48 protein-coding genes and 1 tRNA gene (1 of these 49 running past the window's edge) are annotated in these 57,671 nt (G+C 60.4%); 7 read left to right on the top strand and 42 right to left on the bottom strand.

The features are described 5' to 3' along the window. Positions 1 to 14 carry the 5' end (the start) of an ATP-binding protein gene (locus DW823_RS04885; RefSeq protein WP_118080730.1) on the bottom strand. It extends 1,462 nt beyond the left edge of the window, so the window shows 14 of its 1,476 coding nt (coding positions 1-14); its start codon is at positions 12 to 14; its stop codon lies beyond the left edge, outside the window. Between the two features lie 527 nt (positions 15 to 541). Between DW823_RS04885 and DW823_RS04880 the strand changes: the two genes are divergently transcribed. From DW823_RS04880 to DW823_RS04865, 4 genes are all read left to right on the top strand, one after another. Continuing rightward, positions 542 to 3,589: an insulinase family protein gene (locus DW823_RS04880; RefSeq protein WP_118080728.1), complete on the top strand. Its 3,048-nt coding sequence runs from the start codon at positions 542 to 544 to the stop codon at positions 3,587 to 3,589. A gap of 396 nt (positions 3,590 to 3,985) precedes the next feature. Then, positions 3,986 to 4,249, top strand: coding sequence for a type II toxin-antitoxin system HicA family toxin (locus DW823_RS10045; protein WP_118080726.1), 264 nt, complete (start codon positions 3,986 to 3,988; stop codon positions 4,247 to 4,249). Beyond that, positions 4,242 to 4,571, top strand: coding sequence for a type II toxin-antitoxin system HicB family antitoxin (locus DW823_RS04870; RefSeq protein ID WP_099432592.1), 330 nt, complete (start codon positions 4,242 to 4,244; stop codon positions 4,569 to 4,571). Before DW823_RS10045 ends, DW823_RS04870 begins: the two co-directional genes overlap by 8 nt. 146 nt (positions 4,572 to 4,717) lie before the next feature. After that, on the top strand, positions 4,718 to 5,314 hold the full coding sequence (locus DW823_RS04865; RefSeq protein WP_118080724.1) for a 5-formyltetrahydrofolate cyclo-ligase: 597 nt from the start codon (positions 4,718 to 4,720) through the stop codon (positions 5,312 to 5,314). Positions 5,315 to 5,452: 138 nt separating this feature from the next. On the opposite strand, the gene DW823_RS04860 is transcribed toward DW823_RS04865, so the two are convergent. Then, positions 5,453 to 6,415 (bottom strand): hypothetical protein, encoded by a 963-nt coding sequence (locus DW823_RS04860; RefSeq protein ID WP_147350653.1) that lies wholly within the window; start codon positions 6,413 to 6,415, stop codon positions 5,453 to 5,455. Between the two features lie 453 nt (positions 6,416 to 6,868). After that, complete coding sequence (metA, locus tag DW823_RS04855) at positions 6,869 to 7,795, bottom strand: homoserine O-succinyltransferase (RefSeq protein WP_117583845.1); 927 nt, start codon at positions 7,793 to 7,795, stop codon at positions 6,869 to 6,871. A 212-nt stretch (positions 7,796 to 8,007) separates the two neighbouring features. On the opposite strand from metA, the gene DW823_RS04850 reads away from it, so the two are divergent. After that, positions 8,008 to 8,985, top strand: coding sequence for an L-lactate dehydrogenase (locus tag DW823_RS04850; protein ID WP_118080720.1), 978 nt, complete (start codon positions 8,008 to 8,010; stop codon positions 8,983 to 8,985). A 378-nt stretch (positions 8,986 to 9,363) separates the two neighbouring features. On the opposite strand, the gene DW823_RS04845 is transcribed toward DW823_RS04850, so the two are convergent. The 12 genes from DW823_RS04845 to DW823_RS04790 form a co-directional block, all read right to left on the bottom strand. Further along, positions 9,364 to 10,332, bottom strand: a complete 969-nt coding sequence (locus tag DW823_RS04845; RefSeq protein WP_118080718.1) for an SIS domain-containing protein — start codon at positions 10,330 to 10,332, stop codon at positions 9,364 to 9,366. Between the two features lie 144 nt (positions 10,333 to 10,476). Further along, positions 10,477 to 11,232, bottom strand: a complete 756-nt coding sequence (locus DW823_RS04840; protein ID WP_118080972.1) for a GntR family transcriptional regulator — start codon at positions 11,230 to 11,232, stop codon at positions 10,477 to 10,479. Between the two features lie 2 nt (positions 11,233 to 11,234). Next, a complete protein-coding gene (locus tag DW823_RS04835; RefSeq protein ID WP_118080716.1) occupies positions 11,235 to 13,217 on the bottom strand; it encodes an ATP-dependent DNA helicase RecQ in 1,983 nt (660 codons plus the stop codon). Positions 13,218 to 13,530: 313 nt separating this feature from the next. After that, the gene (locus DW823_RS04830) at positions 13,531 to 14,250 is read right to left on the bottom strand and encodes a GntR family transcriptional regulator (protein ID WP_117877469.1); all 720 of its coding nucleotides are present in this window, start codon (positions 14,248 to 14,250) and stop codon (positions 13,531 to 13,533) included. A 219-nt stretch (positions 14,251 to 14,469) separates the two neighbouring features. Further along, positions 14,470 to 15,477: a YitT family protein gene (locus DW823_RS04825; protein WP_118080714.1), complete on the bottom strand. Its 1,008-nt coding sequence runs from the start codon at positions 15,475 to 15,477 to the stop codon at positions 14,470 to 14,472. A gap of 354 nt (positions 15,478 to 15,831) precedes the next feature. Continuing rightward, positions 15,832 to 16,461 carry an HAD family phosphatase gene (locus DW823_RS04820; protein ID WP_158567269.1) on the bottom strand — a complete coding sequence of 210 codons (630 nt, stop codon included), beginning with the start codon at positions 16,459 to 16,461 and terminating at the stop codon, positions 15,832 to 15,834. Positions 16,462 to 16,621: 160 nt separating this feature from the next. Next, positions 16,622 to 17,605, bottom strand: coding sequence for an SIS domain-containing protein (locus tag DW823_RS04815; protein WP_226790479.1), 984 nt, complete (start codon positions 17,603 to 17,605; stop codon positions 16,622 to 16,624). 200 nt (positions 17,606 to 17,805) lie between these two features. Continuing rightward, positions 17,806 to 18,639, bottom strand: coding sequence for a PTS system mannose/fructose/sorbose family transporter subunit IID (locus DW823_RS04810; RefSeq protein ID WP_117848824.1), 834 nt, complete (start codon positions 18,637 to 18,639; stop codon positions 17,806 to 17,808). A 13-nt stretch (positions 18,640 to 18,652) separates the two neighbouring features. Next, positions 18,653 to 19,447 carry a PTS sugar transporter subunit IIC gene (locus DW823_RS04805; RefSeq protein WP_006235136.1) on the bottom strand — a complete coding sequence of 265 codons (795 nt, stop codon included), beginning with the start codon at positions 19,445 to 19,447 and terminating at the stop codon, positions 18,653 to 18,655. 36 nt (positions 19,448 to 19,483) lie between these two features. Next, complete coding sequence (locus DW823_RS04800; protein ID WP_118080710.1) at positions 19,484 to 20,407, bottom strand: PTS mannose/fructose/sorbose transporter subunit IIAB; 924 nt, start codon at positions 20,405 to 20,407, stop codon at positions 19,484 to 19,486. Positions 20,408 to 20,589: 182 nt separating this feature from the next. Then, a complete protein-coding gene (locus DW823_RS04795; RefSeq protein ID WP_118080708.1) occupies positions 20,590 to 21,672 on the bottom strand; it encodes a DMT family transporter in 1,083 nt (360 codons plus the stop codon). Between the two features lie 331 nt (positions 21,673 to 22,003). Further along, complete coding sequence (locus tag DW823_RS04790) at positions 22,004 to 22,996, bottom strand: SIS domain-containing protein (protein ID WP_006235139.1); 993 nt, start codon at positions 22,994 to 22,996, stop codon at positions 22,004 to 22,006. 205 nt (positions 22,997 to 23,201) lie between these two features. Here DW823_RS04790 and DW823_RS04785 point away from each other — a divergent pair, with 205 nt between their 5' ends. Beyond that, positions 23,202 to 23,924, top strand: coding sequence for a GntR family transcriptional regulator (locus DW823_RS04785; protein ID WP_118080706.1), 723 nt, complete (start codon positions 23,202 to 23,204; stop codon positions 23,922 to 23,924). A 45-nt stretch (positions 23,925 to 23,969) separates the two neighbouring features. Here DW823_RS04785 and DW823_RS04780 read toward each other — a convergent pair whose 3' ends face one another. From DW823_RS04780 to DW823_RS04675, 22 genes are all read right to left on the bottom strand, one after another. Beyond that, complete coding sequence (locus DW823_RS04780) at positions 23,970 to 24,551, bottom strand: GNAT family N-acetyltransferase (protein ID WP_118080704.1); 582 nt, start codon at positions 24,549 to 24,551, stop codon at positions 23,970 to 23,972. 77 nt (positions 24,552 to 24,628) lie between these two features. Next, positions 24,629 to 25,654 (bottom strand): low specificity L-threonine aldolase, encoded by a 1,026-nt coding sequence (locus tag DW823_RS04775; RefSeq protein WP_118080702.1) that lies wholly within the window; start codon positions 25,652 to 25,654, stop codon positions 24,629 to 24,631. Positions 25,655 to 25,699: 45 nt separating this feature from the next. Beyond that, the gene (locus DW823_RS04770; RefSeq protein WP_118080700.1) at positions 25,700 to 26,563 is read right to left on the bottom strand and encodes a phosphatase PAP2 family protein; all 864 of its coding nucleotides are present in this window, start codon (positions 26,561 to 26,563) and stop codon (positions 25,700 to 25,702) included. Between the two features lie 215 nt (positions 26,564 to 26,778). Then, a complete protein-coding gene (gene mfd / locus DW823_RS04765; RefSeq protein ID WP_118080698.1) occupies positions 26,779 to 30,411 on the bottom strand; it encodes a transcription-repair coupling factor in 3,633 nt (1,210 codons plus the stop codon). 120 nt (positions 30,412 to 30,531) lie between these two features. Further along, positions 30,532 to 31,197, bottom strand: a complete 666-nt coding sequence (gene nth / locus DW823_RS04760) for an endonuclease III (RefSeq protein ID WP_118080696.1) — start codon at positions 31,195 to 31,197, stop codon at positions 30,532 to 30,534. Positions 31,198 to 31,260: 63 nt separating this feature from the next. Further along, positions 31,261 to 33,063, bottom strand: coding sequence for an ABC transporter ATP-binding protein (locus DW823_RS04755; RefSeq protein WP_118080694.1), 1,803 nt, complete (start codon positions 33,061 to 33,063; stop codon positions 31,261 to 31,263). Between the two features lie 125 nt (positions 33,064 to 33,188). Further along, the gene (rmuC, locus tag DW823_RS04750; RefSeq protein WP_118080692.1) at positions 33,189 to 34,544 is read right to left on the bottom strand and encodes a DNA recombination protein RmuC; all 1,356 of its coding nucleotides are present in this window, start codon (positions 34,542 to 34,544) and stop codon (positions 33,189 to 33,191) included. 123 nt (positions 34,545 to 34,667) lie between these two features. Next, positions 34,668 to 35,090, bottom strand: coding sequence for a hypothetical protein (locus DW823_RS04745; protein WP_118080690.1), 423 nt, complete (start codon positions 35,088 to 35,090; stop codon positions 34,668 to 34,670). 438 nt (positions 35,091 to 35,528) lie between these two features. Further along, a complete protein-coding gene (rbr, locus tag DW823_RS04740; RefSeq protein ID WP_006235152.1) occupies positions 35,529 to 36,068 on the bottom strand; it encodes a rubrerythrin in 540 nt (179 codons plus the stop codon). Positions 36,069 to 36,182: 114 nt separating this feature from the next. Beyond that, positions 36,183 to 37,088: an adenine glycosylase gene (locus DW823_RS04735; protein WP_118080688.1), complete on the bottom strand. Its 906-nt coding sequence runs from the start codon at positions 37,086 to 37,088 to the stop codon at positions 36,183 to 36,185. 21 nt (positions 37,089 to 37,109) lie between these two features. Then, positions 37,110 to 37,595, bottom strand: a complete 486-nt coding sequence (locus DW823_RS04730; protein ID WP_118080686.1) for an Rrf2 family transcriptional regulator — start codon at positions 37,593 to 37,595, stop codon at positions 37,110 to 37,112. Positions 37,596 to 37,939: 344 nt separating this feature from the next. After that, positions 37,940 to 38,017 (bottom strand) — tRNA-Asp (locus DW823_RS04725). A 409-nt stretch (positions 38,018 to 38,426) separates the two neighbouring features. After that, positions 38,427 to 38,894: a YfcE family phosphodiesterase gene (locus DW823_RS04720; RefSeq protein ID WP_118080684.1), complete on the bottom strand. Its 468-nt coding sequence runs from the start codon at positions 38,892 to 38,894 to the stop codon at positions 38,427 to 38,429. 94 nt (positions 38,895 to 38,988) lie between these two features. After that, a complete protein-coding gene (locus DW823_RS04715) occupies positions 38,989 to 39,705 on the bottom strand; it encodes a LytTR family DNA-binding domain-containing protein (RefSeq protein ID WP_118080682.1) in 717 nt (238 codons plus the stop codon). Positions 39,706 to 39,777: 72 nt separating this feature from the next. Continuing rightward, the gene (locus DW823_RS04710) at positions 39,778 to 41,121 is read right to left on the bottom strand and encodes a histidine kinase (RefSeq protein ID WP_118080680.1); all 1,344 of its coding nucleotides are present in this window, start codon (positions 41,119 to 41,121) and stop codon (positions 39,778 to 39,780) included. After that, a complete protein-coding gene (locus tag DW823_RS04705; RefSeq protein WP_118080678.1) occupies positions 41,118 to 42,305 on the bottom strand; it encodes a glycosyltransferase in 1,188 nt (395 codons plus the stop codon). Before DW823_RS04705 ends, DW823_RS04710 begins: the two co-directional genes overlap by 4 nt. A gap of 170 nt (positions 42,306 to 42,475) precedes the next feature. Continuing rightward, positions 42,476 to 43,735 carry an MFS transporter gene (locus DW823_RS04700; RefSeq protein WP_118080676.1) on the bottom strand — a complete coding sequence of 420 codons (1,260 nt, stop codon included), beginning with the start codon at positions 43,733 to 43,735 and terminating at the stop codon, positions 42,476 to 42,478. A gap of 101 nt (positions 43,736 to 43,836) precedes the next feature. After that, on the bottom strand, positions 43,837 to 44,781 hold the full coding sequence (locus DW823_RS04695; protein WP_118080674.1) for a zinc dependent phospholipase C family protein: 945 nt from the start codon (positions 44,779 to 44,781) through the stop codon (positions 43,837 to 43,839). 92 nt (positions 44,782 to 44,873) lie between these two features. Next, the gene (locus DW823_RS04690; protein ID WP_118080672.1) at positions 44,874 to 45,608 is read right to left on the bottom strand and encodes a LytTR family DNA-binding domain-containing protein; all 735 of its coding nucleotides are present in this window, start codon (positions 45,606 to 45,608) and stop codon (positions 44,874 to 44,876) included. Between the two features lie 37 nt (positions 45,609 to 45,645). Continuing rightward, positions 45,646 to 47,031, bottom strand: a complete 1,386-nt coding sequence (locus tag DW823_RS04685; RefSeq protein WP_233542991.1) for a sensor histidine kinase — start codon at positions 47,029 to 47,031, stop codon at positions 45,646 to 45,648. A 117-nt stretch (positions 47,032 to 47,148) separates the two neighbouring features. Next, a complete protein-coding gene (locus DW823_RS04680; RefSeq protein ID WP_118080668.1) occupies positions 47,149 to 48,426 on the bottom strand; it encodes an amidohydrolase family protein in 1,278 nt (425 codons plus the stop codon). A gap of 132 nt (positions 48,427 to 48,558) precedes the next feature. Continuing rightward, the gene (locus DW823_RS04675; protein ID WP_118080666.1) at positions 48,559 to 50,010 is read right to left on the bottom strand and encodes an APC family permease; all 1,452 of its coding nucleotides are present in this window, start codon (positions 50,008 to 50,010) and stop codon (positions 48,559 to 48,561) included. 563 nt (positions 50,011 to 50,573) lie between these two features. Here DW823_RS04675 and DW823_RS09915 point away from each other — a divergent pair. Next, positions 50,574 to 51,404: a C39 family peptidase gene (locus tag DW823_RS09915; protein ID WP_233542989.1), complete on the top strand. Its 831-nt coding sequence runs from the start codon at positions 50,574 to 50,576 to the stop codon at positions 51,402 to 51,404. 391 nt (positions 51,405 to 51,795) lie between these two features. Here DW823_RS09915 and DW823_RS04665 read toward each other — a convergent pair whose 3' ends face one another. The 5 genes from DW823_RS04665 to DW823_RS04645 form a co-directional block, all read right to left on the bottom strand. Next, complete coding sequence (locus tag DW823_RS04665; protein ID WP_255415131.1) at positions 51,796 to 53,250, bottom strand: family 1 glycosylhydrolase; 1,455 nt, start codon at positions 53,248 to 53,250, stop codon at positions 51,796 to 51,798. 1 nt (position 53,251) lies between these two features. After that, positions 53,252 to 54,601, bottom strand: coding sequence for a PTS sugar transporter subunit IIC (locus DW823_RS04660; RefSeq protein ID WP_117776361.1), 1,350 nt, complete (start codon positions 54,599 to 54,601; stop codon positions 53,252 to 53,254). Positions 54,602 to 54,610: 9 nt separating this feature from the next. After that, positions 54,611 to 54,904, bottom strand: coding sequence for a PTS sugar transporter subunit IIB (locus tag DW823_RS04655; protein WP_117648560.1), 294 nt, complete (start codon positions 54,902 to 54,904; stop codon positions 54,611 to 54,613). 46 nt (positions 54,905 to 54,950) lie between these two features. Then, positions 54,951 to 55,277, bottom strand: coding sequence for a PTS lactose/cellobiose transporter subunit IIA (locus DW823_RS04650; RefSeq protein ID WP_117648559.1), 327 nt, complete (start codon positions 55,275 to 55,277; stop codon positions 54,951 to 54,953). A gap of 119 nt (positions 55,278 to 55,396) precedes the next feature. Further along, positions 55,397 to 57,292, bottom strand: a complete 1,896-nt coding sequence (locus DW823_RS04645; protein WP_118080664.1) for a BglG family transcription antiterminator — start codon at positions 57,290 to 57,292, stop codon at positions 55,397 to 55,399. Positions 57,293 to 57,671 lie beyond the last annotated feature (379 nt).

The following is a 57,671-nucleotide window of genomic DNA, read 5'->3' as shown; positions in this document are numbered from 1 at the left end:
TCGTTTTCGTTCATCTGCATGTCCTTTCGCTCGGCCCGGCGGAGAATGCCACGAATAGATTTCCTTCGTCTCTCAGTTATCTCTCGTAATTATCTCTCATCTTACTGCTATCTCTCATATAAGAGATGAGTGAGAGATGGAAGATAAGATGTCTACCATCTGTTTCATTTAAACATGTTCTTGCTGGTAGAACAATCGGTATTGAGACAATACCATAATTGTTTGTCTTTTTGCTGCTCAGTTATCTCTCATATTTATCTCTCATCTTTCTGTTATCTCTTATATTAGAGATGAGTGAGAAATGAGAAATGCATGAGTGATGGACGGTCAGGAATCGAGAGTGGATTTCCGGACGGTTTTTTGGCGTTTTGGGGCTGTTTCCGTCCGAAAATCCACTCTCGTTCAATTTGCGTCCGAATTTCCACGCTCGTGTGTCCGAAAATCCACGCTCGTGCGGCAGATTGGTCGAGGTCCCCATATGGGTATACTCTTGAGGATTCGACTCGATTCGCCCCCGCTGGGGCGTCAAAGGAGACTGCATATGCCCACCACCACCTCAACCGATCCGCGCGCCGCTGCTGCCGCGCTGCTGGTACCCGGTACCACCTGCCACGGTTTTGCCGTCGAGCGCTGCGAGACCGTGCCCGAGCTCGATTCGGACGCCTACGTGCTGCGCCACACCGCATCGGGCGCTCGCCTGCTGTACCTGGCGTGCGACGATGAGAACAAGGCCTTTGCCATTGGCTTTAAGACGCCGCCGGCCGATTCCACCGGCGTGTTCCATATTCTTGAGCACTCGGTGCTGTGCGGATCGGCCAAGTTTCCCGTCAAGGAGCCGTTTGTCGATCTGATCAAGAGCTCCATGCAGACGTTCCTCAACGCCATGACCTACCCCGACAAGACCATCTACCCCGTTGCCACCACCAACGAGCAGGACCTGTACAACCTGATGGACGTGTACCTGGACGCGGTGTTCAACCCGGCCATCTATACCAAGCCCACCATTTTTGAACAGGAGGGTTGGCACTACGAGCTGGACCTGCCGGAGGGCGCCGAGGGCGCAGACGACGACAGCTCCGCGAGCCTGCGCGAGGGCACGCTGCACTATAACGGCGTGGTGTTCAACGAGATGAAGGGCGCGCTGTCCGACCCCATGAGTGTGCTGGACGACGCCGTCAACGCCGCGCTCTATCCCGACACCGCCTATGCGCACGAGAGTGGCGGCGACCCGCGCGCGATTCCCGCGCTCACCTACGAGCAGTTCTTGGACACGCATGCGCGCCACTACAATCCTTCCAACTCCTATATCACGCTCTACGGCGACCTGGACGTGGACCGCGCACTGGCCTTTTTGGACGAGCGCTACCTGTCGCAGCCGAGTGCCGCGAGCCGCCGCATGGACGCAGCCGTTGCCGCCGGCGAGGACCCGTCCACGCTTGCGCCCAATCCGCTGGGCGTGCAGGCGCCCGTGACCTGCGAGTATAAGCGCGTCGAGATGGCCACCACGCCCGAGAACGCCCTGGTGGGCCTGGGCTTTGTGCTGGGCAGTGCGCTCGACCGCAAGCGCACGATCGCGGCGGACATCCTGTTCGAGGCGCTGCTGGGCTCCAACGAAGCACCGGTTAAGAAGGCCATTCTGGCCGCCGGCCTGGGCGGCAACGTGGTGAGCTACACCGCGGCCGAGAGCCTGCAGCCCTACGAGCTCATCATGCTGCAGAACGCGCAGCCCGGCGTGGCGCGCGAGCTGCGCCGCGTGTTCCAGGACGCCTGCCGCGACCTGTGCGAGCACGGCGTTCCGCGCGAGCGCCTGGAAGCCATCATCAGCAGCAACGAATACGACCTGCGCCAACGCGACTACGGTATCGCCGACGGCGTGGCCATTGCGTGCGATGCGCTGAGTACCTGGCTCTACGATGACGACGCCGCGACGCTGGCACTCAAGTACGGCCCGGTGTACGAGGAGCTGCGTGGCGAGCTGGACGGCAGCTACTTTGAGGACCTGCTGCGCGAGCTCGTGCTGGAAAACGACCACATGGCGCTGGTCGAGCTGGTTCCGGTAGACGCTGCCGAGGGTACGGAGGGTGCCGAGGCCGCCGAGCTGGCAGCCAAGCGCGATGCCATGACCGATGCCGAGCTGGCCGATGTGGTCGAGCGCACGGCCGTACTGCGTGCCGCGCAGGAGGCGGAAGACACGCTCGAGGCCAAGGCCACGCTGCCGCGCCTGCGCGTTTCCGACATTGGCGAGGCGCGCCCCGAGCCGCCGCTGGTCGTGGACACCACTGCGCCCATCCCCTGCCTGCGCCACAGCATCCCCACCAACCGTCTGGCCTACGCCATGCAGTACTTCGACCTGAGCTGCGTCGCATTTGAGGACCTGCCCTATGTGACGCTGCTCTGCCGCCTGCTCAAACAGCTGCCCACGAGCGAGCACTCGGCCGAGGAGCTCGACAACGTGCTCGCCGGCAAGCTGGGCTTTTTGAGCTTTACGACCGAGGTCATGACCCAGCCCGACGTGGACGGCGTGCGTCCCTACCTGCTGGTGAGCGCCGGCGCCCTGTCCGAGAAGATCGATGCGCTAGCGAGCCTGCCGCGCGAGGTGTGGTCGAGCACGCTTTTGCTCGATGCCGACGCCGACCGCGTGCGCGACGTGCTCACGCAGATTCGCATTGGACTTGAGCAGGGCTTTATCAACAACGGTCACTCGGCGGCACTCGGTCGCGCGATGAGCTACAGCTCGCCCTCGGCCATGGTGCGCGAGCAGCTTTCGGGCGTGGACTTCTACCTGTTCCTGCGCGATCTGCTCGACCACTTTGACGAGCGACTGGATGACCTGCGCGCCAAACTTGCCGAGCTGGCAGGCCGCATCTTTGTGGCCGATGGCTGCATGGCGAGCTTTACCGGCAGCGACGAGGACTTTAACGCATACTGGGCCGCCGCTGACGATCTGGGGCTGGGCGCTGGCGACGGCGCCGATGCCGGCAGCGGCACGCTCGTGGTACCGGAGCCGTGCGACCGCCACGAGGCCTTTGTCATCCCCAGCGACATCTGCTTTGCGGCAAGCGCGTGCGACCCGCGTCGCCTGGGCATCGACGTGACGGGCGCCTGGGCGGTTGCCGCCAACGCGCTCTCCTACGACTATCTGTGGAACGAGATCCGCGTGAAGGGCGGCGCGTACGGCTGCGGATTCCGCGCGGCAGGCGAGCGTCAGACGGCGTTCTACACCTACCGCGACCCGGCAATCGACCCCTCGATTGAGCGCGTTGCGCGCGCAGGCGAATGGCTCGGCAGCTTTGAGCCCGACGAGGCCTCCTTTGAGGGCTTTATCGTGAGCTGCGTGAGCGGCATGGACGCGCCAGTGAAGCCGTACGCGCTCACCAAACGCCGCAACACGACCTACCTGGCCGGGCTCGATCCGCACGCACGCGAGGAGCGCCGCGCCCAGATGCTCGCCGCCACGCCCGGTGAGCTGCGCTCGCTCGGCGCCGACGTGACGCGCATTGCGGCCGAGTCACCCACCTGCGTCTTTGGCGGCCGCGACGTCATCGCCAAGAGCAACGCCGGCTTTAACGTCATCGACCTGATGGGCTAACGCACAGCAAAGGTAGATTTTTGGGACATGCCTGAAAATCTACCTTTTCTTTTACCGCTGCTTGGGCAGGGCAGCTCAGCCCGTCCCACCAGTTTGTCTAAATCTATAACATCTAGGCGGCAATATCGGCTCCAGATGTTACAGATCGAGACGTTTCCGAATGGCGCCGCCCCTTTGTCTCAATCTGTAACGGCTAGGCCCATTTTTGCCGAGTTACTGTTACAGATCGAGACAAACCGCCGCAGACACCCGCCCCACCAGCAAAACCCCCACGAAAGGGCAGGTGCCTTTGCGTTGATTCGAACACTTGTTCTATACGTACACATGTTCTATAATAGGGGTGCTTGCATCGGACTTAAATTGCAACTAAGATATAGTTGCAGAATGTGAGGCGGGATGACTCGGACCGATAAACTCATCGCCCAACTGCTTAGCTGCCCTTCGACGTATCGGTATACCGATTTTTTAAAAGTCTTGGCTTCGTATGGCTTTGAAATGGACAACAAAGGCAAGACATCCGGATCGCGCATTCGCTTCTACAGGCCATCAGATGGCAGGATGTTCGTAATGCACGCGCCACATCCATCTGACGAATTGACGGCGGGGACCATTCGAAACATCGTTCGATTTCTGCAAGATGTCGGAGGTAGTCATGAGTAACGTTTTGGCATACAAGGGTTATTTCGCCCCAGTCGAGTTCGATGCCGAACAGCATGTGCTAACAGGTATGGTCACCGGCATTAGGGACGCAATCGTATTTGAAGGCTCCACAGCTGAAGAGGTGGAGCAATGCTTCCACGACGCCGTCGACGATTACCTTGAGTTTTGCGCCGAGAAAGGCAAGGAACCCGAGCGGGCTTTTAAGGGCTCGTTCAACGTAAGAACGGGCTCTGAGCTCCACAAGCAAGCGGCGCTGGCAGCGGCAAAGAAGGGTGAGTCACTCAATAAGTTTGTGACTGAAGCAATCGCTGCGGCGTTATAGCATTAACGCATAGGCCCAAACAACCACAAAGGGCGCAGTTCACAGGCATATTTGCGGTGGCTTTACTGCCCATATCGCGTTTGCCCAGATAAAACCTACCAAAATAAACCTGTCCCTTTTTGGCAGGTTTGCTAGAGGAGGCTGGGATGGACAAGGCTGAGTTGCGACGGGCGATGATTGCTCGGCGCGATGCTCTTGATTTGGATGTGCGTGCTGCGAAGTCTGCCGTTATCTGTGCGCGACTTGTTGAGCTGTTGGATCGCTCGGATGCCGCGGCGCCGCGCATCGTTGCCGTCTATGCCGCGATGGGTTCCGAAGTCGATCCTGCCGCGTTTGCCGCAGCGGCCGCCAAACGCGGCTGGCGCGTGGCCTATCCGTGCATGCTCTCGGCAACAGACGCCGCAGCTTGTGGCCAGCGCATGTGCATGCGGGCAGTTGCCGCCGGCGATGCGTCCGCGGCGCCGTTTATCGCCCACCCCACGCGGGTCTTTGCGGCCGTGGACATCGACAACGACCGCTTCCCTATCGTGCCTGCCGAGGCCCTCGACATGGCCATCGTGCCGCTTGTAGCCTTCGACCGCGCCGGCGCGCGCCTAGGCTACGGCGGCGGCTGCTACGACCGCTATCTGCCCACGCTCTCGCCCGCATGCCAAATCATCGGCATTGCCTTTGACGAGCAGCGTGTCGACCACGTTCCCACCGACGCCCACGACCTGCCGCTACCCCACATCATCAGCGCCTGATCGCCGCTGTATCGCACCCGCAAGATGAGCGTGGATAATCTCCCGCTTTGAGCCCCCTTACGAGCCAAAAGTGGGAGATTATCCACGCTCGTCCGTCTGGATTTCCGCGCTCGTGCGGCTCAACGTCCTGCAACCGCCTCAACACGCACGCGGCACGCCGGCAACTTTGAGTTTGCGATCGAGCTTTGACGGGTCCCTCAAATCATCCCAGCACAAGCGCACGATCTTGCAGTTATCAAGCAGCGAAAGCCTCGACTCGCGCTGGCGCTCATCAAACTGCGCCTTCGCGAGCTTGCCCTCCTCCGCTGCCTTCTCGCTTTTAACGAATCCGTCGAACTCTCCGATAATCAGCCGGTCGCCCACACGCCACAAGTAGTCAACTCGATACGGCCGCCCCGGTTCAACCGGGTCGAACAGCTCAACTTGCAGCTCCGGCGTCTGCCAGCCGCGCTCAATCATCAGAGCACGCGCCTTGGACTCGCCACCGCTTTCCGATAGGCCATCGGCACACCGCGCAACACTTCGCGCCGTCACAACACCGCGACGATTTAAGCCAAGCTTGTCGACTGCCTCAACGAGATGCTCCTTCGACAACAGCTGCTCATGAAGCGCCGAGTCCGCAATGATCAGTCCCTCGACAAACGATGCATCGACCAGGCAATCCGTAATCGTTTGATTGATATCGGTCACGGCAATATCCATCTGGATTGCCCGTGTTTGACGAGCATAACGATGGCGAATCACCTGAGAGCCGGGCGTCGTCGATTGCGCCGGCGCCGCGGCGATATGGATGTGCGTCAAATTGGCATGCGAAACCGAAAGGCCATAGATAACAGCCGCCGTATAGGAGCAAAACGTCCAGTCGGGATGCTTTTGCGCAAGGGCCCGCACCCGATGCAGATAACGCTGCCGAAACTTGAGCTCGGACCAATAATCCGGACGCGCATACAGCCCCGGCATGACCGCCTCTAGACTTCCCGCCGCCACCCGCCGCTCAATCTGCTTTGCCTCCGCCGTCGTGCGTGCGTACACGCAGCTCATCTGCTGTTCGCATGCTTTAATGTGACTTGTAAGCCTTTGATTCGCCGTCATGTTTCCCATGTCGCCTCCCAAATCTTGGAACGGCGCAAACGTACCAGACGGTTTCATGCGAAGTCTGACCAAATGCTGTCCAGGCGCTGACCAAATGCTTGACGGTTTTGGACGTTTTAGGCTGATGGCTTATATCTGCAGGTAGGGCGGTTGTCGAGAGGTCCCTGTCTCCACAATTTGATGCCTTGGTCCATCGGATTATCAGAAAGAAAAACCCGTCGAGATTCAAGACCACGCCAAATGCGAACTTGCCTCTGCGCGCACCGTCTCTTAGCCGAGCCATCGGCATCTACATATAAAAAATGAGCGTGGATAATCTCCCGTTTTGAGCCTAGTTTCAAGCCAAAAGTGGGAGATTATCCACGCTCGATTTGTAAACGTCCGAAAATCCACGCTCGCGTGTCCGATAATCCACGCTCGTCATGCCGTGAGCACAGCCACAGTCGCAGCCACGGCCGCAGCCTAGTGCTCCTCGCCGGCGCGGGCCAGGTCGTAGGGCGTGGTCTGGTAGACGTAGTAGTTGAGCCAGTTGGTGTAGAACAGCTGAGCCTGACTGCGCCAGACGTTGCGCGGCTCGGCGGTGGGGTCGTCGTTCGGGAAGTAATGCGCCGGCACCTGAGGGTTAAGCCCGCGCTTCACGTCGCGCTCGTACTCCAAACGCAGCGTGTCGGTATCGTACTCGGGATGGCCAAAGACAAAGAAGCGGCGGCTGTCGGTCGACTTGACGATATACAGGCCCACCTCGTCGGACACGGCCACGACCTCAAGCTGCGGCTCGGCCTCCACGTCCTCGCGGCGCACATCGGTGTTGCGCGAGTGCACGGCATAGAAACGGTCGTCGAAGCCGCGGACCAGCGGGCTTTGCGGCTTCACCAGATAATGCTCGAACACGCCGCTCGCCTTTGCCGGCAGATCGTACTTCTGGATACCGTAATGATGGTAGAGCCCCGCCTGCGCGCCCCAACAAATATGCAGCGTAGAGTGCACATGCGTGGTGGACCAATCCATGATCTGGCAGAGCTCGGGCCAGTAGTCGACCTCCTCGAACGGCATCTGCTCCACCGGCGCGCCCGTGATGATCAGGCCGTCGTAGTGGATGTCGCGGATGTCGTCGAACGTGCGGTAGAACGTCTCCAGATGGCCGGCGCTCACGTGCGTGGCCTCGTGCGTCTTGGTGCGCAGCAGGTCCACCTCCACCTGCAGCGGCGTGTTGGAGAGCTTGCGCATGATCTGCGTCTCGGTGGCGATCTTGGTGGGCATGAGGTTGAGGATGAGCACGCGCAGCGGACGGATGTCCTGGTGCAGCGCGCGGTACTCGGTCATGACAAAGATGTTCTCGCTCTCGAGCTGCGCGGCGGCAGGGAGGGCGTCGGGAATGCGAATGGGCATGGATGCTCCTTATGAGTCAGTTGCAGCTATGGTACAACGACCGGCCCCATCCGCGCGAGCACATCGCCCAGCGATGCCGTCAGCGGCCCAAATCACTCCAAAAGTAGAGATTAAGGCATGTCCCAAAAAATCTACGGCGCTTTAGTCTAGCAAAGTGGCAGCTGGACGCTACAATGGTTCGACGCGAAAAACTCGGCCGAAAGGATACGTATATGTACCAGACGCGTAAGATCGGTGTGGTCGGCCAGGGCCACGTAGGAGCACATGTCGCCAACAGCCTGCTCATGCAGGGCATTGCCGATGAGCTGTACCTGTGCGATATCAACGAGGCCAAGGTGACGTCCGAGGTCCAGGACCTGCGCGACTCCCTTTCGTTTGTCCCGTACAACACCAAGATCGTCAACTGCTATGACCACTACGAGGAGCTGGCCTGCTGCGACGTCATCGTCAACGCCGCCGGCAAGGTCGCGCTTGCTGCTGGCAACCGCGACGGCGAGCTGTTCTTTACCACCGACGCCGCCCGCACCTTTGCCAAGCGCATCGTCGACGCCGGCTTTGACGGTATCTTCGTGAGCATCTCCAACCCCTGCGACGTCGTGTGCACCGAGCTGTGGCACCTGACCGGCTACGATCCCAAGAAGATCATCGGCTCGGGCTGCGGCCTGGACTCCGCCCGCCTGCGCACCGAGATCTCCAAGAAGGTCGGCGTGAGCCCCAAGTCCATCGACGCCTATATGATCGGCGAGCACGGCTTTAGCCAGCTTGCAGCCTTTAAGGCCGCGGCCATCGCCGGCAAGAGCCTTAACGAGCTTCAGGCCGAGAACCCCGACAAGTACGCCTTCGACCACATGGAGGTCGAGGAGCTTGCACGCAAGGGCGGCTATGTGACCTACCAGGGCAAGCAGTGCACCGAGTACGCCGTCGCCAACTCCGCCGCGCGCGTCTGCGCCGCTGTGCTTCACAACGAGCACGCCGTGCTTTCCGCCTCCACGCTCATGACCGGCCAGTATGGCGAGGAGGGCATCTTCACCTCCCTGCCGTGTGTGATCGGTGCCGAGGGCGTCGAGGAGGTCTACACGCTCGACCTTTCCGAGTATGAGCTCGAGGGCTTCCACAAGAGCTGCCAGCACATTCGCGACAACATCGCCCAGCTCGACTGGTGGGACGCCGAGGCATACGACGCGAAGTAGGCCGCCGGCTGCCGCAACCTTGCGAATCTAAGCGCGATACTAAGCGGGCCGCGCCGGAAATCCCCGGCGCGGCCCGCTTTTTTTGCTCATGCAACACCCTCGCACATTTAGGTCTAATACTTTTCCCGAGAAGTGAACGAGTAAAATCGAGCCCCCGAAGCATCGACATTTTTCAGGCGCTGTTTCCTGCGGTTCCGTCGGGTTTTTCCTGCAGTTTTGCCGCCAAAAAGTGTGGATGCTTCGGGGGTCCAAAATAGGTCGTTCACATCGCGGAAAAGTATTCACCTTCGTTTTCGCGCAAACACAAATCCGGCCGCCACAACGCAAAACGGGGCCCGCGCGCAGCGCAGACCCCGTCAAAAAGATAATTCCCGTTACCTAGTACTGCTCGATGCCCATGTAGCGACGGATCTCGGGGCTGTGGTCGAACACCTTGCCGCGGGCGGCGCGCAGCTCGCAGCTCATCGCATAGAAGAAGATCGGCTCCAGGAACGAACGCACGCTGGCGGGCACCTCGCCCACGCCGTACTCGAGCGCATCGAGCACCATGACCGTATCGGTGTGCGTGTTGAGGAACGCGAGCGCGCGCTCCTCCATGGGACGGCACTCGCCCGCGCCAAGCTGCACAAAGTAGAACACGCCGGGCTCGGTAGCCTCGAAGGGGCCGTGGAAGTACTCGCCGGAGTGGATATAGCAGCAGTGCTGCCACTGCATCTCCATGAGCGAGCAGATGGCCATGGCGTAGGTCTGACTAAAGTTGGGGCCGGACCCCAGGATATAGAAGAACTTGTGCTGCTGGCAGAGCTCGGCAAAGCGGGCGCCCAGCTCGGCGTTGACCTTCTCGCGGGCGGCGGGCAGCAGCACATCCATCTGCTTGAGGCCCTCGTACATGTCGGCGAGCGCCTCGTAGCCTTCCTGCTGGTCGAGCAGCTCGGCAGCGATCAGGGCGCCGATGCCCTGCGGCACCTCGGCCTGCGACACGCCCTCGCCCCAGGGGTAGACCCAGGTAGTCCACTTGCCGTTATCGATCTTGGAGCCCTCGCAGTCGGTGAGGGCGACGACCTCGGCGCCGGCGGCCAGTGCCATCTCGCAGCCGTCGACGACCTCCTGCGTGTTGCCGCTGTGGCTGCAGGCAATAACGAGCGACTTCGGCCCTAAGCTCTTGGGGGCCATCAGGCAAAACTCGCGTGCCGTGTAGACCGTCGAGGTAAACGTGGTGGCCTCGCGCTTGAGCAGCTCGTTGGCCGGCATCAGGTCGATCATCGAACCGCCACAAGCGATCCAAAAGACGTTTTCGATCTTGCCCTTGCGCTCGATAATTTCCTGAACCAGATCATGTGCGTTCATGGTGGTGCCCCTCCTTGTGTGGCGGTTTAGAACGACGACAGCTCGTACCTGCTGTCGTTCTATGTTGTCCTATTTATAGCACGCACGACGACGCCCGTGAAGTCATTTCACCAAATTTGTTCTATATTGTTCTATCTGTGGACGTTAGATGTCGAACACGTAGCGCGAGCCCACGATCTTTTGGCGCCCGAGCAGCAAGGGCCGCTCGTCCTCATCGGTAAAGTACGCCTCCATATAGAAGAGCGGCTCGCCGACCGGCACCTCCAGCAGCGGGGCCGCCTGAGCATCGGCAAGCGCAATCTCCACCGTACAGGGGTCGGACTTGAGCGGCGCGCGGCCCGAATGCTCGGCAATGAGCGCAAAGATGGAATTGTCCGTAAGGTCCTTGTCGGCAAGCGTCTGCAGATAGGGATGGTCGGCCAGCACAAAGGCGTTGTTCTCGAGCATGACGGGCACGCCGTCTGCCGTGCGCACGCGCTCGACAACGATGAGCTCGCAGCCGGGTTCCACCCCAAAAAACGCCGCGTCCTCGCGCGTCGCCGCAACCACCGTGCGCGACACCAGGCGTGCTCCGGCCACCATATCATTGGCAGCGCAACCCTCGGAAAAGCTCTGAACGTCACCCTTCTGGACAATCTTGCGCTTGAGCTTGGGCGCGCACACAAACGTGCCCCTCCCCTGCTGGCGGTTGAGATACCCCGCGCGCGACAGCTCCTCGACGGCGCGGCGCACGGTGATGCGTCCCACGCCGTAGTACTTCGCGAGCTCCATCTCGGAAGGAATGCGCGAGCCGGATGCGTACACGCCACGCGCGATCTCGCCTTTTAGGTCGTCCATTACCTGCTGGTACAGCGGCACGGCGGACACCTCAGTGCGCTCGGTTTTATCGTCGGATGCCATCATTACGCTCCATCCCGTGCATGCTCGGACTCAAACTCTTCAATCGCCGCCATAAACTGCTCGCCAAAGGCGTCGGCCTTTTTCTCGCCGATGCCGTTGACCTGGATGAGCTCGTCGCGCGTCTGCGGGCGTAGGCGGCACAGACCGCGCAGAGCCTTGTCGGAGAAGACCATGTACGGCGCCATCTCCAGCTCGGTCGAGATCTCCTTGCGCAGGGCGCGCAGGCGCTCGAACAGCTCGGCATCGTCACCTACGCGCGGGCGCTGATCCAGCTCGGCCTCCTCGCGCAGCAGATCCACCGCACGGCGGGCGCGGGCCGAGGCCTTGCGCTTGGACGCGCGACGTTTAACGGTAAAGGTGAACGCCTCGTCCTCGACTTCGGCGGCACGCGGACCCAGCCCCACGACCGGGTACTGCCCCTGCGAGGTGGCCAGGTAACCGAGGCCGCACAGCTGGCCGATGATGTCCTTGATGCGCCCGACCGATTCGCTCGACAGCTCACCGTAGCCGCGGTCCTCGTCCAGATGCATCTGGCGAATGCGCTCGGTGTTGCCGCCATGAAGCACGTCGGCGATGAGCGACTTGCCAAAGCGCATGGGACGCGCGGCCACATAGCGCACGGCGGCGCGGGCCATATCGGTGACGTCCTCGACCTCGAACTGCGTGAGGCAGTTGCTGCAGTTGCCGCAGCCCTCGGCCTCGTCCGTGGCGGCGCCACCCGCACCAGCCGCATCAGCATGCTCGGCCGCGGCCTCGTCGCCAAAGTAGCGCAGCATGTATTCGCGCAGGCAGCCGGTGGTATTGCAGTAGCCCTCCATCTGGCTGAGCAGACGATATCGATTCTGGAGCGCCCACGCGCGCTGCTCGTCGTCGAGCGCCTCGTCGGCAGCGTCGCCGCGGTCGATCAGAAAGCGGCGCATGCGAAAATCGTTGCCATTCCACAGCAAATGGCAGCTGGCCGGGTCGCCATCGCGACCGGCGCGACCTGCCTCTTGGTAGTAGGCCTCGATGCTCTCGGGCACGTTGTTATGAATCACGTAGCGCACGTTGGGCTTGTCGATACCCATGCCAAAGGCATTGGTGGCAACCATCACCTGAATATCGTCGTCGATAAAGGCGCGCTGGCTCTGGCGGCGGGCGTCGTTGCCCATGCCGGCATGGTAGCGACCCACGCGAATGCCGCTGGGGCCCAGTGCCTCGGCAAGCTCGCCTGCCAGCGCATCGACCGTCTTGCGGGTCGAGCAATACACGATGCCGCTCTCGCCCGAATGCGCAATCACATAGTCGCGCACCCAGGCGGTCTTGGCCTTGTCGCCCATCTCCTCGCAACCAAAGTAGAGGTTCTTGCGATCGAAGCCCGTCACCACCGTCGCGGGGTTTTGCAGGCCGAGCATTTGCTGAATGTCCGCGCGCACACGCTCGGTCGCCGTAGCGGTAAAGGCTGCCACGATAGGGCGCTGCGGCAGGGAATCGATGAACTCGCGAATCTGCAGGTAGGCGGGGCGGAAATCCTGACCCCATTGGCTCACGCAGTGGGCCTCGTCAATGGCCACGAGCGGCACGCCGATGCCGCCTTCGGCCGCAGCTTCCTGCGCAAAGGCCAAAAAACGCGGCTCAAGCAAGCGCTCGGGCGCCACGTACATAAGCTGGTAGCGGCCTTCGCGCGCCCGCTTGAGCACAGTGTTTTGCTGGGCCGGAGTAAGGCTGGAGTTGAGATAGCTGGGTCGCGCACCCGCCGCGAGCAACGCACGGGTCTGGTCCTCCATAAGCGACAGCAGCGGACTCACCACAAAGGTGATGCCGGGCAGCATGAGCGCGGGCACCTGGTAGCAAATGGACTTGCCGGCGCCCGTGGGCATAACGCCCAGCGCATCGCGACCGGCAAGGATCGCATCGACCATGCGGTCCTGTCCCGGGCGAAACGAGGTGTAGCCAAAATAGGCGCCGAGCGTGTCGAGCGCCATCTGCTGCATGCTATCGGTCATGGTTTCCTAACGTTCAAGTCATCTGCCGCCGATTATACGCCGCCACGCGGACCGGTGCCGCGCCGCCATCGGCCACGGGCAACGTAATCCAAGGCGAACGAGCGTGGATTTTTGGACACTTTCCTGATGAGCGTGGATAATCTCCCACTTTGGACCCACCATTGAGCCAAAAACGGGAGATTATCCACGCTCATTCTGCAGATTGCCGCTTAGAGGCGTTTGCAGCGTCGGCCGGTCCGCCGTTCGTTAGAACGGCGGAACCAAAGGCGCAGCGTCGAGCCGTTACGCGGTTTGGAAAACCGCGCAACTAGAGCTACATAACCATGACGTAGCGGCTACCCACGTAGTACTGCTTACCCATCAGGACCGGCTCGCCATTGGGACCGGTAAAGCTGGCACGCAGATTGAGCAGTGGATCGTGCGGGGCAATGCCCAACTCGGCCGCCTGCTCGGTATTGGCACGAACGGCCTCGACCGTGCGGTAGCCAACCGAGACAATCGGCGTTCCGCCAACACGCTCGACCTCGGCAAAAATCGACTTGTCCTCAAGATCGGCCGTCAACAGCTCACGGTAGGCGTCAAACGGCACAAAGATGTTCTCCTCAAAGATGGGCTCGCCGTCGGCTGTGCGCACGCGCTTAATATGCAGCAGCAGCGCGTCCTTTTGCAGGCCAAAGAACTCCATCTCGTTTTGACGTGCCGGCACAATCTGGCGATCGACCACATGCGCGCCCGCCTTCATGCCGTTGCTGGCACACAGCGCGGTAAACGTCTGCAGCGTCGAAGCGTGGAACTGACGATTGATGTGCGGCGTGGAGACAAAGGTACCACGGCCCTGCTGCTTAACCAGGTAGCCATCGGAGCACAGCTCCTCGACGGCGCGGCGCACCGTAATGCGGCTCACGTCGTACTGCTCGGCTAGCTCAAGCTCGGACGGAATACGCTCCTTGGGTGCATAAACACCTTTCTCGATCGCATCCTTGATCTCGTCGTAAATCTGCTGGTAAAGCGGTGCATTTTTGGGCGCGGGCATATCTGATCACTCTTATCGAAATATCGAAATAACTAATACGTATATAACGTCTAGTTTCATGTTACCTCATAATGATAAAACGATACACCCTCCCTACCAAAAAGCGACAGCTTCATTTTGGTAGGTTTTATCTGGGAAAACGAAAGCCCCTCGAAAGCAGCGAGGCTTTCGAGGGGCTCGTTCGGAAGGGTTGCGCCAGGCCGGCAAAATGCCAATACCCTACCTGCCGTCGTCCTGCTGCAGGCTGTCCTGCTCGCTGAGGCGCGCCTGCCTGCTGGCCATGCGTGCGGGCTTGTCGGGATCGGGAACGGCCGTGGGCATGGGCTCGTCGACATGACCGCCCCACCAGCCGCCCACAAAGTTGAGCGTGTGGAACACGTTGATCACGGCGCCGGGATCAATGTCGCACACCAGCTTGATAATGTCCTGACTCTCGTAGGTCGAGACAACGGCGTGCAGCAGGTACATCTTTTCGCGGCTGTATCCGCCGATGACCTCGGCGCAGCTAATGCCGTGCTGAAAATGGTCAACATAGGCGGTCATGACCTCGTCCGCCTTGCGCGTCGTGATCTGCAGCGTCACGCGATCGTAGCGACGATAGAAGCTGTCAATGGTCTTGGTCGAAATAAACTGGAACACGATGGAGTACGCCGCCTTGTCCCAGCCAAACATAAAGCCAAAGATCGCCAGGATAAAGCAGTTGAAACCAAAGATGACGCCCCAGATGGTCTTGCCCGTGTGGTTGGAGACCCACAGCGCGATAAAGTCGGTGCCGCCGGTGGATGCGCCGGACTTGAGCGCGATGGCAGCGCCCAGACCCGAGACCACGCCGCCAAAAATGATGAGCATGATCTTGTCGCCCAAAAACGGGGCGAAGTGAAAGACGTTGAGGAACAGCGACGAGAGCACGACCTGCATCATCGAGAAGATGACGAAGCGCTTGCTAATGCCGCTCCAGCATAGGAGCGCCACGGGGATGTTGAGCGCAAGCATACCGAGCGAGATGTCGATGTGAACGCCGCCAAGCGAGGTAACGCGATCGAGCAGGACCGCGACGCCGGTGAGACCACTCGGAAGCAGGTCGGCGGGCCGAATGAACGCCTGGATCAGAAATGTCTGGAGAACGGCGGAAATGGTGACCGCCACGGCGGTGATGGCGCGGCGGACGATGGTGAGGCGGCCGAGCACGAGCACGCGGTCCGTGAGCTGATCGATGGCGTTCGCCACGGAGGCTCCTTTCGAAGGCAGATCTAGTTGTGAGGCATGCCCGCGATTGTAGCATGGAGCGAGAGGAGGCGCTTCAATTCACCCTCCCTCGACAACCAAAACGAGACCAGCAGCCCCACGACCAAAGGCCCAAATTACAAGTGAGTAGACTTTACGCGACCTGCAGAGCACACCCAAAACCGCCACCCCTGTGACCTGCGGTTTTACAAAGGAAGATATGTTTTGTGCTCGGCCTGCGCCAAAAAGTCTACTCACTTAGCCCGAATCGAAGCCAAACAGATCAAAATCGAAACCAAATTGAGCCAGTCCACCGCAAAAAACGTTTGAACCCGTGCTTCTTGCGGTGAATCGACGCTACAGAGCAGTCAAAATGTCGGTCAGGTTGTCGATGATAGCGTCGGCGGCGGACTGGTCCAGGTTGACGCCTTCGTGCGGGCGCAGCGCCAGGACGCGGGCGCCGGAGCGCTTGCCGGCCTCGATACCCAAAGGCGAGTCCTCGATAACCAGGCACTCGGTAGGCTCCACCCCCAACGCCTCCATGGCACGCAGGTAGATCTCGGGATCGGGCTTAAACGCACTGCACTCGTGACCGCTGATGGTGTAGTCTAGCACGTCGGCGATGCCGGCAATCTCCACCAGCTCGTCGATGAGCTCGCGATAGGACGAGCTCGCGATAGCGCACTTCACGCCACGCTCGTGCAGCTCGCGCATCACCGGCTCCGTCTGCTCGTTGAGCAGCTCGGCATACGGAACGGGATGGTCCGGGCTATAGACCTGCTTGTACTCCACGCGCAAACGCTCGCGCAGCTCAATATCGTCGGGCACCAGCGCCTCCCAAATGGCGGGCTCGTTAGACCCCGAAAGATCGGGAATCTCGTCAAAGTGGAACCCCTTCTCTTCCATAAACGCCACGCGGCGACGGTTGTAGAACCACTCGGTATCGACCAGCACGCCGTCCATGTCAAACAGCACTGCCTTGATCATACGCATCTCCTCCCACCTGCCAAAAAGGGACAGGTTTATTTTGGTAGGTTTTATCTGGGGTTTTATGGAACGACGAACACGCCCTCCCCAGAGCAAAAAAGGGGACGGGGCACAAACCCCATCCCCTCTCAATCAACCCGTAAGGTCTACTTACTTGTGATTAGTAGGAGAGCTTCCACATGTAGCGACGCATGGTCAGCGGGTGCTGACGGGCCTCGGCGATCTGGTTGCCGTACTCACGCATAACGGCGAGGTGCAGCAGCGGGTTGAAGTAGGTGATGACGCTCGCGGGCACGGCGTCAGCCAGGCCGTAGTCCTTGGAGTCGATCAGAGCGACCTTGGCGCCCATGCGCTCAAGGAAGGTGAGGGCGCGGGCGTCCATCGGACGGGTGGCGCCATCGGACATGAAGAAGACGTAGGGCTTACCCTCGGTGGAAACCTCGAACGGGCCGTGGAAGTACTCGCCGGTGTTGTAGGCGGCGGCGTCGATCCACTGCATCTCGGTGAACAGGAAGGCGGCGTGAGAATAAGCCATCTTCTCGGAGGCACCGGAAGCCATGAAGTAAATCATCTTGTCGTCCTTGAAGTCCTCGGCGAACTTCTTGGCGAGCTTCTTGCAGTGCTGAGCGGCGTTTTCGCAGAGATCGAAGATGTTGGTGAGGCCGGTGATCATGTCCTCGTAGTGGTCATAGCCCTCGGTCTGCTGAAGGATCTCGAGAGCAAGAGCGATAGCATAGCCGGGCTTCTCGCACTTGGCAGCGTAGTTGGCGTGGAAGCCGTGAACGATGACGTGGTCGGCGTCAACGGTCAGAGCGGAGCCAGCCTTGTTGGTGAGGGAGACGACCGGGCAGTTGTGCTTCTTGGCGGTCTTGTTGGCCTCGACGGTCTCGGGCGTGGAGCCACCGAGGGAGCAGGTGATCACGAAGGTGTGCTCGTTGACCCAGGAGGGCGTGTCGTAGTTGAACTCGTTAGCGGTGAAGATCTGAACGTTCAGCTTGTCCGTGTTGTTGGCCAGGAAGTACTTGGCGGGGTACAGGTCGGACATGGAAGCGCCGCAGCCGACGAAGGCGACGCTGTGGATCTCGTGGTTGGACAGGACGTCAGCGACGATCTGCTTAGGGAGGTTAAGGTCGATCTCGTACATCTGACACATTCCTTTCGATTTTTGCGGCGCCACATTGCCGGGCGCTCGCAGGGTTACCGTGGTTTGGACCGAGTCGCCGGCCCGTTGAGGATGCGACAAAGGAACTGTCCCTTTGTCACATTATTGGGGATGGAAGCCTGCCTGGGGTATGGGATGCCAGGCAGGCCCCCGGGGGAAAGCGGTTAGGCGCTTAGTCGCGACTAGGCCAGGATGCCGGCCGCGGAGAGGGCGATGCCGCCCACGATGGCGATCACGAGAAGCCAACCGGTGTTGACGTTCTTCTTGATGAGCCAGTACATAAGGCCGGTGAGGCCGAGGGAGATCATCTGGGGCATCATGCCGTCCAGGATGTCCTGGATCACGACGGTACCCTCAGCGAACTGCAGCGGGGTAGTAGCGCCGATCAGCGTAGCGATCATGCCGCCCACGGACATAAGACCCACGATGCCGCAGACATACATGAGCTTCTCCATGAGGTCGCCGCCCTGAAGCTTGCTCAGGTACTCGTGGCCACCCTGATAGCCCATCTTGGCTGCGAACCAAGTGATCAGCACAGAGGGGACGATGGAGATGAGCATGGCCAGGATCGGGCCCATGATGGAGCCCTGCTGAGCCAGCTGAACGCCCAGGCCAAAGGCGATAACGCGGATGGTGCCCTGGAAGAAGGAGTCACCGATGCCGGAAAGCGGACCCATGAGGGAGGTCTTGACCGCGTTGATCGAATCGGGATCGAAGTTCTCGGGATCCTTGGCGTACTCCTCCTCCATGGAGGCAGCGAGGCCCAGGATGAAAGCGCTCGTCTGCGGGGTGCAGTTGTAGAACGCCATGTGACGGTGGTAAGCCTCTTTCTTAGCAGCGAGCTGCTTGGGGTCGGACTCATCCGGATAGAGGCGATCGAGCGTGGGAACCATGCCGTAGAGGAAGCCCATGTTCATCTGACGCTCGTAGTTCCAAGAGGCCTGGATGGCCCAGGAGCGCCAGAAGAACTGGCTGACCTTCTTGTTCAGGGACACGTCCTTGGTTGCGGTTGCCATAGTGTGTTCCTCCTTAGTCTTCGTCGTCTTCGAGCGGATCGTAGTCGGAATCGACACCGGCGGCTGCATGGGAACCGTTGAACTTGAAGCCCATGAAGACGACAGCCAGGCACACACCGATCAGAGCGACCGCGATGACGGACAGGTTGAGGTAAGCGGCGAGCAGGAAACCGATGAACAGGAACGGAGTCATACCCTTCTTGATCATCATGGTGAGCAGCAGGGCCAAGCCGTAGGCGGTCATGATCTTGGTCGAAACGTTAAGACCAGTGGACAGCCACTCGGGAACCATGTTGACGATGGCCTGAACCAGGTCGGTGCCAACAAAGACGGCGAGGAAGATCGGCAGGAAGTACATGACGGCGTACAGACCGGAGCCGGCGCAGATGTGCATACGGTAGGCGGTCTTGAACTTTCCGTTATCGATCGCGCTATCTGCCACATGGGTGAGGGCGGCGATGATGGAACGGAACACGATGCCGAGGAGCTGACCCAGGACGGCGACCGGGATGGCGATCGTCATGGCGGTCTCGGCGGAAGCATCGGTCAGGCACGCAAAGGCAGCGGCCACGATGCCGCCCAGGACCATATCGGGCGGAACGGCGGCGCCGACCTGCACCAGGCCCATGGACACGAGCTCGACGGCGGCACCGACGGCAAGGCCGGTGGGCACATCGCCCAGCAGCAGACCGACGAGCGTAGCGCCAACGAGGGGCTGCTCGAAGTTAAGACGACCGAGCAGGCGGGAGTCCCACATGCAGAACACGCCGACGAGGCCGACGAGCACCGCACTGATGAACGTATTCATACCCTTCTCCTTTCAGTCAGGCAAAAGCCTGGTTGATTACAGCTTGGCGTCGATGTCGACGCTCTGATACGTAGGGGTCTGCTGGACGTAGAGCTTAATGCCCATGTCGAGCAGCTGGTTGACGTCGGCCTTCTGGGTGGCGTCGAGGAAGACGGAGCTGTCCTTGCCGCCGACCTGATCGGCACCGTCGTGGTTGGCGGTGGCGCCCAGGTTGATGGCGTCGAGCTTGTAGCCCTGGCAGAACTGCAGCATCTCGGCAGTGTTGCCGAAGACGAACATGACGCGCTCGCCGAGGGTGTTGAGCTTGTCCATCTTGGCGAGGGCACGCTCGACGGTGAAGACGTTCAGGCGCACGCCCTGGGGCTTGGCCAGCTTAAGAGCGCCCTTCTTGATGTCATCGTTGGCGGCAGCGTTGTCGACGACGATGATGCGCTCGGCCTGAACCTTGGTGGTCCAGGTAAAGACGACCTGGCCGTGCAGCAGACGGTAGTCAAGACGTGCGAGGACGATCTTGGCGGGACCGGAGCTGTGACGGGACGCCTTGGCCTTCTTGGCGGGAGCCGCGGCGACCTCGACCGGCGCGTTGGAGTTGGTCAGACCGGTGCGGGCCTCGTTGATGAGGGCCGCGAGCTCAGCGCCCTTGACGGGGACGGGGCTCATAGCGAGCGTGAGCGCCAGCGGAATGTTGAAACCGCTGACAACCGTGAACTTCGTGCCGTTCTTGGAAAGCTCGACCATGTTGTTGTTGACCGAGCTGCCGAGCATATCGGTCAGCACATAGACGGTGTCGTCCGCGTTGAACGTGGCGATCATGGCGTCCACCTTATTGGTGATGGGCTCCTTGTCGTCACGAGCAAGCGACACGACGTGGACGTTCGACACGTCGCCGAGAACCATCTCGAGCGTGTCTTTGGCGCCTGCGGCCAGGCCGCCATGAGATGCGAGAATGATCTGATTCATCTTGCCTCCTCCTTTTCGTTATGGTCATTATAACGTCTTATACGTTGCGGATATTGCTAATTAGTATAAAGACCGTTCGCGGGTGAAAATCGACCGTTGACGGGTTTAACGTACTTGAAACGTTGGGGCTGGGTAGGCCGGCGCTGGCTGGATAACCCCAGATCAGACGCCTTGCCAATCCCCTATCGCACGAAGTACCAGGGGCTTTCCTGCACGGTGGGCTCCAACGCAATGCCCGTGCGCTCCTTAAACAGATCCATGTCCTGAGATTTTTCGGTCCACCACGCGTTGGGCTTAAAGGTCATGCTCTCAACAACATGACCGACAAACACACTGTTGCGTAGCTTTGAGAAGTCGGTGTTCATAATCAGAATGGACGCGAGCACCAGCACGATGCCCAGGACTTTGATCACGCCGGCGGGCTCGGCATAGACACCAATGCCCACCAGTACGGTGACGACCGTCTCGAAAGACATTACGACGGGAACTTTCGATGTCTCGAGCCCCATGGACAGACCCTGCATATATAAGATGTAAGCCACGGCTGTGGGGATGAGTCCAAAGCCAAGGAACAGCAGCAGCAGCTGTGGCGACATTGCCGCGGCGACATCCGGCCACGGAGCCGCGATAGCCGCCATAACCGCACCGCCAAAAACAAAGCCCCAAAACGTGACAGCCAGCGGGTGGACCGTCTTAGTTGCTATCCGGCTAAACACCGCGAGCGACGCACCGCAAAGGCCCGCAATCACGCCCGACGTGACGCCCCAAACCGAAAAATGAAAACCGGAAAGGTCGCCATTGGTCACTGCAAGCACGCAGCCAACGATGTTGAAGACAATGGCAACGAGCTTGTTGGGGGTCACGTCCTCGCGATAAAGCACGCGACCGAGCATGACGCCAAACACCGGCGAGGTGTAGAGCAGCACCGAGGCCGTGGACATGCCCACCTCGCCCATGCACTCGTAATAGCAGGTGTTGGCGGCGGCCAAACCGACGATACCGACAAGCGCGCAGGGAACAAGCTCTTTAGGGCTTGCCTTGAACAGGGCCAGCGGACCCTGAGCCACGGTAGACCCCTCACCCGGACGGCAGCCCATAAACATCAGGACCGGCGCCAAGATAAGCGCTCCGACCAACAAGCGAAAGGCAGCCATGCTCTGGGACGAGACGCCCATGGCCGAGATGCCGTTTACAAAGATTCCGATGCTGCCCCACATAAGCGCGGCGACCAGCACCAGCACATAGCCCAGATTGCTTTTCTTCAACGCAGCCTCCTCGGTATTGTTTCCAATATGTTTCACACTACGTTATAGTCGTTATATACATTTTTCAAGACACAAATCGGCGAACGAGGAAATGATTCCCAGGAGTGTCCCCAAGTGCCAGCACAAAAGAAACGTCCCCAAGTGCCAACCACGGCAACGCCGACGTTTTGGCAATGTCAGCGAGCGCCCGTCATTTGAGCCAAGGTGCCGTGAAATGAAAAGGCGCTGACCTTCTGGTCGCGCCTTTGAAATTGAACGGCAGATTGGCCAAATGCCGGGTGCGCAGCGTCGGCCGGTCCGCCGTTCGGTAGAACGGCGGAACCAATATCCCCTAGTAATCCAGCTTCCACATGTAGCGGCGCGTCATGTAGTCCTTGTGGGTGACGGCGGAGAGCGCACGCATGTAGACGTTGTTGAGGATCGGGGCAAAGATCAGGTGGTTGAAGTACTCGCTCACGCTGTCCTTGATGTCGTTGAGGCCGAGCTCCTTGGCGTCGAGCTGGTAGACGCGCTCACCACCGTACTGGTTGACAAAGCGAATGCCGCGCTCGTCGTTGCAGCGGCTGCGGCCGACGCTGATGAGCTGGAACAGCGAGGTACGCTTGTCCAGGATCTCGAAGGGACCGTGGAAGAAGTCGCAGGTGTTGATGGTGCAGGAGTCGATCTGCAGCATCTCCTGCACGTTGCAGATGCTAAAGACGTAGGCGGCACCAAAGAGCGGACCCTGAGCCATCACGTTGATGCAGGGCTTGTCGGCGTTCTGCTCGGCCCACTTGGCTGCGAGCGGACGGGTGTACTCGACGGCCTTGCGATAGATGGGGTCGACCAAGTCGAAGGCGGCCATAGCGGTCTCGTACTCGGCATAGCCCTCGGTCTGCTGCGTAAGCTCCATGGCGATCATGGTCACGACGGCAGAGTTGGTGCGGCCCATGCAGGACTCGTCGACGGCCAGGCTGTCGTACTGGATCTTGTAGTCGCAGACCTCGGTGAGGCCGGACTCGTCAACATAGATGGCGATGGTGCTGGCGCCGTGGTCCTTGGCGACCTGGGCGGCGACGATGGTCTCCTTGGTGCCGCGCATGGACACGACGACGGCCAGGGTGTTCTCGTTGACGTAGGCAGGCGTGGCGTGCACGAACTCGTTGCTGGTGTAGCTGGAGCTCACGACCTGCGTGGCCTCGTGCTCCATAAAGTACTGGGCAGGATAGTTGCCGCCGTTGGATCCGCCGGCGCCGATCCACACGACGCGCTTGATGCCGCCCTTGTCTGCCTTGTCAGCCAAAACCTGGGAGACGACGTCCTTAACCTGTTCCTGAGTAGTCATCGTGCATCAGCCTTTCTTCTCGTTTGATGCTGTCGATGGCATACAAGTTACATACATGTTTTAACGATGTCGACTAGTTGTATGCTATATTTGTCTTAGAAATTTTGCTGATGCGGTTTTCGATAACTCGTTACCAGCGATTTTATTGTTGTATTGGATACATGCTTGATTAGCCAAGCATACAAGTTAGATACAGGTTGTTCGCATGAGCACTTCGTCAAAAAAGAACTTGGCCCAATACGAGCGTCTGGCGGGTACGCTGCGTGACCGCATCGCCGCCGGCACCTACGCACGCGGAGACAAGCTGCCGTCCGAGATGGAGCTCATGGACGAATCGGGGCTGTCGCGCAGTACCGTGCGCCACGCGCTTAAGGTGTTAGTTGACGAGGGCCTAGTGCGCACCGAGCGCGGACGTGGCACCTTTGTGGCCGACACGCCCGCGCTCCACGAGAACAACCTGGTGTTTTCGAGCTATACGGCACAGGTCCAGGGTCAGGGCATGAAGCCCACCACGCGCACCGTGGACTCGGGCTTTGCCAAGGCGGCCGGCAGCATAGCTAAGTTCTTTGACGCCGCCGTGGGCAGCAAGCTCGTCAAACTTGTCCGTCTACGTTATCTGGACGACGCCCCGCTGTGCTTGGAGACCACGTATCTGCCGCCAAGCTTTGGGTCGTTCATCGATCGCGACCTCAACGGATCGCTCTACGCGACGCTGCGTCAAGAATTCCATCGCGCGCCGGCACAGGGGCACAAGACCTTTGAGGTGTGCTATGCCTCGCAAAACGAGGCGTTTTTGCTCAACGTCGAGCGCGGGCAGGCGCTAATCCTAATCACCGACTACGTCTACGACACCGACGGCCGCCCACTCCATGTCTCCAAGCGCATCCAACGCACCGACCGCGCCAAATATACCGAGCCCATCGGCTAACCTGCCAAAACCACCACAAAGGGGACAGGCACCTTCGTGGTGGTTTTAGGCGAGGAGGTCGGGGAACCAGGTTGGCTTAGGTTGGTTAGGGACGCGCTCGGCCAGGACCAGCTCCATCCAGCACATGTCGTACCAGCGGCCGAACTTTTGGGCGCAGCGGTCGAAGGCGCCCACCAGGCGATATCCCATATGGGCATGGAAATCCTGGCTGTTGTGCGTCAGGTACTCGTCGTCCTTGTCGTGCGGCACGGCAATGAGCGCGCACATGTTGGTGATGCCCATCGCGATCAGACATTGCTTGAGCGCGTCGTGCAGCTTGCGGCCCAGCCCGCCGTGGCGCACATCGCGCGCCAGGTAGATCGATGTCTCGACCGACCAGTCGTACGCCTCGCGGCTGTTAAGCGAACTCACGTAGGCATAGCCTACCGGACGCCCGTCCAACTCCATCACCAAATATGGATAGCGCTTGAGCGTACGCTCGATGCGCCCAGCGAACTCCTCAACGCTCGGCACCTCGTATTCGCAGGTAATCGCCGTCTGGCGCACATACGGCTCATAGATGGCAAGCAACGCCGGCGCATCATCGGGCGTCGCCAGGCGAATCGTCGGCTCGGACATCTCGGTCATACAACCCTTCTCCCCAAAAGCAAAGGCCGCCCTGCGCCAAGCTCAGGCGCAGGGCGGCCCCTTGTCATTACATCAGGCTACAGGACAGCCGCCAACGCGTCGATATCCTCCTGCGTCGTGGCCCAGCTGGTGCAAAAGCGCACCACCGTGTGAGTATCGTCGTACTTTTCCCAGTACTCGATCGAGGCATGCTCGCGAATGCGGGCCATGTCCTCGTTGGGCAGAATCACGAACTGCTGGTTGGTCGGCGTCTCCAAGAAGAACTGGTAGCCGCGCTCGTGCAGCACGCGACGAAGCGCCTGAGCGGTCTCAATCGCCTGGTGACCAATCTCAAAATACAGGCCATCGGTAAAGAGCGCCTCAAACTGCACGCCCGTCAGGCGACCCTTGGCCAGCAACGCACCGTGCTGCTTAATGCGCGGAATGGGATGCGCCGGAGCGCGCATGCCGCAAAACACCACGGCCTCGCCGCAAAGCGCGCCGCACTTGGTGCCGCCGATGTAGAACACGTCACACAGCTGCGCCAGCTCGGGCAGGGTAATGTCGCACTCATCGGCCGCCAGCGCATAGGCCAGGCGGGCGCCATCCACAAACAGCGGAATCTCGCGCTTCTGGCACACCGCGTGAATCGCCGCGAGCTCGGCCTTGGAGTACAGCGTGCCGTACTCGGTCGATAGGCTCACATACACGGCACCCGGGAACACCGCGTGCTCGTAGCTCTCGTTTTCGTAGAACACCTGGATATAGTTCTCGAGGTCCTCGGCGTGCATCTTGCCCTCGTAGCCGGGAATGGTGAGCACCTTGTGGCCGCCAAACTCGATAGCGCCCGCCTCATGGCAGGCGACGTGGCCAGTCTCAGCAGCAACGACGCCCTCGTACGGCGCGAGCAGCATGTCGATCACCGTCGCGTTGGCCTGCGTGCCGCCCACTAGAAAAAACACGTCGGCGTCGGGCGCCTGACAGACCTCGCGGATAAGCTGCTTGGCACGCTCGGTGTGCGCATCGGTACCGTAGCCGGACTGCGGCTCCATGTTGGTGTCGACGAGCGCCTGCAGCACTGCCGGATGTGCGCCGTGGGAATAGTCGTTGTTAAACGCGAGCATGGCAATCCTCTCTAGCCGGGCACGGGCCCGATGATTCAAACGGGGCTATTGTACGCCGTTGGGATAGGCAATGCGCGCGGCAAGACACTCAAGCGCCAGCACCAGGGCAAAGCCGCAGCTCACATCACTCAAAAAGTGAGCTCCAATCACGATACGACCAAAGGCGACGAGTGCCGAGACCACAGCCGCCGTCCAAAAGACCGCCCGGCGACGCGAAGGTTTTTCCTTAAAGGCCGCCGCGGGAAGCCCTGCGAGCATAAGGCCGATCGCCGCGTGCGCCGTGTGTCCGCTCGCAAACGACTTAAAGCCGTCCTTGATCACGCCGGCGGCAATAAAGGCCCACTTGTCGGGGTTGCCGATCACCCACCACGGCTGAAAATTGAGCCCCGGCGTGACCTCGATCACGCGCATGCGCGGGCGCGACCACAGCGGCTTGACGATCACGTTGAGGATAATGGCCTGAGCGACCCACACGGCAAGTACCATCAACGCCCAGCGCGTGAGCTCGTCGGACTCGGTCGCGCGCGTGAGGCGATAGACGATAAGGTTGGCAGCGATGACCAGCACAAACGTCAGCACCAACTGAACAGCGATGAGTTTGCCGCCAACCTTCAGGGACGAGACGATCTCGTAGCCGACCAGGCCAACGTTGACGAGGATGCCGAGCACGGCGAGCCATTTGCTCCCCCTGGAGTCGGGACGCACCGCGCGCACGAGCATAACGCCCGCGACGCTTGTCGTCAGCTCGAACGGCAGCTCGCCGGCAGCCTCGATAAAGCGGCCGTACATGCTGCCGACGTTGAACAGCGCACTCGAGATCTGATAATCGAAGAAGCTGCCCACGCCCAGACAAAGGCACAGGACAACCGCGATAATGGCGACATCTTTCTTATAGATGTATCCGAACATGCTTTCCTTTCGGTCGGTCGAAGGGCGGTCAGCCTGCAATGTAGGTGAGACGAAGATGGCTTTGTCCCGTAAATACCCTTACAGGTTGAGCATAAGTAAGCGAAAACGTTCCATTTGTGGCAAGGTGGCCCGAAGGAGGAGGGAAGCGTACTTGCGTACGCGACCGACGAGTGAGGGTCAGATTGCCCAAATGGGGCGTTTGCAGCGTCGACCCGTTAGTCGTCGTCGCTCGCACCCAGCTGCTGTAGCAGCATGAGCGCCGCGGCCACGGGGCCGGTACCGTCATTGGCGTCGAGGCCGCGACCCAGGCCGCTGCCCGCACCGGCGCCCGCCTTGTAGGGCACCGACAGCTTGCGGCTCTTGGGGAAGTTCACCGCGCCATAGCGGGTCTTAAGCTCAAAGGCCACCTTCTTGGGCACGTCGACGCCCAAAAACGTGATGCGACCGCCGCTGAGCGTGACGCTCTCGAGCCCCAGGCGCTCGCCGCGAATGCGGATGCGCGCGCGGTTGAACAGGTTGAGTCCCGCCAACGGCAGCTCACCATGCGCGGCCTCGGTCTCCTCCTGCACCTCGTCGACACTCTCCAGGTCCTCGGCCGCCGCGAGCTTACGGTACACGAGCACGCGCTGGTCCACCGCCGGCAAGTACTCCTCGGACAAGAAGTAATCGGCCGGCAGGTTAATGCCCACGCTCGCCGCCTCCACGCCGGCATCGTCATCGCCGCGCGCCTCGGCCACGGCCTGGCCCAGCATCTGCGTAAACAGGTCAAAGCCCACGCTCGACAGGTTGCCGTGCTGCTCGGCGCCCATAAGCGAGCCGGCACCACGGATCTCCAGGTCGCGCATGGCGATGCGCATGCCGCTGCCCAGGTCCTGGAACTCGGAAAGTGCGGTCAGGCGCGCCGTCGCCTCCTCGGTGAGCGGCAGCTCGCCCGGGAACATAAAGTACGCGTAGGCCTGCGTGGCAGAGCGACCCACGCGGCCCTTGAGCTGGTAGAGCTGTGCCAGACCCAAGCGCTGCGAGTCCTCGATGATCAGCGTGTTGGCGGTCGCGTTGTCGATGCCGCTCTCCACGATGGTCGTGGCGATGAGCACGTCGATCTTTTTGGTCGCGAACTCAATCATCACGTCCTCGACCTCGCGCGGGCTCATCTTGCCGTGCGCCACGCCCACGCGCGCCTCGGGCGCGGCCTCGTGCACGCGCGCCACGGCGTCGTCGATGGTCTTGACGCGGTTGGACACGTAGTACACCTGGCCACCGCGGCCCACCTCCAGGCGAATCGCCGCGCTCACCATGTCGGGGTCGTACTCCCCCACGTGCACGATCACGGGACGACGCCCGGTCGGCGGTGTGGTGATCAGGCTCATGTCGCGCACGCCGCTCGTGGCCATCTGCATGGTTCGCGGAATAGGCGTTGCCGAGAGCGTGAGCACGTCAATCTGCTCGCGCAGGTTCTTGAGCTGTTCCTTGTGCTGCACGCCAAAGCGCTGTTCCTCGTCGATGATCACCAGGCCCAGGTTCTTGGGGTTCACATCGGCCGAAAGCAGGCGGTGCGTGCCGATCAGCACGTCAATCGTGCCCTCGGCAAACGCCTTGAGCGCGCGCTTTTGCTGCGCCGGCGTACGGAAACGGCTGAGCACCTCGACCTCAAGGCCAAACGGGGCAAAGCGTTCAAAGAACGTCTCGTAGTGCTGCTGGGCCAGAATGGTCGTGGGGCAGAGCACCATGACCTGGCGACCGGAGTCCACGCACTTAAACGCCGCGCGCAGGGCGACCTCGGTCTTGCCAAAGCCCACGTCTCCGCACAGCAGGCGGTCCATGGGCTTGGGCGCCTCCATATCGGCCTTAATGTCAGCGATGGCCTCCAGCTGATCGCGCGTCTCGTCGTAGGGGAAGCTCTGCTCCATCTCGATCTGCTCGGGCGTGTCGGGCGGACAAGCGATACCGGTAATCGAAGAGCGGCGCGTATACAGATCGACCAGGTCAAACGCCAGCTTTTTGGCGTTCTTGCGCGCCTTGTTGGTGGCACGCGTCCAGTCGGCGGTGTTGAGCCTGGTCAGGCGCGGCTTGTCGCCGTCGGGACCAACGTAGCGCGTAATGCGGTCAACCTGCTCCAGCGGCACGTAGAGCTTGTCGCCGTCGGCATATTCCAGCAAAAAGTAGTCGCGCTCCTTGCCGCCCACTTCCTGGCGCGCGATCTCGCTAAAGAGCGCGATGCCATGCGTTGCGTGCACCACGTAGTCGCCCGGCTTAAACGGGAACGTGATCTGCGTAATGTCCACCTTGCGGCGGCTGCGCGCGCGGTTGGCGTCCATGCGGGCGTTGAGGTCGGCAATCGAGAACACGGCCAGGTTGGCATCGGGCACCACCACGCCCTGCGGCAGGGCGGCATCGACAAAGGTCACGCGTCCGCGCGAGATGGTGGGCACGGCGGCACCGGCGGCAGCTTGGGCGGCGCCCGCCTCGAGCGAGCGGGCGTTGAGCGCGTCGGCGCGGCGCTCGCGAATTACAGCATGAGCATCCTGGCGGGCAGCACGGTCGGCGGAATCCGCCGCTGCCACGCGCACGCGGTCGCCGATAGCGCCGGCGTTTTCGGGAGCGGCCGTCAGCGACTCCTCAAAGGTAATGCCCTCGTCACCAAAAGTGAGCTCCATCGACTCGCGCGCACCGCGATCGGGAATGGCAAACACGCAGGCGTAGCGCTTGCCCACGACCTCCTGGATGCGCGTCATAAAACGGTTGTCCGAGCCTGCGATAGCAGGCTGCTCAATCTTGAGCTCGGCCGTCACCGCGCCGCCGGCACGGATGAGGCTTACGTAGTTCAAGCGCTGCTGGGCACCAAAATCGAGCTGTTGGGCGCGCACGTACAGACCGTCCAGGCGGTCAATCCCTGCCTCGCCGGCACGAGCCTCGATATCCTCGTAGGCACGCAGGCAGTCGTCGAACAGCGAGCGCGGCTCGGACAGGACCACGAGTGCCTTGCCGCTCACGTGTGCCAACGGGCTCACGGTCTGGCCGTACATCACCGGCAAAAAGCGGTCGAGCTCGGGCGTGACGATGCGTGCATCCACCATCTCGAGCAGCGCCGCCAGCTTGCTGTCGTCCTGGCTTGCGCGGTAGAGCGCCACGTGCATGTTGTGGACCGCCTCGTCGGTGAGCGCCAGCTCGCGGCACGGGAAGATCTCGATACTGTCCTCGTTGCCGATGGTTTGGCCCGTGGAGCTCACCATGCGGCGGATGCGATCGATCTCGTCGCCGAAAAATTCAATGCGCACGGGCGCCTTTTCCTGCGCGGGAAACACCTCGACGGTGTCGCCGTGTACGCGGAACATGCCGGGCGCGTCGGCGGCGCCGGCATTGGTGTAGCCCATGCCCACCAGGCGCTGCGGCACCTCGTCAAAAGGGATCTCCTCGCCCACCGCAAAGGTCGTGGACTCCCAGTAGCGGCTCTCGACTGGTGGCACACAGCGCAGCAGCGCGCGGGCCGAGGCGACCATGATGCAGTTGTCACCGCGCACGATGCGTCCCAGGGCCTCGCAGCGCTGGGCAACCACAGCGTCGTCGGGCGCCTGCTCGCGCCACGGATAGTCCTTGCGCTCGGGAAAACGGCACACGTGTGCCAGGCCCACGTAAGCGGCAAGGCTGCGCGCGGCGCGATCGGCCGCGTCCTCGCCGCTCACAATGTAGGCCGTGGGGCGCGGACGGCGCGCAAACTGGGCGGCGGCCATAAGCGTGCGACCCGACTGAGACACGGCCAGCGTCACGTCCTCGCCGGCATCGAGTCCGGCCTCGACAGTCTGCAAGGCCTCGGCAGTGTAGAGCTGCGCGGCTATACGGTGAATGAGCATGCTGTTCCTCCGGCATTGCAACGCCAAAAGCCCGCCGGGGCAAGCTCGGCGGGTATGCGGCGGATTTCATTGCCTGTCATGGTAGCGCATGAGATGGACACGCCAGCGCACGCCAAACAGCTACCCCAAAACGCGCACGCTGGGGCAAAGGTCTGCCAGCGGGCACTCGTCGCACTTAGGCTTGCGGGCATCGCAGATCTCGCGGCCAAAGGTAATCCACTGGTGGTTGACCGACTCCCAATACTCGTGCGGCAAAATCTTGAGCAGATCTTGCTCGGTCTTGAGCGGCTCCTTGGCATGCGTCTTGGGGCTCAGCATCAGGCGGTGTGCAATGCGGTTGACGTGCGTATCGACCGCGATGCCCTCGACAATGCCAAACCCCACGTTGAGCACGATGTTCGCCGTTTTGCGCCCCACACCCGGCAGTTTGACGAGCTCCTTCATGTCGGCCGGTACCTCGCCGCCGTAATCGGTGACGATCATCTGCGCGGCTTCCACGGCGTGCTTGGCCTTGCTCTTATAAAAGCCGAGTGACTTAATGGTACCGGCCACATCGGCCACGCTCGCCCCCGCCATGGCCTCGGGCGTGGGCCACTGGGCAAACAGCCGCGGCGTCACCTTGTTGACCTGCGCGTCGGTCGTCTGCGCCGAGAGCAGTACGGCAATGAGCAGCCTAAAGGGATTCTCGTGATCCAAAAAACACTCGACCGGGCCATAGCGACGGTTGAGGCGCTCGCACACCTCAACGGCGCGCTCGCGTTTGGCGGCATTGGTCTCGCGTGGCATAATGACTCCTCGCTTCAGCGGCATAACAAACCTATGGGCACGATTGTCCCACGTATGGGGTCTTTACGCCTCCAAAAATGCGCCGGTCTGGCGGCCCCACAGGCTTGCGTACTCGCCGCCCGCCTCGACAAGCTGCGCATGCGTACCGTCCTCGACAATCTCGCCGTCCGCCAGCACCACGATGCGATCGAGCGCCGCCACGGTAGACAGGCGATGTGCCACCACAATGGAGGTGCGACCGCGCATCAGGTTCTCGAGCGCCTCCTGCACCAGCGCCTCGGACTCGCTGTCCAAGGCAGACGTCGCCTCGTCGAGCACCAGGATCGGCGCGTCGGTCAGGATAGCGCGGGCAATGGCCACGCGCTGGCGCTGACCGCCCGAAAGCTTAACGCCGCGTTCGCCCACCATGGTGTCAAAGCCGTTGGGCAGACGGTCGATAAACTCCAGGGCATTTGCCAGGCGCGCGGCCTCGCGGATCTGCTCGTCGGTGGCGTCGGGGCGTCCGTAGGCGATATTCTCGCGAATGGTGCGATGGAACAGCAGCGCCTCCTGCGGCACGTAGGCAACCTGGCGGCGCAGGCTCTGCTGCGTACAGCGCGAGACGTCCTGACCGTCCACGAGCACGCGGCCGCCCTGTACGTCGTCCAGGCGCAGCAACAGCTTGGTGAGCGTCGTCTTGCCCGAGCCCGATTTGCCCACCAGGCCCACGCGCTGGCCCGCCGCCACGTGAAGCGTCAGGTCGTCGAACACGTTCTCGCCCGCCGCGGCGTCACGGTATGCAAAGCTCAGGTGCTCAAAATCAATCGCACCTTCGGTCACTTTAAGCTCGGGAGCGTTCTCGTCGTCTGCCACCAGACGCGGCTCGTCCAGCACGCGCGTCATCTCGGCCGCATCACCGAGCGCGCGGTTGATGCGCTGCATCATGGAGCTTACGTAGTTCAGACGCATGGTGAGGTTGTACGTATAGGTAAAAATCATGACGAGCGCGCCGGCAGAGATGTCAAACCACGCGTTGCCTCCCGCGACGAACACGCTCACCACGGCCATGGTGATGACGATAAGGCCCGAGGTCGTAAAGTTGCGCTGCATCATGGCGTGCATCGAAACCGTCTCGGCGTCGCGCGCGGCGCGGTCGGCGGCATCGAACAGGTCGCGCTCAAAGTCCTCGCGCCCACAGGTCTTGACGGCCAGGATGTTCGTGACCGCGTCGGACAGCACACCCGACAGCTTGTTCTGCGCGGCGGACGTCGCGGCCGAAAGCGGCATGATGCGCTTATACATAAGCCAGACAAACGCGATGTAGACGACCATGATGCCCACCAAGATCACGGTAAACGTCGGCACCACCGGAGCGAGCGCCGCCACCGTGCAGACAACCGAGGTGATAGTGGGAATGAGCGAATACACCGTCACGTCTACCAGCCCCGTATAGCCGCTCATAAAACGACTCGTCTGGCTCACGAGCGATCCGCCAAAGCGGCTGGTGTGAAATGTCATGGATTGATTGGAGAGCGTGTCGAAGCACAGGCGCGCCAAGTGATAGTTACCCGCAATCTCGAGCTTGTAGACGGTGTAGTCCTGCAGCTTGGAGAGGATCTGGCCCACTAGGTTAACGAGCACGAGCGCCAGAATGTAGGGACCAAAGACCTCGAATACTTGATCGCCCGCCACGGAACCCGCTTGGACGCGGTCGACGATGAGGGCCATCACGTAGGTGTTGGCAAACGTGAGCAAAAAGATGTAGCCCGCCGACGAGAACACCGAGAGAAAGACGATCAGCGGCTGCGTGCGCGTGACGTCCCAAAAACGCTGCAGCGTGCGGCGCACGGTGGAGCGTTTGAGCGGACTGGTGTTTCTCTGAGACATGGGCTTCCTTTCGCGTCTGATAGGGCGAAACGCCATTGTTGCACACTAAAGCGCACTTCAGGCAAGTGCGACGCGAAAAGCGCCCGCGTCCCGCGCTTGCGCAGGCGCCCCGCCGTCAGATGCAGCTAGTCCTCGTCTTTTTGGTCTGCGAGCAGCTCCGCAGACGTGAGTCCCAAGATCTCGTCGGCCTCCCGCGCGTCTTCCAGCGCGTCGATATCCTTGAGCTTGCGCTCCATAACGTTGGTACGCGTGGTGATGATGCCCTCGACCGTCTTTCCTGCGGTCTCGATCTGCTGCTGGGCGCGGCGCAGCGCCGCCTGATAGCGCGGCAGCTCGGCCTTGACGGCAGAGAGCACGCGCAGCACGTCATCGGTGCGTTTTTGCAACTTAAACGTCTGGTAGCTCATCTGCAGGCTGTTGAGGATGGCCGCCATGGTGCTGGGGCCGGCAACGTTAACGTAATAGTCGCGGCCCAGGGTCTCGATAAGCCCGGGGCGGCTGACGACCTCGGCGTACAGGCCCTCAAACGGCACGAACATAATGCCAAAATTGGTGGTCGCGGGCACGCTCAGGTACTTTTCGCAGATGTCCTTTGCCTCGCGTTTCACCATAGCGTCGAGTGTCTTGCGCGCGGTGGCCACAGCTTCGGCATCACCCGACTCTTGCGCGTCGAGCAGATGCTCGTACGCGTCGCCCGGGAATTTGGAGTCGATCGGCAGCAGCACGGGATCGCCCTCGTCCACCGGCAGCTTGACGGCAAACTCAACGCGCTCCGAGGCGCCGGGCTTGGTGGCGACGTTTTCCAGATACTGGTCGGGCGTAAGGATGTCCGCCAGGATTGCACCCAGCTGTACCTCGCCCAAAATGCCGCGCGCTTTTACATTGCCCAGCACGCGCTTGAGGTCGCCCACGCCGGTGGCGATAGACTGCATATCGCCCAAACCCTTGTACACAGCCTCGAGCTGGTCGCTCACCTGCTTAAACGATGCAGACAGGCGATCGTTGAGCGTACGGGAGAGTTTCTCGTCCACCGTCGCGCGCATCTGATCGAGCTGCACGTTGTTGTCCTTGCGGATGGCGCCCAGCTGGGCATCGACCGTCTCGCGCACCTTGTCCAGGCGGTGCTCGATGCCCTCGCGGTTGGCACCGAGCTGTTGGGCCGTCTCGCGGCGCAGGTCATCCATACGGTCGCCAGCCTGCGAGAGCTCACGCGCGATGGTCAGGTAACGCTGCTGCTCTACGGCCGCATCGGTCGTCTGCTGTTGCGCGATGGCATTTGCCGTGCGGCGGGTTTCTGCCAACGCGACGTTGAGGGTGTCGAGCGCGTTGTTGGCCTGCTCGAGCGCAGCCAGCATCTCTGCCCCGTCATCGCCACGCTCCTGCAGCTCGGCACGAAGGCCCTTAAGCTGCAGGGCACAAGCCACAGCAACCCCCACCGCCACCAAAGCAATCACAACAAGCACGATATCAATAGCAGACATAGACTCCGCCCAACAAACTCAATCGATCATCAATCAAAACCGCGATCAATCTTACCCCGCCACACGCACCGGGCGTCACGCGGCAATCGGACAAATGGATTTTGGGCCACAGGTACTAAAACGCTAACTCTCCCAGCCGGCGCGGATGGTTGCTACGACATCGCTTAGGCGCTGGCCGAGAGCTGCTAAGTGCTCAAGCACCTCGCTGGGCGAGGCGCCGTTGAGAATGCACGTGAGGGCATATGAGGCCAAGAAGATTGCCGCGAGCCCTAACGGGATCAGCACGATCATCGCCAGCGTACGCAGGCGCTGGGTCCAACGACGGCGACGCGCACGACGCTTGTCGAACGCAAGCTCCTGCGCATATGAATCTTGCTGTACGGAATAGGCTCCTGGGTCCACCTCACCCGCAGACGATACCGCGGACGCGGCGTTTTGCGCAGGAGGCTGGACGGCCGCCCCTTGCATTTGCATCTCCATAAGCCGTTGCTGCTGGCGCAACATGCGCTCGGCTTGTTGCCGCGGGGTCTCAAGAAACAGATCCATGTTGGCCTCCTCAATCGGAGCATTCGACGCTTGCGCCCAGCATCCCGCACCATCGCGACCGCGGCAACGAAATCCGCGGCAATAGCCGCAAAGATTCTATAGTCAGAAAACTGTCGAAAAGCTCAACAACTCCCCTACCAGCACTTTCTCTGAGCTTTTTTATCGAATGATCTTTTGCCCTTCCGCCCTTACGCCAACCGACCAAAACCTAACCAAAAGCTTGACGGAAATTGTGAAGACCGGGACCCCACACAAAAAGTGCCGCCCCAAAAGGGGCGGCACACAAACTTCTAATCAGCTTTTCAGTAACGAGCACGCGACGACCCGAAGCGGGCCGGGAGGGCCGGACTACCTTCCCTCAACGCGACCCTGCGAAGCCGTGAGCGAGGAGGGAAGGTAGTCCGGCCCTCCCGGCCCAGCTCACGCTAGCACCACGCGCTAGTAGTTCACCACCTGCTCCTCAAAGTACGCCTTCGGGTGGTTGCACACCGGGCACACCTCGGGCGCCTCGGCACCAACATGCAGGTGTCCGCAGTTCAGGCACTTCCACACCTTTACGCCCTCGCGCTCAAACACCTCGCCCGATTCAATGCGCTCGACGAGCTTGTTATAGCGCTCTTCGTGGGCCTTCTCGACAGCGGCGACGCCGCGGAACTTCTCGGCGATCTCGGCAAAGCCCTCCTCCTCGGCGGTCTTGGCAAACTCGTCATACATCGTGGTCCACTCGTAGTTCTCGCCCGCGGCGGCGTCGCGCAGGTTGTCCAGAGTGCCCGGAACGGCGCCATCGTGCAGATACTTAAACCACAGCTTGGCATGCTCGGACTCGTTGCCCGCCGTCTCGGCAAAGATATTCGAGATCTGAACGTAGCCGTCCTTTTTGGCCTTGGATGCATAGTAGCGATACTTGGTGTGTGCCTGGGACTCACCGGCAAAAGCAGTCTCGAGGTTCTTCTTGGTCTGAGAGTTCTCAAAATCCATAGGTGTACTTCCCTTCAACACGTGCCGCCCATAGGCTTTGAGCGGCCCTGTCTTTAGGATGCCCTCAAGCCGAGAATTTAAACCTTACAATCCCGTTCTTCAGATTTGAGCGGGCTACACGCTCAACCAACGATCGCCCTCGGAGCGGCAAAAGCCCTCGCGCTCCAGATCGGCAAGGATGCTTGCGACCAGCTCGCGCTCGACCGGCTCTCGGCCGGCTGCCGTCTCCATCTCGTTAACGCCTGCAACAGCTTCATCGAGCGTAATACCTGCCGGCTGCCCATCGCGCGCCGCCAGCAGCATGCGCACAATGTGGGCGCGCTTTTGGCGACGCGAGCCTTCAAACTTGGACTGACGACTATAGCTCGCCGACCGCCTGGACGGATTGGGCAGCGTCTTTTTAAGATACGCGCCGTAATCCAGCAACGCGTAATACCACGCGCGCGGCGTGTCGGCATCGTCTTGAGGCGCGGCAAAGGGCGCAATCTCATCCGCCGCCGCACCGGGGGCCGCCGGACAGGCAGCTTGAATCAGCGACACCAGCTCGCGATCGGGAACGGCCGGCACATCGGGAAAGAAATGATGCAAAAAGACCGTGCGCACGTTGGTCTCCAGATACACGCCCGGAAGATCGAATGCAAACGAACGGATGCCCTGCGCCGTTGCCGGGCCAATGCCGGGCAACGCGACCAGATCGTGCATCTCACGCGGAAACTCCCCATCCCAGTCCTCCACAACGCACTGTGCAGCCCTGTGAAGCGCCAGGGCGCGGCGATTGTAGCCCATCCCCTGCCACGCATCCAAGACATCGGAAGGGGCGGCCTGAGCAAGCGCCCGGACAGTCGGAAAGCGATCGAGCCACGCCGGCATGCGCGTCTCCACGCGCGGCACCTGCGTCTGCTGCAGCATGACCTCGGAAAGCCAGATGATATACGGGTCGCGCGTGCGGCGCCACGGAAGGTCGCGATAACGCAGGACCCCTTCCGAACGAATCATCGAACGAAAAGGGTCCTGAATCATGACAATGCTCCTTATGCGGCGCTATTCCTCCCGGCAAGCATACGCGCAGGCGGCGTACTCGGGAAACGCATCGCGGTCGGCGAACTTGGGATCGACAGCCGGAAACTGGCGATGGGCGACGATATCGCCGAGCGAAACGGAATCGAGATAGTCGCGCATCAGCGCCTGGGCTCCGGCCCACAGGGGATGATAGCAGCACGTGCCCATGCGCGCACAGTCGCCATCGGGCGCGGTGCAATCGTTCATAACCATGGGGCCCTGAACGGCCTCTACGACCTGACGGATCGTGACATCGTCGGGGCTCACCTTAAGGCGCATGCCGCCATGAACACCACGCAGGCTCTCCACAATGCCGGCCTGAACCAAGCCGTGCTGAATCGAACGGGCAAACGAATACGGAACATTGACCTCTTCGGCAGCAGTGCGAACAGAAAGCAACCGCTCCGGCTCCTCGGCAAGCATCGCAAGCATGCGAAGGGCATAATCAGTCTTCCTCGATATGTCCATGTTTCCCCTTTCAAGGAATACGAACAGCTCGAACGAGCTCCGGGGCCGAGCTTGTGTCGAGACGCCAAATGACCGCCTGAACAACCAAATTATAAAATGGGTGTTCACTGAATGCCGCACTTGAAGACTAGCTGAATCAGGTACGGCCTAAAGTGCAATTTAGTATAACCGAACCCCCTGCTTCATTGAACAGATGTTGCGCAACAAACCCCCTGTTTGAACACATATATCAGTAGAGGCCGGCTCGCTCGTTGCGAATGCGGTGATTTGGATAAAGAGGCATATAAGATCGAGGGCCTATTAAACGCAAAAAGCCACGTCCGAAGACGTGGCTTTAATTGCGTTGGCGGGAAGTACGGGGCTCGAACCCGCGACCTCCGACGTGACAGGCCGGCGCTCTAACCAAACTGAGCTAACTCCCCAGGCAGTCGTTCGCGTTTGTTTCCGCTCGCGTGCGCTGCGGGGATTAGTATACACAGAAGTCTGTCCGGCGCGCAACAACTTTTTTGAAAAAGTTTTTCGGTCCCTCCGGGAGGGTCTCCGGGGCCGGCTGGCGCGGGTTGAGTTTGCTGCTCTACAGTCCTGCGCAAGACGGAAAGCACATTAAGTGCTTTCCTTTGCGTGCGGAACTCGCGACAAACTCAACCCGCGCCAGCCGGCCCCGGAGACCCTCCCTGCCGTCACTTGCTTCAAAGACTTTGTTCCTCGCCGCTTCCGCGGCTCGAGGTCCCCGTTCTCCTCGGCAGGGTTGTCTAAGATTGTTGTTGAACTTCGGCCTTTGGCTCAAAGAAAAACGGGAGATGCGATCTGCATCCCCCGTTTTTGTTGCACCTACTCTAGGTCAATAAATTTGGTGCTCAGAATCTTGCCGTCCTTGACGAGCATTCTGGCCATGGTGGGGCCTCGGGTGCCTCTTGGATAGCTGGCACTGCCTGGGTTGAGGACCAGGCAGCGGCCTACTTGGGCTTCTTTGGTTACGTGGGTGTGACCGTTGATGGCTACGTCCACGGATCCCACCGGAAGGTCTTCACGGTAGTGGGCTACGGCGAACTTGAGGCCTTCGTAGGTAAAGAGCGCCAAGCGGTCCACATCGGGGCCGTAGTCGCGGTAGTAGTCGTTATTACCCAGCACCGCTCGCACGGGGGCGATGGTGCGCAGATGCTCGTAATCCATCTCCGACGTAAGGTCACCGGCGTGGATAATCAGATCCGCACCCTTAAGCTCGTCCAAGAGCGCAGGCGAAAGATAGCCGTGGGTGTCCGAGATAATGTCGATACGCTTGGCGCTTGCACTGTTCATGGGATCCCTTCCGCAAAAAGATTTGGTGCATTCATGCAAAAAGCCCCACGGCTCCGCAGACGATTTTGGTCTACAGGGCTGCGGGGCCGGTGTACTAGAGGCTCAGGGCCTTTTTGAGCGGTACGACGCGACGGCGCGAAACCGGTACGCGTTCGTCGACGCCCGTAATGCCCAGCTGGATAGCGCCCGAGGGAACCGTCTCGACGTCGGTGACACACGCCAAGTTGACGATATAGCGGCGGTGAACGCGGAAGAAGCCAAAGTCGCAGAGCTTGGCCTCGAACTGTGCCAGCGAGGTCGTGGACAAAAAGCGGTCATCGACCGTATAAATACAGGAGTAATCGTCCTTGGCCATAATAAAGCGAATGTCGTCCACGGGGATGAGGACCTTGCGGCCGCCCTTTTCCACCGGGATGCGCTCGATGGTCACCTTGCTGTCCGTGACAGGCTTGGCGCGTTGCATTACCTTATCGATTGCTCGATCCAGGCGAGCCTCCTCGACCGGCTTCATCAGATAGTCGACGGCATCCACATCAAACGCCTCGACCGCATGATCGCTGTACGCGGTTACGAATACGATCGCCGGCGGATTCTTGAGCTTATGCAGTGCCTCGGCAAGTTGCAGACCCGAAGCGCCAGGCATCGAGATATCGAGGAACACAACATCGACGCGGCTCTCCATAAGCATCTCGATAGCGGAGCGAACGCTCGACGCTTCTGTGATCGTGCCGATCTTGCCCGTCTGCTCGAGCAAGAAGCGAAGTTCCGAACGGGCCGGGGCCTCATCATCCACAATCATCGCACGCAGCATAGGGATAAAACCTTTCGTCAACTAACTACGTCGGGCATCCGCCAACTAGCGTTAAACCCGTAACCTATCATTCTACTCTTGAATGTCGAAGATGCTCTCCGACAAATCGAGATGCAGGAGCACTTTAGCGCCCTTGCCCGGGGCCGATTCGACGCGTGTATAAGAGTGCGGTCCATAAAAGCGATGGATGCGCTCCGAAATATTGTGCATGGCCACACCGGCGCCGCCGCCCTGCGGAGAGCTCGCGTCGGGACGGGCGGAGCGTTCGTCAAACAGTCTGGCAGCGGTGCCTTCGTCCATGCCCACGCCGTTATCGGCGACCACAATCAAAATCGCATCTTCGCCATCCCTGTGGACCGACACGTCGATCCTCAGTGCATCGTCGTCGCCCATACCATGGCGCACGGCATTCTCGACGATTGGCTGGATTACAAATGCCGGCACCAGCGTGTCCTCGACGTCCTCGGACACGTCGAAGGTCGCCAGCACGCGATCCTCGCCAAAGCGCGCCTTCTCAAACGTCAGGTAGCGCTTGGTCTGCGCGACCTCGCGCGACACGGGAATGAGCGAGCCCGAATTGTCGAGCGTGGCGCGATAGAACGAGGAGAACTCGCGCAGCAGCTCGCGGGCGCGCAGCGGATCGGTACGCGTAAACGACGCGATGGTGTTGAGCGTGTTGAACAGAAAATGCGGGTTGATCTGCGCCTGCAGGGCACGCACCTCGGCACGGGCCGTGAGCTCCTTTTGCACCTCGAGCTCGTGGATGGCGAGCTGCGTGGACAGGATCTCGGCAAAACCCGAGGCAAGCGCGTACTGAGTGCGGTCGACGGCACGCGGGGTCTTGTAGTAGAACTTGAGCGTACCGACGGTGCGGTCGCCCACCTTGATAGGAGCGATGATACCGGCAGGAACATAGTTGTGCGAGCCATCCGAACCCACCACGTCCACCACACGGTTGAACGACTGGACGATACCGTGCTCGATGACGTAGCGCGTGGCAAGTGTGTGGATGGGCGAATCGGGCAGCAGCTTTTCCTCAAACTCGCCCGCGCAGGCCAGCACGTTGCTCTCGTCGGTGATGGCAACCGTCATGGCACGCGTCTCGGGCAAAATGCGCTGGCACACCAGACGCGCCGACTCCTGCGTCAGACCGCCTTTGATGTCCTCGAGCATGGCAGAGGCCACCGAGAGCGTCTCTTCGGTGTACTGCGAACGCACCGAATCGGGATTGAGCGTCAAATAGATAAAAATGCACAGAAAGATGCACAGCAGTGCGCAGGCGACCACGGTCGCGATCGGCTCGATTCCAGTCGCCAGGGCAAAAATAAAGTACACCAGCACGCAAATGGCGCAGACAACGGCAATCACGCGAAAGATTGATATTGAATTATCGCGCTGGGCGCGGCGGTCGATCATTCAGTCCCCTCCAGGATGCTGGTCAGTTGTGCGTCGCGCCAGAGCCCGTCCATGATCTTGGGCCAGAAGCTCTGGAAACGCAGGTAGCTTGCGGCGTTTTGGCGCGCGTAGGTCTTGGCTTCGTCAATACCGTGACGCCAAATGCGCAGGTATCCCTCGTGCTCGCGGGTAAACATGCTGCGGACCATGGCGGTCTTGCGCACGCGGTCGTCGAGCTCGCGCGAAATCCACGGGCCCGGATAGGGCATGAGTGACGCGGCCGTGACGGGAACGAGCTCCTGCTGGTGCGCGGCAAATGTCAGCTTGGCACGCTCGTAGTACCAACGGTACACGTCCTGCATAAAGCGCGGCGAGCGCTTCTCGGACTCGGGCGGCAGGTGACGAACGACCCACTCGTTGTCAAACCACACGTCATAGCCAAACATGCGCATGTTAAAGAGGTAATCTAGGTCCTCGCCTCGGGTGATAAACGGGTCAAACGCCACACGGGTAAAGGCGCGGGCATGAAGCGCCACAAGGCCGCCGCACACGTAGTTTGAACGAGAGATACGGGTGCCCGAGAGCGCCTTTTTCATCCAGCGATTAAACTCGATGCGTTTGGTCCACCAACGATGGCAAATGCCCACCTTGTCTGTGGGCGCCAACGGCGATCCGTCTCGATCGTAAAAGTAACCGCTCTTAACCAAAATCGGCAGGCCTTGACGCGTCTGCTGGCCCAGTGCATAGGTCGCGCGCTTCATAAAGTCGGCATCGATAACGGTCTCGTCGTCATCCAAAAAGACAACGGCATCGTGGCCGAGCACCGCAGCGCAGGCAAGCCCCATATTGCGAATGGCGCCGTATCCGCGCAGACTCACGCACTCGCCCGAGCCCTTGGGAGCAATCTGCGCCACACGGTCGGCGATACGCGATGCCTGGGTGTTGGTAACCACGGTGACCTTGAGCGTAGGGTGCGCGTCGACGATTTCGTGGACACGCTTCGACACATCAGCCGTGGCCAAGATGGGACAGACCACCAAAAGGATAATCCTCGGAATGTCGCGCACCTGCTCGAGCGAGGCCAGGCAGCGGTCGAGCTCGGGATTGGTGGCGTTGAGCTTCGTCGAGTGGTCATAGACGCCGGGAGCGTTTGCACGGGCATCATCGCCCGCCCAGTATGTTGGAATCACAACCGTGGCGTTCATGCCTTCCCTCCCTGCAACACAAAAACGGGGCGCCGCCAAACACAGGCGACGCCCCGCGACCTAGCTGATTCCATCATACCCACTTGGGCAAATCATTGCTCGCAAGTCGCAATGTTTATTGCGGATAACCCCAAAAGAGTACCGCGGACAGGCACAATAGCCGCTCGCTTCTATGCGGCCCGCTCTGCCGCCTGAGTCATGCGAGACAGGCGGACCAGCAGCACAAAGCCAACGACCAGCAGCACGCCAATGGAAAGGACGCCTAGCGACGGGTTGCCGGTCAGTGAGGTGACGACCGACACTAGGAAGGTGCCCATGACGCTTGCATAACGACCAAAGATGTCAAAGAAGCCGTAGTACTCGTTGGATTTTTCCTTAGGGATAATGCGGCCAAAGTAGCTACGGCTGAGCGCCTGCACGCCGCCCTGGAACAGACCGACCATAATGGCAAGCACCCAGAACTCAAAGGCGGTCTTTAGGAAGAATGCGGCGAACAGCACAATGCCCATGTAGGCGGCGACCGCCACCAGGATCATATTGAGCGTGCCCACGCGTCCGGCGAGCTTGCCGTAGATGATGGCGGACGGAAAGGCCACGAACTGCGTAACGAGCAGCGCCAGCACCAGCTGGGTCGAGTCGATGCCTAAAGCCGAGCCGTAGCTGGTAGCCATGGAAATGACCGTGTGGACGCCATCGATATAGAAGAAGAACGCGATCATGTAGACCAGCACGGTCTTGTTGTGGGCGATCTCGCGCATGGTGTGTCCGACCTCGGAGAACACACCGCCCACGATGTGGCCGATGGTGTCCTCGGGACCGCGCTCGCGACCGTACTTTTGCTTATAGGTGCGAATGAGCGGCAGGGTAAAGATGAGCCACCAGGCACCAGTGATGATAAACGACAGACGCGTTGCCAGCATGGTGGGGACGCCAAGAGCGGGGCCACCCATGATGAGCGCCAGGCAGATGATGAACGGCACGGTGGAACCGATGTAGCCCCAGGCATAGCCCGAGCTGGACACGGCGTCCATGCGCTCGTCGGTGGTAATGTCGGGCAGCATGGCGTCGTAGAACGTCATAGAAGAGTTAAGGCCGATGGTGCACAGCACGTACACGGTCAAAAATGCCATGGCGGACATTGGGATAGCCTGCGCCAGGCAAAGAACCAGGCCCGTGAGGAAGAAGCCCAAGAAGAACTTAATCTTGTTGCCGGCGTAATCGGCAAGCGCGCCCAGAATGGGCATGAGCATGGCAATGACCAGCGAGGCGATCGTCTGAGCGTTGCCCCAAGCGACCACCAGGTCTGCCGAGGAAGCACCGGTATTGATGGCGTTAAAGTAGATGGGCACCACCGAGGTATTGAGCAACACGAGGGCCGAATTGCCCACATCGTACATAACCCAGTTACGCTCGAGCTTGGTGTATTTCATGGACAGGGCCCCTTCGTATTCGCCCGATATGCAGTTAGTTCATCGTACCCCAATTGCACAGAAGCGCTGGTAAGGATTCGGCAAAGGGGCACGCACGGGCCCTACTCCTCGCGGTCGAACTCCTCGTCGGCGTCGAGTACGCGGCCGCTATAGTTGATATGGCCGGTCACGGCATCCATGTCACCGGTCTCGATAAAGCGGGCAACGGTGAGCTCGTAATCGGTCAGCGCGCGCTCAAAGACCTCGGGGAAGCTCTCGGTCGAGACCTCATCGGTAAAGGGATTCTTCCATGTCAGGTGGCCCAGGTTACCGGTGCGCTCGGGCAGCTCCGTCGTCACGCGATGAGCAAGGCCGTCGAGCAGCGAGTAGTCATGCACCAAGCCCTCAACCAGGGCAATCGCGCGCGTCTTTACCGAGCCGGCCGGCTCAATGGTGCGATAGAGCATCTGCATGTCCGAGACGGCGCCGGCGTACTCCCCCGCCGGGATGTCGATACCGTACACGCGCCCGGCGACGTAGCTCATCAGCACGCCGGCAACGCGATTGATGCGGTCGGTAGTGACGATCTCGCCCGCCGGCGGATAATCCTCGACCGTTGCCCCATCGCGCTTGAGCTGCAGCATCAGCACGTCCAAGTCGCTTTCGAGCACGGCATGAACTTGACTGCCCGAAGCCTCGAGCTCGGGATCGGAATCTACAATGCCAAACTGCTGCTCGTAGACAAAGGGGTGGGCATTGCGGTCGAGTACATAGTGAGACAGCAGGCCCAGCGCAAAGGCGCGGCCCAGATTGGCGTCGCGCGGCTGCAGGTGCGACACGCCGTCGCGCAGGCACGAGAACTGGCGCGACATGCGCGAGCGGTGCATGACCTGAGCAAGCGACGTGCAGTCGGAAACGCGCGGCGTGAGCATGTGGAAGAAAAACGGGTCGGGACCTTGGTTTCCCAGGATAAAGGCGATGCGCTCCTCGTCGGACGTAATAACGCCCTGCGGAAGACGGTCGATGCTTTCCTCGCCAAACAGATGATGCGTAATGAGCGCGGGCATAATGATCCTTTCGATTTCATTCGATGTCACCCATTATGCCCACCGCACGGTCATGCCAAACCTGCGGCGGTAAACGATGATATGCAGACTGCCTACGCAAGTCCCAAGTGCGCCTTGACCTCGGCAGCGCGACGACGGGACACAGGCACCGTCGAGGTTACGCGATCGAGCCTGAGCTCCATAAGACCCGTGGAACCGATCTCGACATTATGCACGTCTTCCAAATTGACCAGATAACTGCGGTGGACACGGATAAAGCCCTCGGAGGCCAGGCGCCGCTCGAGCGAGGAAATCGACTCATTGATCAGGTATGTTCCCTCAGCGCAGACGGCGTTGCAAAAATCGGCGCGCGCCTCAAAGTAGCAGACATCCGCCACGGGAATGAACACCCTTTTGCCCCCACGATCCACCGTCAGGCGCAAAGGCTGGCGCGGAGCATGGACGACACGGCGAGCGCCCAGGGCGGTCTCGATCTTGTCGAGTGCCTTTGACAAGCGGGCATCCTCGACCGGTTTGACGATGTAATCGACAGCATCGAGGTTATAGGCATCAGCCGCATACTCGGCAAATGCCGTCACAAACACCACGACTGGCGGCGTCTTTAGGTTCTGCAGCGTCTCGGCAAGCTCAATTCCCGAGCGACCGGGCATGGTAATGTCTAAAAACAGCACGTCGGGCTTGTTCGACAGAATCGACTCCACGGCTTCGGTGACATTGCCCGCCTCGGCAATCTGACCCACACGCGTATCCTTTTCCAACAGATAGCGTAGTTCAGCCCTAATGGGAGGCTCGTCATCAACCACCAAGATGTTCCAGCCTTCGGACATATGCGCTTCCCCTCTTTTCTCTCAATCCAACCGCGTACTACACCGTTAGCGGCACCGGCTCATGCGGCTCGCCGTTCAACTCAACGATGACCTGCGTTCCCACGCCCTCCTGGGACTTCACGCGCATGCCAGAATCTTCTCCGTAAAAGAAATGGATGCGCTGAAGCACGTTGAAGAGCGCCAAGCCGCAACCTCGCTTGATGGAGCCGTCGGCGGTAATGCTCTCGGGCTCCTCTCGGCGATGCTGCTCAAACAGATGCGCGCAGACTTCTTCGCTCATACCGATGCCGTCATCTTCGACGATGATCTCCAAGCCGTCATCGGTCTCAAAAGCCCTAACACGAATAGAAAGCGGCTCGGTCTCGCGCTGCGCATGCTTGATGCAGTTTTCGAGCAGCGGCTGCAAGATAAACGGCGGCACCAGGCTGTCGCGCACCTCAAAGTCGATGTCGGCCGAAACGCGCAGACGGCCGTCGCCATACCGGGCCTGCATAAGATTGATATAACGGGTGCCCTGTTCCACCTCGTGCTCGAGCGTGGTGAGCGTATCGGAATCAGAAAGCGTCTGACGATAGTAGTTGGAAAAGTCGATCAGCAGCGATCGCGCCTTGTCGGGCTCGGTTCGAACGAGCGACACGATCGTGCTAATGGTATTGAATAGAAAATGCGGGTCGACCTGCGACTGCAGGGCGCGAAGCTCAACGCGAGCCGTGAGCTCGTCCTGGCGCTCGAGCTCAAAGCTAGCGAGCTGCGTGGAGATGAGATCGGCAAAACCCGAGGCAAGGGCCGTCTGACGCATATCGATGCTGCTCAGGCGGGGGTAATACAGCTCGAGTGTGCCCACGCAATGCCCGCGCACGGTAAGCGGCGCGACAATGCCGGCGCGCAGGCGGGGAAAATAGCCGCCCGTCTCATTGGAGGCGTCGCGCGAAAACACACTCTGTTCGCCGGACTCGATCACGTTGAGCGTGGTCTTGAGCACGACCGGGGTGCCGGCAGGGCACTTTGCCGAGTCCTCGCCCCAGCTTGCCAACACCTGCTTGCCATCGGTAAAGCAGATGGCAGAGGCGATGGTCTCGGACAGGATGATTTTAGAGGCGCCCAGGGCCGCTTCGGGCGTAAGGCCGCGCGACGTGTAGGCGAATATTTTTGATGCGATGGCAAGCGTACGGTCGGTTGCGCTCGATGTGAGGTCGTCGGGGACCACAAAGACATACGAGAAGAAGAAGCACAGCATGACCATGCCGGCAATGACCACGACGCCCGGAACGGGATTGGGATTATCGGTTAAATCCCAGATAAGCAGCAGGATAAGCGCCGGAACGACAACACCGAGCAGGATGGCCTGGACCACATGCTGGGCCGTACGAAAGACCTTGGTAGAGTTGTAGCTCTTGCCCAGAATCAGCCTGTTTAAATCCACCGTCATCCCCTTTTATCTATCGCACCCATAGCAATAAAGAGGGCCGCAAGCGACCCTCTCCATTGCATTATGCAATCAAAAACTGTGTTTTACATCCAGTCGTCGATGAACGGTAGTTTAGGCGCTGTATTTGTTGGCCTCGCCAAAGGTGCCAGCCTCGACGATCCAGCCGTCCTTCATGATGACGTCCATGTTGTCGGTGTTGAGCACGTGGATGTCGGCGGCGACGTCACCGTTGACGACCAGCAGGTCGGCGCACTTGCCGGCCTCGATGGAACCGGTCTCGTCCTCGATGTGGCACATCTTGGCACCGTTGAGGGTAGCGCAGGTGATGGTCTCGACCGGGGTGAAGCCGATCTTGTCGACGAACTCGTACATCTCCTCGATGGAGCAGGTGCCATACGGGGTTACGAAGGAGAAGGAGTCGGAGCCGATCGTCATGACGACGCCGCGCTTCTTGGCCTCGCGCAGGCAGTCGTAGTTGCGCTGCAGCTCCTTCTCGACCAGGGTGCCCTCGTACTTGTCGTGCAGCTCGGGGACGTAGACGGGCGGATAGGTGGCGTACCAGGTGGGCAGGAAGGCGATCGTCGGGGTGAAGAAGGTGCCCTGCTCGGCCATGAGGTCCATGGTGCGCTCATCGATATCGAAGCCGTGAATCAGCTGCTCGCAGCCAAAGCGGACGGAATCGTAGGCAGCGGCGTGGTTGTTGTAGCAGTGGCTCCACACGGGGATACCGACCATCTTTGCCTCTTCGACCACGGCCTGGATCTCCTCGGAACAATAGTGCTGGTCGCGACCGGAGTCCCAGCGCCAGATGCCGCCACCGGTAGCCCAGATCTTGATGGCATCGGGGTTCTCGCGCAGGCGACGACGAACGGCCTTGCGCAGATCCCAAGGGCCATCGACCTGGTCGCCCCAGGGGTGGGATTCCTTGTTGAGCTCCTGGGTGCAGTGGTGGGAGTCACCGTGACCGGCAACACGGCAGAAGCCCAGACCGGTGGCCAGAACGCGCGGGCCCTTAAAGACGCCCTTGTCGATGCAGTCGCGAATCTGGATACCAAAGCGGCCGATCTCGCAGACGGTGGTGAGGCCGTGGGTGAGGCAGTCGTAGGCCTGCTTGACGGCGACGGCCTGCTTCTCGAGGAGCGGTTGCATGACCCAATCGGTGTCATCGTCGGTTAGGTTGCCCGAGAAGTGCAGGTGGGTGTCGATCAGGCCGGGAAGGACGGTCTTGCCGGCGGCGTCGATGACCTCAACGCCCTCGGGAAGGTCCTGCATAACACCGGCGTACTCGATCTTGCCGTTGTCGTCGACGAGAACGAGGGAGTTCTCGACCGGCTCGGCGCCGGTACCGTCGATGAGCTTACCGCCAACGATTGCATACTTAGTGGACATGGTTCCTCCTTATGGATCCATATATGTGGGCGAGGCCGTGTTGGGTCGCGGCCTCACAAAGCTACCCAAGTGATGCCGGGTTCGGTGCGCGGGAGAGAGGGCACCGCGCACCCGATCCGCCCCGGCTAGGCGTTACTTTTTGCGAGAATTGGTGAAAGCCATGAGGGCCAGGCCAATAGCCAACCAGCCGATCACGATGCTCCACTCCACCATGTTGAGAGAGGCGGGAGAGAACGGAATCACGAGCAGGCCGATGATGATGGCGCAGGCAGCGATAGCGAGGCCGATGCCAAACTTGCCGCCGGGCACCTCGTAGGGACGAGGCAGGTCGGGCTCGGTGAAGCGCATGCGCAGGCAGGCGAGGGCGACCATACCGCAGGAGAAGATGAAGGCGAGAGCCGACACGTTGGTCAGAGGGATGAGCATGTTCTTGCCCAGGAACGGACCGATGACGGTGATAACGCCCAGAACGACGCAGGCGAGCTTGGGAGCGCCGGACTTGGGGTCGACCTCGGCGAACTTCTCGGGCAGTTGGCCCTTGCGGCCCATGGCGAGCATGATGCGGCTCGTGGCGCCGTAGAAGGAGTTCATCGGGCCCATGGGTCCAAGCGTGGCGATGACGAGCATGGCCAGGTACAGGAGCATGTTGATACCCTTGAGGCAGGCAAGCGCGGGAACCGGGCTCTTAACAAACTCATGCCAGTCGAGGATGGTGCCGAACGAGTAGATGCAGACCATGTAGAAGCCGCCGGCGGCCAGCAGGGCCAGGGAGATGATCTTGCCGAACTTGTTCCAGTTGAGGCCCTCGGCTGCTTCCTCAGCCTGCTGAGGAATGGTGTCGAAACCGGCGTAGAAGAACGGAGTCAGAACCAGGACCGACACGATGCCGGCGAACAGGCTGGTGCTCTCGGTAGCGGCCTTGCCGCCGCCAGCGCCGGCAACCTGGGAGAACACAGGCATGGCATTGTCCGGCGAGCCGGTGAACAGCGAGACGCCCATGGCGAGCAGCATGCCGCAGAGCAGGGCCTTGGTCAGGAAGGCCTGGAGCTTGGCGGCCGAGCTGGCACCGCGGAAGTTGAGGAAGATGACGTAGACTGCAAAGCCGAGCGCAATCAGCGTCGGGAACAGGTAAACATCGGCGCCCAGGATGGTGTAGAGCTTGACGGCGCGCAGCCACTCAAGGCCGGGCAGGCTGCCGAACATCTCGGACACGAGGGTCGAAATGGCGATGGCCTCCCACGGGCACAGGATGCCGTTGCCCAGGGCCAGGAGCCAACCGGTGATGTAGCTCAGCGTACGGCCAAAGCTACGATCGACATACTCGACAATGCCACCCGAGATGGGGATAGCAGCCGTGAGCTCACCGAAAACAGCTCCGACGGGCACGAGGAAGATTGCACCCAAGAGGAATGCGATCATAGCGGGAACGGGACCGCCGCCCACGACCATCCAGTCGCCGACCTGCAGAACCCAACCGGTACCGATGATGGCACCGAAACCGATGGTGAAGAAGTTCCAGAGCGAAAGCGTTTTCTTCATGCCGCCGTTATCCTCGACTGCAACTTCTGCGTTCTTGTCCGCCATTGTTCCCCTCCTTTCCTTTTTGACGCCCTTGGCGTCACCCCTTGCGCGGTCCGTTTTGCCGCGCGCTTTTATTCCGTGGCTTTAAGATACGGCCTTGGCACAGCAGCTCCGCTTGTAGCTCGACCGATGGCAGAACTGCAAAACGAGCGGCGCCATTTTTGGGACGAACGGCACAGTTTGCAGCCCATTGTTGCCGCCCGCCCGACGGGCGTACGCTCATCGGACGCATATAGAGATGTTTTTGAGGCCGTGTGTTTTGCGCCTTTCGTACCGTTTACCGAGCTTTTGACGCGCAGACCCCTTTGTTGCACATCTTTTTTGTAGGATAGACAGGTTATACATGAGACAAGGCGGTACGAATGGCATACGGATACAACGACGGTGATCAACGGCGACAAAGTGTTCGCCTTGCTGGCCGTACCACGCCGACGCCCAGAAGGGCCCCGAGCAGCAATCCGCAACGCCCTCAAGAGCAACCCAGACCTTCGTCTCGGCAGCAGACAAGCAGAACACGGCAGAGTGGCCGTCCGAGCACGGGCACAAGCGCGCAGCAAGATAGCCGCTTGGGTGCGCGCACTCGACAGCGTCAGGCCGAGGTTCCGCAACTGCGCCGCAACGGCGCACGTCAGCCCGGCATCCATATCAACCGCTTCTTTTCGCATCCCCAAGGCGGACGCGACGGCAAGCCCTACCGCTCGACATCGTACGTGAATGCCCCCGCCCTGCCGGCTCGTCGGCTTCGCCTCGCACTGTGCTCTATCCTCACCTGTCTGGTCTTTGTGCTTATGAGCTCCTGTATGTCCCACGGCTCGGCCGGTCTCGAGCCCACCGCCGAGGACAAGCTGCTCAAGGCCCCCGTCGCGCCCGGTTATTCTTTCGCCTTTTCGACCCCGCGCTCGCAATGGCAAGCCGGCACGATGCCCCATATCTATCAGATCGACCCCGCGTGGTCGGAGTTGCCTTACGCCGGCGGCACCATCCGCCAAAATGCCTGCGGGCCTACGTGCCTCACCATGGTCTATATCTTTAAGACGGGACGCACCGATATGACCCCCGTCGATATGTGCGCGCTTTCCGAGGCGGGCAATTACGCCCCCACCGGTGCAACCGAATGGTCTTTTATGACGAGCGGCGCGTGGCAGTTGGGACTTAACGGAACGGAACTCCATAACGATCGTGACTCGATGACTCAGGCGCTGCGTTCGGGAGCGCCCGTCATCGCCGCCGTTCGGCCGGGCATCTTTACCAACGTGGGCCACTACATTGTGCTTTACGGTATTGACGACGCCGACCAGATTGAAGTCTTCGATCCCAACTCGGCCAGCCGCAGCGCCCGCCGCTGGGGCGTCGTAGAGGTCCTCAACGAAGTCGAAGCCATGTGGGCCTACTACTAGTCACTGGGGACAGACTTAAATGAGTGGTCTCTGGATGCCCGGAACTGCCGGCACGGAAAGCGCATCCTGCTTTGGGGCCCAATAGCGGGGTGCGCTTTCCGTTAGCGGCCCGTTTGGGAAACTAGGGACCGCTTTTCGACAATAATCCGGGATGCATTTTCCGATTGAGGGCCTCAAGGGAAACCGCACCCCATGTTGGACGCTCATTCTGGAATGTGCTTTCCGCAGTTGATCGATGCGGCCTTTAAGGACTGTCCCAAGCTGCCGGCAGGAAAGGAACGTCCCCAAGTGCCGGGTTTCCGCAGCCTGCAATGCTCCTCATGAACAGCCGCCTCAATAACAAAAGCCCCCGCGGCCGAAGCGGACCGCGGGGGCAACAGACCTGCAAGAGTTAACTCAAGTCCTCGCCATTTGATGCAATGACCTTTTGGTACCAGCAGAAGCTGTCCTTTCGGTAGCGATCGAACGTGCCTTTGCCCATATCATCGGCATCAACATAAACAAAGCCATAGCGCTTCTTCATCTGCCCCGTCGAGGCCGACACCAAATCGATACAGCCCCACGGCGTGTATCCCATCAGGTCAACACCGTCCTCGACAATTGCATCGCGCAGCGCAAGAATATGCCTTCGCAGGTAATCAATATGATACGCATCGTGGACTTTGCCGTCTTCCAGCGCATCGAGTCCGCCCACACCGTTCTCGGCGATAAAGAGCGGAAGATGGTAACGATCGTGGTAGCCGGCAAGCGTCACGCGCAAACCCAGCGCATCGATCTGCCACTTCCAGGCAGTCTCTTTATCCTTGAGGTACGGATTGCGCAGCGTCGGGAACACGTTGCCCTCCGCCTTCTCGGCGATCACCTGATCATCGGCGCACACCAAGCGCGAGCAATAGTACGAGAACGAGATGAAGTCGACCGTATGCTCTGCCAGATACTCCGTATCGCCCGGCTCAAAGGGCACGTGAACACCCTCTTTCTCGAGTGCACGCAGCTTCCAAGCAGGATAGGCGCCCGCAGCCATCACGTCTGTGTAGAAGTAGCGGCCGCGGTCCTCCTCATACGCAAGCCATACGTCCTCGGGCGCACAACGGTACGGATAGGTCGCACCGGCAGCGACCATGCAACCCACCTTGTTTGCGGGATCGATCTTGTGCAGAATCTCGACAGCGCGAGCGCTCGCCATAAACATATGGTGCGAGAACGCCGCAGTCACGGCTGCACGGTCACGCTCATCCTCGAGCGTGACACCCGCGTTGAGATAGGACAGCGCCACGCTGTTGATCTCGTTGAACGTAAGCCAATAACGCACGAGGCCCTGGTACGCGCGTCCGACGGTCTCGACGTAGTGCGCATACCGCTCGATCATCTCTCGGCTTTGCCAGCCACCATAGCGCTCGACCAGAGCCAACGGATAGTCGTAGTGCGACAGCGTCACAAGCGGCTCGATTCCATGCTCGCGCAGCGCCTCGAATACCTGACGGTAAAACTCCAAGCCCTCGCCGTTGGGCTCGGCCTCCATCCCTGTGGGAAAAATACGGCTCCAGCAAATTGAAAGACGCAGGCACTTAAAGCCCATCTCGGCAAAGAGCTCGACATCCTCGTGCCAATGATGGAAGAAGTCGTTGCCCCAGCGGCATGGATACAGCCTGTCCGGATCGTCCACGGGCTTTTGCCTGCCAAACATTACATCCCAGCGGTCGGAACCCTGTGGGATCAGGTCGGAGTGCGACATGCCGCGGCCGCCCTCGTTCCAGCCCCCTTCGGCCTGGTTGGCGGCGAGGGCACCACCCCACAAAAAGCCCTCGGGCATACCGGCGGCAGACGTTCTGTCAAAGCAACTCATGCTACTCAGCATCCTCGGCAGAAGCTGCCGCGGCGTTCTCCTGCTCCTGAGCCAGGAGCTGATTATCGTACACCTTAAAGAACGGGTACCAGACCACAGCCATGACCACGATCAAAACGATCGTAAACACCCAGATGCGCGGGTCGAGGCACTGGACAAAGCCCTGAACGAAGATGGGGAACGTGCCGCTCACCAAGATGTAGAAGTTAGAGACAAGACCCAGTGAGACCGCACCCCAATACAGCAGGGCCGAGATCATGCCGCCTAGCACAAACGGAATCATGAGGATCGGGTTGAAGATGATGGGCGCGCCGAAGATCGCGGGCTCGGAGATACGGAAGAAGCTCGGCACGATCGATGCCCTGCCAAATGCCTTGAGCTGCTGCGACTTTGCCCTAAACGCGCAGAGCGCCACAAAAGAGAACGTATTACCCGTGCCGCCGATGAGGTTGATGGCCAACGACATGAGCACCGGGTGGAACTCAAGCGGCTGCCCGGCAGCATAGAGCGAGGCGTTGGCGGCAAAGGCGGCAAGCGAGACCGGGGCGGTGATGGGCATTACGATCATGTTGCCGTGGACGCCAAAGCACCAAAACAGCAGAGTCATGAAGCAGATAAGCAGTGCGCCGGGCACAGAGTCAACTGCGACGGAAAGCGGGGCAGCGAGCAGCTTCTCGATAACCGAGGGGATGGACAGCGCGGGATCGATCATCTGGATCAGCAGGTTGCCGCCAAAGAAGATGAGGATGTTGGCGAGCATAGGTACGATGGCGCCAAAGGTTTCGGACAAAAACGGCGGCACGCCATCGGGCATCTTGATGGTGATGCCCTTGGTCTGGCAGAAGCGCGTGACCTCGACGGAGACCAAGGCAACGATGATGGCGGTAAACAGGCCCTGCGCACCCAGATAGGTGCAGGGGACCGCCTGGAGCACGGACTCGTCAGCAAGCTGGTAGTAGGACGACGGCGCCGCGGCGATCAGGAACATCACCAGCGAGGTCATGCCGGCGTTAAGCTTGGGCATCTTGTAGGTGCCCGCCAGGTTATAGGCGATTGCGAACGTCACGATCACCGACAGTATGCCCATCGTCATATTGAAGGGGATGAGCAGCGTGAGCTTATTGGCCGTCGCAAAATCGAGCCAAGGGCCAAAGACGGACCAGAACCCGCCCTGCGCCACCAGGTCGGCCGTGACCGGCGGGTTGGCGAGGATCATAAAGACGGCAGATACCAAGATGAAGCTGATCGCGCTCATAAAGCCCTTTTGCATGGAGGCAAAGTGGCGCTCGGTGCCGCAGAAATTGGCGATAGGGGTCAGTTTTTCCTGAAGCAGGGTCATGAACTTCTCCATGGTCGCCTCCTAACCCAACAGCGACTGGGCGAGTGCCAGCACGTTGGCGGCGTTGCCCATGCCGTAGTCCTGTGCGGGGATGACCGCGGTCGGCTTACCGCTCCCCTGCTTGACGGTGTTGAGCTGGTAGGACACCTGCGGCCCCAAGAGCAGCACGTCATAATTGGCGCACGTCTCCTGATACTCGCCGATACCCACCGCATCGATATCGAGCTCGATGCCGTTTTGCTCCGCATATTTCTCGAGTTTCTTCATCAGAATGCTTGTAGACAGACCAGCTGCGCAAACAAGAAGGATCTTCATAAGGGATTCCCTTCGCATTGATTGGTTGGATAGTCACCGCACGCCGCTAGGCGTTCTTGGTTGCAGTGCACTCATACAGGCAGATCAGCTCCTGCACGAGCTCCTGAGCAAGCATGGAGCACATGAGGTGGTCCTGAGCATGGACCAGCAACACATCCACCGACAGATGCTCGCCCGCTGCCTCAGTCGAAAGCAGCTGCGTTTGAATGTGGTGAGCCTTGATTCCCGCATCCTTTGACTGCTTCATGAGTTTGGCGGCGGCGTCAAAATCCCCCGCTTTTGCCTTTTCAAGGGCTTCGAAGGCAAGGCTGCGTGCCTCTCCCGCTGCAGCGACCAGCTGAAACGAAACCATCTCGGTTCCCTGATCGTCCATAACGGTCTCCTCTCCCGTGATGTTTGGTTTGTACTTGAATATTCGAAACGCCTATCTCCCGCCCGCAATCCTCGAGGTTTATTGCAGGTAGACAGACAGGGTTATCGACAAAAGAAGTCTTAAGCCGTATGCGCTTGCACAAGCGCCATCAGCTCATGCCAGGACCGGCGCTCGCGTAGGCGCTCGACCCCCTGGCGGTCCATAAAGATCTCGGCGAGCAGTGAGCTCAAGATCCGCGCCTCATCGCCGCCCGACCGGGCAAACGACACCATAAAGACGATATCGACCTCATGGCCGTATTCGTCCCAAAGAATGGGATGTTCGAGCAGGCCCACGGTAACAAAGGCCTCGGCGCTCAAGGGATGCATCCCATGGGGCATGGCTACCCCATTGCCAAACGAGGTGGCACTCGCGCTCTCGCGCTCGGCGACCTCTTGGGCAAACGGGGCATCGACACGGCCGCTCTCGACGGCGCGCTCGGAGAGATATCGGAGAACGGCCTGCTTCGACGACGCCTCAACGCGGTTGAAGAACAGGGCACGGCTAAAGAAAGAGCTTACGGAGTCCGATTGCGCAGTGTCGTCGCTCAGCACCTTGCGGATAGCGTTGACATCGCTCGTCTCCAAGAAGAAATCGGCCTCGCGGACGGGCACGGGCAACTTGACGTTGAGCGGCACCGTTGTGAACACGTAGTCGATGTGCGAAAAATCGAACGTTCCCACGCGGGCGACATCGCATGTCTCAATCGAATCGATATACATGCCAAACTGCTTGCGGTACTGGTGCTCGAGCATACGGGCGCTTCCCGCTCCCGAGGCGCACACGATCAGGATGCGCTTGCGACGCGGCTGGTCGGCTTGCTGCTCGAGGGCCAGGGCAAATGCCATGGCGATGTAGCCGAGCTCTTCATCAGAGGGCTGGCTGCCAAAATGACGCTCGAGTACCTGCGAGGTGCCAGCTGCCATCGAATAGGCCAACGGAAACCTCGTCTTGATATCGGGCAGCATGGGGTTATCCATATGCATGTGATATTCAAGGCGATAGCCCAGAGGGCCGATATGCCGAGCAAGGTTCATGCGAAGTTCAAGATCGCCGCTAAAGTCAAACCTAAACTCATCGTTGACCGCACGTACCATCTCGGAAGCAATCTCCCACATCTCGTCCGAGATAACGACAGAGCCCTTCTCGGGCACGCCCGTGCCCCTGCCGAGCAAATGGATTGCGATAAAGGCAACCTCTTCTCGGGGCATGCTCACGCCCAGGGCATCCTTGATGTTTGCGGCAATCTGGAAAGCCGCGGCGTATTCGCGCGTTCCCTCCAGTTTTTGAACGTCCGATTCTGCAGCTGGGACATAGCAGCCCTGCTCGATGCGGCCAAGAGCAATGTAAAGATGCATGATGAGATTGCGGGATGCCAGCGAGCTCACCGTGACGGGCGAGGCCGTCAGGGCATCGTCCACACATGCGGCGATGGCCCGCAGGCGCTCGGCGAGCTTTGCATCGTCGGTGTCGGGCAACACGGGCCTCACCAGCGAGGCCAGGCACAGGCGCCGTTGTGACTCCCCGCCCGCAACGCGGATTCCATAGCGTGGGCGCTTTTCGAGCGTTAAGTCAAATTGGGCGAGTTTCTGCTCTACCAGACGCATGTCATTGGACAGAGTTCGCGCCGAAACGTAGAGTAAATCCGCATACTCCTCAATCGTCACCCACTGGGACCGCATGAGGAGGTCGTTAAGAAGGAAGGACACACGGCCATCGCGCGTATCAGGAATGCCCGGATGGGCCAGAGCCGCACCGTCTAGCAAGCGAGCAAGCTCATCTGCACGTGCAACATCGATACGATACTGCCCCTTGCTGCCAACGATGCGTGCAACCCCTGCAAGGCTGTCGTTTGCGCGATGGATATAGTTTCTCACGGCGCGCTCGCTTACCTCGAGACGCTTGGCAAGTACCGCGACAGCGACAGGCTGAGCGTCCTCGATCATATTTACAAGCTGCTTGACGCGAGCATCCATGTCCTCCTCCTTTCCCTGCGTCTAGTCTAACGCGGTAAAGAATGACACTCCACGTCGCGCTCGTTCCGCCAACTCGGAACAGGTTGCGGGGAGTCCAGCTGAGCTATGGAGAGCCTGGGGAGAGGGCCCGAAGGCAATGCGTCGGTGTGGGATGCGCCTTCCCAGCCATTGGGCAGTCATTGGGGACAGACTTAAATGAGTAGTCGTTGGGGACGTTCTTGTTTGACTAGTCGTTTAAGAACGTCCCCAATGACTATTAAGGACTGTCCCAAGCTGCCGGCAGGAAAGGACCGTCCCCAAGTGCCGGGTTTGTCCCCAATGACTAGGTGAATAGCAAAAGCCCCGCAGTCGGAGCGGACTGCGGGGCTCATGAAGAGAG

The sequence above is a fragment of the Collinsella sp. AM34-10 genome, from assembly GCF_003469185.1.
GTDB lineage: Bacteria > Actinomycetota > Coriobacteriia > Coriobacteriales > Coriobacteriaceae > Collinsella.
This window is presented reverse-complemented; position numbering and strand designations above follow the sequence as displayed.

Coding starts and splice junctions, on each gene's coding strand:
- DW823_RS04880 (WP_118080728.1), top strand. CDS start 542: ATGCCCACCACCACCTCAACCGATCCGCGCGCCGCTGCTGCCGCGCTG.
- DW823_RS10045 (WP_118080726.1), top strand. CDS start 3,986: ATGACTCGGACCGATAAACTCATCGCCCAACTGCTTAGCTGCCCTTCG.
- DW823_RS04870 (WP_099432592.1), top strand. CDS start 4,242: ATGAGTAACGTTTTGGCATACAAGGGTTATTTCGCCCCAGTCGAGTTC.
- DW823_RS04865 (WP_118080724.1), top strand. CDS start 4,718: ATGGACAAGGCTGAGTTGCGACGGGCGATGATTGCTCGGCGCGATGCT.
- DW823_RS04860 (WP_147350653.1), bottom strand. CDS start 6,415: ATGGGAAACATGACGGCGAATCAAAGGCTTACAAGTCACATTAAAGCA.
- metA (WP_117583845.1), bottom strand. CDS start 7,795: ATGCCCATTCGCATTCCCGACGCCCTCCCTGCCGCCGCGCAGCTCGAG.
- DW823_RS04850 (WP_118080720.1), top strand. CDS start 8,008: ATGTACCAGACGCGTAAGATCGGTGTGGTCGGCCAGGGCCACGTAGGA.
- DW823_RS04845 (WP_118080718.1), bottom strand. CDS start 10,332: ATGAACGCACATGATCTGGTTCAGGAAATTATCGAGCGCAAGGGCAAG.
- DW823_RS04840 (WP_118080972.1), bottom strand. CDS start 11,232: ATGGCATCCGACGATAAAACCGAGCGCACTGAGGTGTCCGCCGTGCCG.
- DW823_RS04835 (WP_118080716.1), bottom strand. CDS start 13,217: ATGACCGATAGCATGCAGCAGATGGCGCTCGACACGCTCGGCGCCTAT.
- DW823_RS04830 (WP_117877469.1), bottom strand. CDS start 14,250: ATGCCCGCGCCCAAAAATGCACCGCTTTACCAGCAGATTTACGACGAG.
- DW823_RS04820 (WP_158567269.1), bottom strand. CDS start 16,461: ATGATCAAGGCAGTGCTGTTTGACATGGACGGCGTGCTGGTCGATACC.
- DW823_RS04815 (WP_226790479.1), bottom strand. CDS start 17,605: ATGTACGAGATCGACCTTAACCTCCCTAAGCAGATCGTCGCTGACGTC.
- DW823_RS04810 (WP_117848824.1), bottom strand. CDS start 18,639: ATGGCAACCGCAACCAAGGACGTGTCCCTGAACAAGAAGGTCAGCCAG.
- DW823_RS04805 (WP_006235136.1), bottom strand. CDS start 19,447: ATGAATACGTTCATCAGTGCGGTGCTCGTCGGCCTCGTCGGCGTGTTC.
- DW823_RS04800 (WP_118080710.1), bottom strand. CDS start 20,407: ATGAATCAGATCATTCTCGCATCTCATGGCGGCCTGGCCGCAGGCGCC.
- DW823_RS04790 (WP_006235139.1), bottom strand. CDS start 22,996: ATGACTACTCAGGAACAGGTTAAGGACGTCGTCTCCCAGGTTTTGGCT.
- DW823_RS04785 (WP_118080706.1), top strand. CDS start 23,202: ATGAGCACTTCGTCAAAAAAGAACTTGGCCCAATACGAGCGTCTGGCG.
- DW823_RS04780 (WP_118080704.1), bottom strand. CDS start 24,551: ATGACCGAGATGTCCGAGCCGACGATTCGCCTGGCGACGCCCGATGAT.
- DW823_RS04775 (WP_118080702.1), bottom strand. CDS start 25,654: ATGCTCGCGTTTAACAACGACTATTCCCACGGCGCACATCCGGCAGTG.
- DW823_RS04770 (WP_118080700.1), bottom strand. CDS start 26,563: ATGTTCGGATACATCTATAAGAAAGATGTCGCCATTATCGCGGTTGTC.
- mfd (WP_118080698.1), bottom strand. CDS start 30,411: ATGCTCATTCACCGTATAGCCGCGCAGCTCTACACTGCCGAGGCCTTG.
- nth (WP_118080696.1), bottom strand. CDS start 31,197: ATGCCACGCGAGACCAATGCCGCCAAACGCGAGCGCGCCGTTGAGGTG.
- DW823_RS04755 (WP_118080694.1), bottom strand. CDS start 33,063: ATGTCTCAGAGAAACACCAGTCCGCTCAAACGCTCCACCGTGCGCCGC.
- rmuC (WP_118080692.1), bottom strand. CDS start 34,544: ATGTCTGCTATTGATATCGTGCTTGTTGTGATTGCTTTGGTGGCGGTG.
- DW823_RS04745 (WP_118080690.1), bottom strand. CDS start 35,090: ATGGATCTGTTTCTTGAGACCCCGCGGCAACAAGCCGAGCGCATGTTG.
- rbr (WP_006235152.1), bottom strand. CDS start 36,068: ATGGATTTTGAGAACTCTCAGACCAAGAAGAACCTCGAGACTGCTTTT.
- DW823_RS04735 (WP_118080688.1), bottom strand. CDS start 37,088: ATGATTCAGGACCCTTTTCGTTCGATGATTCGTTCGGAAGGGGTCCTG.
- DW823_RS04730 (WP_118080686.1), bottom strand. CDS start 37,595: ATGGACATATCGAGGAAGACTGATTATGCCCTTCGCATGCTTGCGATG.
- DW823_RS04720 (WP_118080684.1), bottom strand. CDS start 38,894: ATGAACAGTGCAAGCGCCAAGCGTATCGACATTATCTCGGACACCCAC.
- DW823_RS04715 (WP_118080682.1), bottom strand. CDS start 39,705: ATGCTGCGTGCGATGATTGTGGATGATGAGGCCCCGGCCCGTTCGGAA.
- DW823_RS04710 (WP_118080680.1), bottom strand. CDS start 41,121: ATGATCGACCGCCGCGCCCAGCGCGATAATTCAATATCAATCTTTCGC.
- DW823_RS04705 (WP_118080678.1), bottom strand. CDS start 42,305: ATGAACGCCACGGTTGTGATTCCAACATACTGGGCGGGCGATGATGCC.
- DW823_RS04700 (WP_118080676.1), bottom strand. CDS start 43,735: ATGAAATACACCAAGCTCGAGCGTAACTGGGTTATGTACGATGTGGGC.
- DW823_RS04695 (WP_118080674.1), bottom strand. CDS start 44,781: ATGCCCGCGCTCATTACGCATCATCTGTTTGGCGAGGAAAGCATCGAC.
- DW823_RS04690 (WP_118080672.1), bottom strand. CDS start 45,608: ATGTCCGAAGGCTGGAACATCTTGGTGGTTGATGACGAGCCTCCCATT.
- DW823_RS04680 (WP_118080668.1), bottom strand. CDS start 48,426: ATGTCCACTAAGTATGCAATCGTTGGCGGTAAGCTCATCGACGGTACC.
- DW823_RS04675 (WP_118080666.1), bottom strand. CDS start 50,010: ATGGCGGACAAGAACGCAGAAGTTGCAGTCGAGGATAACGGCGGCATG.
- DW823_RS04665 (WP_255415131.1), bottom strand. CDS start 53,250: ATGAGTTGCTTTGACAGAACGTCTGCCGCCGGTATGCCCGAGGGCTTT.
- DW823_RS04660 (WP_117776361.1), bottom strand. CDS start 54,601: ATGGAGAAGTTCATGACCCTGCTTCAGGAAAAACTGACCCCTATCGCC.
- DW823_RS04655 (WP_117648560.1), bottom strand. CDS start 54,904: ATGAAGATCCTTCTTGTTTGCGCAGCTGGTCTGTCTACAAGCATTCTG.
- DW823_RS04650 (WP_117648559.1), bottom strand. CDS start 55,277: ATGGACGATCAGGGAACCGAGATGGTTTCGTTTCAGCTGGTCGCTGCA.
- DW823_RS04645 (WP_118080664.1), bottom strand. CDS start 57,292: ATGGATGCTCGCGTCAAGCAGCTTGTAAATATGATCGAGGACGCTCAG.